This is a genomic window from Pseudomonas sp. UME65, from assembly GCF_014170225.1.
Classification (GTDB): domain Bacteria; phylum Pseudomonadota; class Gammaproteobacteria; order Pseudomonadales; family Pseudomonadaceae; genus Aquipseudomonas; species Aquipseudomonas protegens.
In genome coordinates this window covers 55,927-106,112 of the sequence record NZ_LZZQ01000012.1, presented here as the reverse complement: position 1 = coordinate 106,112, position 50,186 = coordinate 55,927, and the positions used below count along the sequence as shown (strand labels likewise).

The 50,186-nt window shown below is 66.4% G+C and carries 47 protein-coding genes and 2 pseudogenes (1 of these 49 running past the window's edge); 15 read left to right on the top strand and 34 right to left on the bottom strand.

The window, feature by feature from the left end; genetic code table 11:
• Positions 1-175 precede the first annotated feature (175 nt).
• Positions 176-1,093, top strand: a complete 918-nt coding sequence (locus A9971_RS14730) for a LysR family transcriptional regulator (RefSeq protein WP_183000130.1) — start codon at positions 176-178, stop codon at positions 1,091-1,093.
• Positions 1,094-1,120: 27 nt separating this feature from the next.
• Complete coding sequence (locus A9971_RS14725; RefSeq protein WP_041117341.1) at positions 1,121-1,570, top strand: hypothetical protein; 450 nt, start codon at positions 1,121-1,123, stop codon at positions 1,568-1,570.
• A 72-nt stretch (positions 1,571-1,642) separates the two neighbouring features.
• On the opposite strand, the pseudogene A9971_RS33200 reads toward A9971_RS14725, so the two are convergent.
• The 11 genes and pseudogenes from A9971_RS33200 to A9971_RS14675 all read right to left on the bottom strand — a co-directional run.
• Positions 1,643-2,182, bottom strand: a pseudogene (locus A9971_RS33200) (methyl-accepting chemotaxis protein); the annotation flags it as partial.
• Between the two features lie 582 nt (positions 2,183-2,764).
• Positions 2,765-3,400 (bottom strand): annotated as a pseudogene (locus A9971_RS33195) (cache domain-containing protein); the annotation flags it as partial.
• A gap of 500 nt (positions 3,401-3,900) precedes the next feature.
• Positions 3,901-4,194, bottom strand: a complete 294-nt coding sequence (locus A9971_RS14715) for a DUF3144 domain-containing protein (protein ID WP_011060609.1) — start codon at positions 4,192-4,194, stop codon at positions 3,901-3,903.
• 166 nt (positions 4,195-4,360) lie between these two features.
• The gene (locus tag A9971_RS14710; protein ID WP_019093713.1) at positions 4,361-5,482 is read right to left on the bottom strand and encodes a site-2 protease family protein; all 1,122 of its coding nucleotides are present in this window, start codon (positions 5,480-5,482) and stop codon (positions 4,361-4,363) included.
• A 442-nt stretch (positions 5,483-5,924) separates the two neighbouring features.
• The gene (locus A9971_RS14705; RefSeq protein WP_161467231.1) at positions 5,925-6,563 is read right to left on the bottom strand and encodes a glutathione S-transferase family protein; all 639 of its coding nucleotides are present in this window, start codon (positions 6,561-6,563) and stop codon (positions 5,925-5,927) included.
• A gap of 38 nt (positions 6,564-6,601) precedes the next feature.
• Positions 6,602-7,630: an RNA 3'-terminal phosphate cyclase gene (gene rtcA, locus A9971_RS14700; RefSeq protein WP_053157633.1), complete on the bottom strand. Its 1,029-nt coding sequence runs from the start codon at positions 7,628-7,630 to the stop codon at positions 6,602-6,604.
• A gap of 8 nt (positions 7,631-7,638) precedes the next feature.
• The gene (locus A9971_RS14695) at positions 7,639-8,427 is read right to left on the bottom strand and encodes a nucleotidyltransferase domain-containing protein (RefSeq protein ID WP_183000129.1); all 789 of its coding nucleotides are present in this window, start codon (positions 8,425-8,427) and stop codon (positions 7,639-7,641) included.
• Between the two features lie 15 nt (positions 8,428-8,442).
• On the bottom strand, positions 8,443-9,072 hold the full coding sequence (locus A9971_RS14690; RefSeq protein ID WP_183000128.1) for a hypothetical protein: 630 nt from the start codon (positions 9,070-9,072) through the stop codon (positions 8,443-8,445).
• Between the two features lie 16 nt (positions 9,073-9,088).
• Entirely contained in the window at positions 9,089-10,432 is a 1,344-nt protein-coding gene (locus tag A9971_RS14685) for a hypothetical protein (protein WP_053150613.1), read from the bottom strand.
• 4 nt (positions 10,433-10,436) lie between these two features.
• The gene (locus A9971_RS14680) at positions 10,437-11,663 is read right to left on the bottom strand and encodes an RtcB family protein (protein WP_011060602.1); all 1,227 of its coding nucleotides are present in this window, start codon (positions 11,661-11,663) and stop codon (positions 10,437-10,439) included.
• 772 nt (positions 11,664-12,435) lie between these two features.
• The gene (locus A9971_RS14675; protein WP_183000127.1) at positions 12,436-13,980 is read right to left on the bottom strand and encodes an RNA-binding protein; all 1,545 of its coding nucleotides are present in this window, start codon (positions 13,978-13,980) and stop codon (positions 12,436-12,438) included.
• A gap of 204 nt (positions 13,981-14,184) precedes the next feature.
• Between A9971_RS14675 and rtcR the strand changes: the two genes are divergently transcribed.
• A complete protein-coding gene (rtcR, locus tag A9971_RS14670; protein WP_183000126.1) occupies positions 14,185-15,777 on the top strand; it encodes an RNA repair transcriptional activator RtcR in 1,593 nt (530 codons plus the stop codon).
• A gap of 116 nt (positions 15,778-15,893) precedes the next feature.
• On the opposite strand, the gene A9971_RS14665 is transcribed toward rtcR, so the two are convergent.
• The gene (locus A9971_RS14665) at positions 15,894-16,313 is read right to left on the bottom strand and encodes a PaaI family thioesterase (RefSeq protein WP_053150603.1); all 420 of its coding nucleotides are present in this window, start codon (positions 16,311-16,313) and stop codon (positions 15,894-15,896) included.
• Between the two features lie 197 nt (positions 16,314-16,510).
• Here A9971_RS14665 and A9971_RS14660 point away from each other — a divergent pair, with 197 nt between their 5' ends.
• Complete coding sequence (locus A9971_RS14660; RefSeq protein WP_041117320.1) at positions 16,511-17,308, top strand: DUF4349 domain-containing protein; 798 nt, start codon at positions 16,511-16,513, stop codon at positions 17,306-17,308.
• A gap of 103 nt (positions 17,309-17,411) precedes the next feature.
• Here the strand turns inward: A9971_RS14660 and A9971_RS14655 are convergent, their stop codons facing one another.
• Both A9971_RS14655 and A9971_RS14650 read right to left on the bottom strand, forming a co-directional pair.
• Positions 17,412-17,954 (bottom strand): ATP phosphoribosyltransferase regulatory subunit, encoded by a 543-nt coding sequence (locus A9971_RS14655; RefSeq protein ID WP_041117318.1) that lies wholly within the window; start codon positions 17,952-17,954, stop codon positions 17,412-17,414.
• 413 nt (positions 17,955-18,367) lie between these two features.
• Entirely contained in the window at positions 18,368-19,459 is a 1,092-nt protein-coding gene (locus A9971_RS14650; protein ID WP_072451379.1) for a DUF1615 domain-containing protein, read from the bottom strand.
• Between the two features lie 332 nt (positions 19,460-19,791).
• On the opposite strand from A9971_RS14650, the gene A9971_RS14645 reads away from it, so the two are divergent.
• Positions 19,792-20,406 (top strand): LysE family translocator, encoded by a 615-nt coding sequence (locus A9971_RS14645; protein WP_011060595.1) that lies wholly within the window; start codon positions 19,792-19,794, stop codon positions 20,404-20,406.
• 51 nt (positions 20,407-20,457) lie between these two features.
• Entirely contained in the window at positions 20,458-22,008 is a 1,551-nt protein-coding gene (locus A9971_RS14640) for an FAD-dependent oxidoreductase (protein WP_183000125.1), read from the top strand.
• On the opposite strand, the gene A9971_RS14635 is transcribed toward A9971_RS14640, so the two are convergent.
• Positions 21,995-22,852, bottom strand: a complete 858-nt coding sequence (locus A9971_RS14635; protein WP_183000124.1) for an SDR family NAD(P)-dependent oxidoreductase — start codon at positions 22,850-22,852, stop codon at positions 21,995-21,997. The genes A9971_RS14640 and A9971_RS14635 overlap by 14 nt on opposite strands.
• Positions 22,853-23,013: 161 nt before the next feature.
• Between A9971_RS14635 and A9971_RS14630 the strand changes: the two genes are divergently transcribed.
• Positions 23,014-23,919: a LysR family transcriptional regulator gene (locus tag A9971_RS14630; RefSeq protein WP_183000123.1), complete on the top strand. Its 906-nt coding sequence runs from the start codon at positions 23,014-23,016 to the stop codon at positions 23,917-23,919.
• 39 nt (positions 23,920-23,958) lie between these two features.
• Here A9971_RS14630 and A9971_RS14625 read toward each other — a convergent pair whose 3' ends face one another.
• The 7 genes from A9971_RS14625 to A9971_RS14595 form a co-directional block, all read right to left on the bottom strand.
• Complete coding sequence (locus A9971_RS14625) at positions 23,959-26,433, bottom strand: TonB-dependent siderophore receptor (protein ID WP_183000122.1); 2,475 nt, start codon at positions 26,431-26,433, stop codon at positions 23,959-23,961.
• A gap of 102 nt (positions 26,434-26,535) precedes the next feature.
• Positions 26,536-27,507, bottom strand: a complete 972-nt coding sequence (locus tag A9971_RS14620; protein ID WP_183000121.1) for a FecR family protein — start codon at positions 27,505-27,507, stop codon at positions 26,536-26,538.
• Positions 27,504-28,025 (bottom strand): sigma-70 family RNA polymerase sigma factor, encoded by a 522-nt coding sequence (locus A9971_RS14615; RefSeq protein ID WP_015635079.1) that lies wholly within the window; start codon positions 28,023-28,025, stop codon positions 27,504-27,506. Before A9971_RS14615 ends, A9971_RS14620 begins: the two co-directional genes overlap by 4 nt.
• A gap of 110 nt (positions 28,026-28,135) precedes the next feature.
• Positions 28,136-29,110: a porphobilinogen synthase gene (gene hemB, locus A9971_RS14610; RefSeq protein WP_015635078.1), complete on the bottom strand. Its 975-nt coding sequence runs from the start codon at positions 29,108-29,110 to the stop codon at positions 28,136-28,138.
• Between the two features lie 286 nt (positions 29,111-29,396).
• Positions 29,397-29,993: a hypothetical protein gene (locus A9971_RS14605; protein ID WP_183000120.1), complete on the bottom strand. Its 597-nt coding sequence runs from the start codon at positions 29,991-29,993 to the stop codon at positions 29,397-29,399.
• Complete coding sequence (locus A9971_RS14600; RefSeq protein WP_015635076.1) at positions 29,990-30,892, bottom strand: PhzF family phenazine biosynthesis protein; 903 nt, start codon at positions 30,890-30,892, stop codon at positions 29,990-29,992. Before A9971_RS14600 ends, A9971_RS14605 begins: the two co-directional genes overlap by 4 nt.
• 217 nt (positions 30,893-31,109) lie before the next feature.
• On the bottom strand, positions 31,110-31,814 hold the full coding sequence (locus A9971_RS14595) for a glutathione binding-like protein (RefSeq protein ID WP_011060585.1): 705 nt from the start codon (positions 31,812-31,814) through the stop codon (positions 31,110-31,112).
• A gap of 227 nt (positions 31,815-32,041) precedes the next feature.
• Between A9971_RS14595 and A9971_RS14590 the strand changes: the two genes are divergently transcribed.
• Positions 32,042-32,716 carry a histidine phosphatase family protein gene (locus tag A9971_RS14590; RefSeq protein ID WP_171820699.1) on the top strand — a complete coding sequence of 225 codons (675 nt, stop codon included), beginning with the start codon at positions 32,042-32,044 and terminating at the stop codon, positions 32,714-32,716.
• Here the strand turns inward: A9971_RS14590 and A9971_RS14585 are convergent, their stop codons facing one another.
• Genes A9971_RS14585 through A9971_RS14570 form a run of 4 tightly spaced genes read right to left on the bottom strand, consistent with a single transcriptional unit; the run spans position 32,717 to position 36,233 of the window.
• Positions 32,717-34,006: an FAD-binding oxidoreductase gene (locus tag A9971_RS14585; protein WP_123430399.1), complete on the bottom strand. Its 1,290-nt coding sequence runs from the start codon at positions 34,004-34,006 to the stop codon at positions 32,717-32,719.
• Positions 34,003-34,749, bottom strand: coding sequence for an amino acid ABC transporter ATP-binding protein (locus tag A9971_RS14580; RefSeq protein ID WP_011060582.1), 747 nt, complete (start codon positions 34,747-34,749; stop codon positions 34,003-34,005). The genes A9971_RS14585 and A9971_RS14580 overlap by 4 nt, the downstream gene beginning before the upstream one ends.
• Complete coding sequence (locus A9971_RS14575; RefSeq protein ID WP_011060581.1) at positions 34,746-35,402, bottom strand: amino acid ABC transporter permease; 657 nt, start codon at positions 35,400-35,402, stop codon at positions 34,746-34,748. Before A9971_RS14575 ends, A9971_RS14580 begins: the two co-directional genes overlap by 4 nt.
• 60 nt (positions 35,403-35,462) lie before the next feature.
• Complete coding sequence (locus A9971_RS14570) at positions 35,463-36,233, bottom strand: ABC transporter substrate-binding protein (protein WP_183000119.1); 771 nt, start codon at positions 36,231-36,233, stop codon at positions 35,463-35,465.
• A 171-nt stretch (positions 36,234-36,404) separates the two neighbouring features.
• On the opposite strand from A9971_RS14570, the gene A9971_RS14565 reads away from it, so the two are divergent.
• Positions 36,405-37,181 (top strand): IclR family transcriptional regulator, encoded by a 777-nt coding sequence (locus tag A9971_RS14565; protein WP_011060579.1) that lies wholly within the window; start codon positions 36,405-36,407, stop codon positions 37,179-37,181.
• 534 nt (positions 37,182-37,715) lie between these two features.
• Complete coding sequence (locus tag A9971_RS14560; RefSeq protein WP_015635070.1) at positions 37,716-38,771, top strand: permease; 1,056 nt, start codon at positions 37,716-37,718, stop codon at positions 38,769-38,771.
• 168 nt (positions 38,772-38,939) lie between these two features.
• On the opposite strand, the gene mnmH is transcribed toward A9971_RS14560, so the two are convergent.
• From mnmH to A9971_RS14545, 3 genes are read right to left on the bottom strand one after another with little or no spacing between them, the layout of a single operon-like run.
• Positions 38,940-40,034: a tRNA 2-selenouridine(34) synthase MnmH gene (mnmH, locus tag A9971_RS14555; RefSeq protein ID WP_183000118.1), complete on the bottom strand. Its 1,095-nt coding sequence runs from the start codon at positions 40,032-40,034 to the stop codon at positions 38,940-38,942.
• Positions 40,034-41,068, bottom strand: a complete 1,035-nt coding sequence (gene selD / locus A9971_RS14550) for a selenide, water dikinase SelD (protein WP_015635068.1) — start codon at positions 41,066-41,068, stop codon at positions 40,034-40,036. Before selD ends, mnmH begins: the two co-directional genes overlap by 1 nt.
• Before the next feature lie 43 nt (positions 41,069-41,111).
• Positions 41,112-41,513 carry a DUF4440 domain-containing protein gene (locus A9971_RS14545; protein WP_230493591.1) on the bottom strand — a complete coding sequence of 134 codons (402 nt, stop codon included), beginning with the start codon at positions 41,511-41,513 and terminating at the stop codon, positions 41,112-41,114.
• A 262-nt stretch (positions 41,514-41,775) separates the two neighbouring features.
• On the opposite strand from A9971_RS14545, the gene A9971_RS14540 reads away from it, so the two are divergent.
• Both A9971_RS14540 and A9971_RS14535 read left to right on the top strand, forming a co-directional pair.
• Complete coding sequence (locus tag A9971_RS14540) at positions 41,776-42,732, top strand: nucleoside-specific channel-forming protein Tsx (RefSeq protein WP_183000117.1); 957 nt, start codon at positions 41,776-41,778, stop codon at positions 42,730-42,732.
• A 101-nt stretch (positions 42,733-42,833) separates the two neighbouring features.
• Entirely contained in the window at positions 42,834-43,862 is a 1,029-nt protein-coding gene (locus tag A9971_RS14535; RefSeq protein WP_019094208.1) for a purine nucleoside permease, read from the top strand.
• Positions 43,863-44,148: 286 nt separating this feature from the next.
• Here A9971_RS14535 and A9971_RS14530 read toward each other — a convergent pair whose 3' ends face one another.
• From A9971_RS14530 to A9971_RS14520, 3 genes are all read right to left on the bottom strand, one after another.
• Entirely contained in the window at positions 44,149-45,105 is a 957-nt protein-coding gene (locus A9971_RS14530; RefSeq protein WP_183000116.1) for a zinc-binding alcohol dehydrogenase family protein, read from the bottom strand.
• A gap of 41 nt (positions 45,106-45,146) precedes the next feature.
• A complete protein-coding gene (locus tag A9971_RS14525; protein ID WP_015635062.1) occupies positions 45,147-45,320 on the bottom strand; it encodes a DUF1427 family protein in 174 nt (57 codons plus the stop codon).
• Between the two features lie 396 nt (positions 45,321-45,716).
• Complete coding sequence (locus A9971_RS14520; protein ID WP_041117284.1) at positions 45,717-46,490, bottom strand: helix-turn-helix domain-containing protein; 774 nt, start codon at positions 46,488-46,490, stop codon at positions 45,717-45,719.
• Positions 46,491-46,714: 224 nt separating this feature from the next.
• Here A9971_RS14520 and A9971_RS14515 point away from each other — a divergent pair, with 224 nt between their 5' ends.
• Positions 46,715-46,942 (top strand): DUF6555 family protein, encoded by a 228-nt coding sequence (locus tag A9971_RS14515; protein ID WP_011060569.1) that lies wholly within the window; start codon positions 46,715-46,717, stop codon positions 46,940-46,942.
• A 49-nt stretch (positions 46,943-46,991) separates the two neighbouring features.
• Here the strand turns inward: A9971_RS14515 and A9971_RS14510 are convergent, their stop codons facing one another.
• Positions 46,992-47,162, bottom strand: a complete 171-nt coding sequence (locus A9971_RS14510) for a metallothionein (protein WP_053157581.1) — start codon at positions 47,160-47,162, stop codon at positions 46,992-46,994.
• Positions 47,163-47,294: 132 nt separating this feature from the next.
• Complete coding sequence (gene glcC, locus A9971_RS14505) at positions 47,295-48,062, bottom strand: transcriptional regulator GlcC (protein WP_011060568.1); 768 nt, start codon at positions 48,060-48,062, stop codon at positions 47,295-47,297.
• Positions 48,063-48,293: 231 nt separating this feature from the next.
• On the opposite strand from glcC, the gene glcD reads away from it, so the two are divergent.
• Together glcD and glcE are read left to right on the top strand one after the other, a co-directional pair.
• Positions 48,294-49,793: a glycolate oxidase subunit GlcD gene (glcD, locus tag A9971_RS14500; RefSeq protein WP_041117278.1), complete on the top strand. Its 1,500-nt coding sequence runs from the start codon at positions 48,294-48,296 to the stop codon at positions 49,791-49,793.
• A protein-coding gene (gene glcE / locus A9971_RS14495) for a glycolate oxidase subunit GlcE (protein WP_183000115.1) crosses the window boundary here: on the top strand, positions 49,793-50,186 show its beginning. The gene runs 671 nt beyond the window's last position; 394 of the gene's 1,065 nt are visible here — the first part of the coding sequence; its start codon is at positions 49,793-49,795; its stop codon lies off the right edge, out of view. The genes glcD and glcE overlap by 1 nt, the downstream gene beginning before the upstream one ends.

Genomic DNA, 50,186 nt, shown 5'->3' with positions numbered 1-50,186 from the left:
TTCCTGGGGGGCGGCTTGGGGGGCGGCTTGGGACTCGGGAATGGGCATCGCACAGGCTCCGGCAAGGTGATGCCCGCCAGCCTAGGGCCAGCCGTGACCAGGCGGAAGGCGCAGCCTTTGCAGTTAATTGATGCATTCAACGCCATGCCAGCTGCCTGCGTGCTACATTGCGCCGATGTCGACTCCCGATCTGAACCTGCTGCTGACCCTGGACGTACTGCTGGCCGAAGGCAGCGTGGCGCGGGCTGCCCAGCGCCTGCATCTGAGCCCCTCGGCCATGAGCCGGACGCTGGCCCGCCTGCGCCAGGCCACCGGCGACCCGCTGCTGGTGCGCGCCGGGCGCGGCCTGGTGCCCACCCCTCGGGCCCTGGAGCTGCGCCAGCGCATCGGCCAACTGGTGGCAGACGCCCAGGCCGCTCTGCGCCCGGCCGAGCAGATCGACCTGGGCCGCCTGCAGCGCACCTTCACCCTGCGCAGCCGTGATGGTTTCGTCGAGAATTTCGGCCCGGCGCTGGTCAGTCGCCTGCGGGCTGAAGCGCCCGGGGTGCGGGTGCACTTCGTACCCAAGCTGGACCGCGACAGCCAGCCCCTGCGCGATGCCAGCGTCGACCTGGAAACCGCGGTGATCGACGCCGACACCAGCCCCGAGTTGCGCACCCGGGCGCTGTTTCGCGATCGCTTTATCGGCGTGGTGCGCGCCGGCCACCCCTTGAGCCGGGGGCCGGTAAGCCTGGATGCCTACGTGGCTGGCGAACATATCCTCGCCGCCCACCAGGGCCATGCTCATGGGCGCATGGACGAGGCCCTGAAAGCCCTGGGCCTGGAACGGCAGATCGTCACCCTGGTCAGCGGTTTTTCCGCCGCCCTGGCCCTGGCCCGGGGTTCGGACCTGATCGCCATGGTGCCCGAGCGCCACACCAGCAACCTGCGGCACGGCCTGCACGGTTTCAGCCTGCCGGTGCCCCTGCCGGAAATGACCATCTCCCTGCTCTGGCACCCGCGCATGGAGGCTGACCCGGCCCATCGCTGGTTGCGCCAGGTGGTGCATGAGCTGTGCAGCCAGAGCGCCCTCCCCGACCATCAGCCCGGCTGATCCACAACTTCATTAGCGAGATCCTGCATGTCTTCCAGCTCCCTGCGCCTGCTCTCCCTGAATCACCTGCCCGCTGCCGCCGCGTTGCTCTGGGGGCTGTCCCTGGCAATCGTCCGGGCCTGGCAACCGATAGATTATTTCTGGGAGAACTTCGCCGCCTACTGGCTGCCCCAGGGGCTGATTCTCGGCCTGCTGCTGTGCACCCGGCCCACGCCGGCGCTGTTCACCGGGGTGGCCCTGGCCCTGGCCGCGCACCTGCAACTGTTCTGCCTGTGGATCAGTTCCCCGGAAGGCGCCTTGGGCTGGCTGTTCTATCTGTTCGACTTTCCCGGCGCGCTGATCGGCGCCGCCATCGCGCGCTTCCTGGCCACGCGCGTGGCTCCCGGCAAGCCGTTGATCAATGGCCTGCTGGGGCTCGGCTGGGTGTCGTTGGGGCTGTTGTTGAACTTCAAGCTGATGATGTACAGCCAGGTCTGAAACGGGCCGGCGAATGCGGCCCGGGGGGACTGAAACCCGCCCGGGCCGCCGACGGCCCGGGCAGGCAATGCCTCAGCGGTGGCCCTGGCTGAGGTTCGACAAGCGCCCGGACAGGGCCTGCATAGCCTCGCTGACCTTGTCCAGGGCCTGGGCGTCCCGGGCGTTGTCCTCGCTGATGCCGTGGATGCGCACCGCCAGTTCGTTGATCTCCTGGGTCACGTGGCTCTGCTGCTGGGCCGCCACGGCAATCTGCTGCGCCCGCTGGGAAATATCGTCGAAGCTGGTCACCGTGCTGGACAGCGCATCCGATGCACCCGACGCCTCGCCCACCGCCTGGCGGGTTCGTGTTTCGCCGGCCTGGATCGCCTGCACCGCCTGACGCGAGGCCTGCTGCAAGTCGTTGATCATGCCGCTGATCTCGTTGGCCGAGGTCTGGGTGCGGCCGGCCAGGGTCCGCACTTCGTCCGCCACCACGGCAAAGCCCCGGCCCTGCTCCCCGGCCCGGGCCGCTTCGATGGCGGCGTTCAGCGCCAGCAGGTTGGTCTGCTCGGAGATCGCCTTGATCACATCCAGCACCGCGCCGACCTGCTGGCTGTCCTGCTCCAGGCGCTGGATCACTGCCGCCGCCTCGGCCATTTCCGCGGACAACTGCTGGATCGACTGGCTGTTGGCATCGACCTTGTGCTGGCCCTCCTGCACCACCACCAGGGACTGGCGCGCGGTGTCGGCGCAATTGTTGGTGTTCTGCGCCACTTCCAGGGCACTGGAGGACATCTCGGTGATGGCCGTGGCCAACTGGGTGTTCTCCTGGCGCTGCTGCTCGGCACGCTGGGCCAGGGTGCTGCTGAGTTGACCCAGGCGCGCGGCTTCGTTCTGCAACTGCCGGGCTTCGCTGGCGATCTTCTGCAGCATTTGCCGCAACTGCCCGGCATAGCGGTTCACCGCGGCGCGCAAGGCGCCGATCTCGTCGGCCCGGGCCACGTGCAGCTCGGCGTTGTCGCTGGCCTGGCCACTGCCCAGGGCATCGATCTGCCGGGTGGTTTCTTCCAGTTGGGCAATCAGCTTGTGCCCGGCCAGCCAGGCAAAGAACAGCAGCAGCGCCAGCAACGGCAGGAGGAACAGCAAGATCTCGGTGGTCATGGCCCGGGCCAGGCCGGTGACCTTCTGCTCCGGGGTCACCAGGCCGATGGTCCAGCCGCTGCCGGGCATGCTGAACAAGCTGACCCGCGCCGCTTCCTGCAAGCGCCCGTCCTCGTCCAGGTCCAGGCTGCGCACCTGCCCGGTCGGTGCCGGCTTGGCCAGGGCCTCGGCCACCGGAAGCAACCAGGGTTGCTGCTTGCTCAGGGCGTCGAAGCTGAGCATCTGGCCCCCGCCGCCGGCCTGGGCATCAGGGAAATACAGCACGTTGCCGGCCTGGTCCAGGGCGAAGGCATAGCCACCGGTGACCGCCCCCTGCTCCTTGAGGAAGCGCGCCAGGTCGTCCAGGCGCAGGTCGATGGTGGCGACCCCGGCAAAGGCGCCGTCCTGGCGATAGGGCACGCTGCAGGTGGTCATCGGCACCTGGGTCACCGGGTCCTGGTAGGCCTCGGACCACAGGCAACGGCCAGGCGCGCTGTTGCGGGCGCCGGTATACCAGGCTTCATGGTGATAACCGGCGCTGCCGGCGGCGTTGTAGTCATCTGAGAATGCCAGGGGCCCGGCATCGCTGCGGGCCCAGAAGAAACTGCGGCGCTCCACGCCGGGGGTGAAGGCATTGGGTTCTGGCCAGATGCCGCCCCCGGCGATCGCCTTGTCGCCTTCATGGTCGATCACCTTGGGCAGGGTGGCCATGACCAGCGCCTGCTCCTTGGGCAGCCCTTCCAGCAGGTGGGCCATGCTCGCGGTCACCCCTTCGATGCCCGCCAACTGCAACGCCAGCTGGCGAACGATGGCGCTGCCGGTCTGCTCGATCAGTGCCGAGCTTGCCTCCACCACTTTGGGCTGCCCCCGTAAGGTCATCACGGCAAATACCGCCAGCGCCGTGAACAGCAACAGCAACACACTGCCGAGGGTCAAACGATGAGACAAACGAACCGGTAGCAAGGCCATGACGAACTCCATATCAATAGGCATTCAGAGCTTATCGACCGGATGCATGCTTCCCTTGAACAAAGAGTGATGCCGTTCACTTTTTTTGTCAGCGCAACAGGCGGGAGTACACCTGGAGAGGGGGCGACTCAGGCAGGGCCCTCGGTAGCCGGGGCCCTGCCATCCTCGAAACATGCCCCCGGGCTACGGGCAGCCCGGGCCAGGCACGAGAAGCGCTACACAACTGGTGGCGCTGGGCGCCTTCAGTCCTGCTTGGCGCCCATGTACAGCTCGAAGTTCTCGATGTAGTCCGTGAGGTTCTCTTCCATCATCAGGCGGAACTCCTCGACGAAATAATCCACCGCCTGCTGCTTGGCCGCCGCCAGCTCCTGGGCATTGCGGCACCCGCAGGCGCTGACCCAGGCGCTGAAACGGGAGTTGGCGTACATCAGCGACGCGCTGGCCTTGCCCCGGCTGCTGTCGGCGATATGGGAGTTGGCCAGCTCGATAACGGCGTCGGCGCGGTTGTAGAAATCCTGGTCGGTGTCATTGGCCACGGGGCGTTCCTCTGGCGGAGTGGGGAAAATAAAGCGCCGGAGTATAAGAGTTTTGTCCTCCTGCACCGACTACTTTCATCCCCAGGCCGCACAAGCCGGGCTGCCGGCGAAGCGGCCCGCGAGCCTTGCGCCAGGCTGGCAGCCGCTTTCGCTGGCAAGCCAGCGCCTACAGATGGGTGGGCGCCGGCAAGGCTCGCAGCTGTTCGGCCAGCAGGGCTTCACTCTTGCCCTGGGACAGCACCACGCTGTTATTGGCCGCTTGCAGCGCCTGTTGCAGATGGTGCTCGCCCCGCTGCCGGTCGCCTTCAAGAATGGCTTGCAAGGCTAGGCAGCGCGGTCGCAGCCAGGGTGCGTTCCAATCCACTTCGGCGCTCATCGGCGTGTTGTTCAGGGGCGCGGCGTCACGCTGCAGCAAAGCGCGGCAGAATGCCAACTCGCCCCTCAACAACTCGATCAGGCCACTCATGCCGTTCAGTTGCGCCGACCGGGCCGCCAGCAATTGATCCAGTTCCTGCTCCATCTGCACCGCGGCCGGCCAGTCGCCCTGGTCCTGCAGGGCATTGAGGCGGCAGCCGAATGCGACCAGCGGCCCAGGCATGGGGCCTTCGGCCAGGCGCTGAAGATCGTCCACCGGCAATTGTGCGCTGGGCACCCCGGCCACGGTCAGGGCCAACAGGCGTGCCTGGGCCAGCTCCGGACGTTGATCGTCGCGATGCCGGTACCAGCCCAGCAGGAGCATGCCGTCGCTGGGCAGTACCCGCCAGGCAGGCATCAGGTTACCCACCCCCATGGCCAGATTGATCACGGCAAACGCCAGGGCAATGGCCCCCGGCACCCCGGGCCAGGACAGCCCAAGCGCCAGGGAAGCGCCACCCACCAGCAGATTCAGCAGCGGCCCGCACAGGACCACCAGCATCCACTGCTGCCGCAGTGGCCGTTGCAGATTGCTCGCGGCAATCACATAGCCGCCCAGGCGATTGCGCTTGAGCTGCGGTGCCCAGCGCACCCGCCAGCCGCGCCGCAGCACCTGGATCTCCACGGCGGCCACCCGTACATGCAACACCGGCATCGCGCACCCGCGTGCCCCCAGGTAATGCCCGCCCTCATGCACCACCAACGCGACAACCCCCAACAGCGAAGCCAGGAACATCGCCAGAAAGGGCTGCAACCCGGACTTGATGGTGAACCCCAGCACCAGCGCGGCGATAAACCAGCCACTGAGCAGCACCAGGCGCTGCACAATCGTCAGCAGAGTATTCAAGGCCTTGAGCCAGGTGTTGCCATCCATCGAGTACGTCCCTGAGAGAAAACCGACACTGAACCGGGCCCGCAGACTGCCAGCTTCGCCCCAGGAAACTCAACCGCTGATTCACCTCTCTATCACCCCGCCTCCTAACCGCAGGAGCCGGCTTGCCGGCGAAGAGGCCCTTGAGCCCTGCATACGACTGGCGGTCGCTTTCGCTGGCAAGCCAGCTCCTACGACGCGGGGCAGAGTGCCCCGCTCCCATCAATATCAAAACCCACCGTAGGAGCCGGCTTGCCGGCGAAGGGGCCCGCGAGCCCTGCATATGACTGGCGGCCGCTTTCGCTGGCAAGCCAGCTCCTACGATGCGGGGCAAAGTGCCCCGCTCCCATTAATATCAATACCCACCGTAGGAACCGGCTTGCCGGCGAAGGGGCCCTTGAGCCCTGCATACGGCTGGCGGTCGCTTTCGCTGGCAAGCCAGCTCCTACGAGGATGCGGGGGGCCAGTGGCGGGCCAGGACCGCGGCGATGCGCGGTTCGCGGTCGATGCGTTGCAGCAGGGCGAGAAAATCGGGATGGCTATCGCGCAGGTGCTCTCGCGCACCGGACCAGCGCGACACCACTGCCGCCTGGATATCCAGGGCACCCGGCGCCGCACCGCCGAAATATGGTCGCGACGCAAACTGCTCGGCGAACAGCCCCCAGCTGCGATACAGGCGCTCGGCCGCGGCGGCGCGCATCCGGGCCTTGAGCGGTTCGTCGGGGTCGCTGATCCAGCGTTCCGGGTAGTCGAGGATGCCGATGGCCGAATAGCAGTTGGCGGCGATGTACACCAGGCCGCGTATCACCTGGGCCCGGGCCGACGCTGGCGCAGGCAGCAACCCGGAGTCGGGAAACTCCAGGCCCAGGTGGATCAGGATCGCCGCGCTTTCGGTGAGGATGCTGCCATCGGGCAGTTGCAGGGTGGGAATCTGCAACAGCGGATTGAGCCGTGCCAGGGCCTCGCGCCCGGGGCTGTCCTCCCAGGGCGCGGCCTCGATGCGGCGGTAGGCCAGCTGGCAGTACTCCAGGGCGATCTCGACGATGGCCGAGCCGGTGCCCTGGCTTCCATACAGGTGATACATGGCGACAACCTCCTTGATGACCCGGGCCCATTACCCTTTCACGGCAGGGCGTGGCATTGCACCTGCAGTACTTGCTCGCTCAGTGGCCGCGCCTCGATCCGCACCGGCAAAAATGCCTCGATCACCCGGATATTGCTCTGCAGGTGCTCGGTCATGCACGGCGTGGTGAAGCTGCCGCCACCGGCCAGGGCCATGGGCAGCAACAGTTGATCGGCCAGGTGTTCCGCCACTGCGGCACCGGAGTCCAGCCAGTCCCGGGCCTGATCGATGGCGCCGTCGGCGACCTTCTCCGCCCGCAGGCTGTTCTGGCCGAAACCGCAAAACAGCTCGGTCAGGTGCTCGAAGGCGAACTCCAGCAGCAGCACATTGCCCGGGCCGTACTCTTCATCCAGCAGCACCGGGGTGAGCTGCTCGCGAGGCAGTTGCAGGCGATCGTGCACCCGGCGCAACTCGCGTTCCGCCACATGCTCCGGCAGGCCCGCGCTCAAGGCCCAGGCTCGACTGCCGAGCAATGCTCCGCGCTCTTGAAGATGCAAGGGTTGCAGCTCCGAAGGCTGGATAAAGGCCTCCAGCTCGCCACCGCCGGCCGGGACAAAACCATGGCGCAGCAGCTGCAGTTCCACCCGCCCGCCCATGCGCCGCAGTTGCGGCAGCCAGGCCTGCTGGAGGAAATCCACCGGCGGCGCCAGGGGGTTGTGGGTGCCGCCGCTGATGCTCACGCGGCTCGGCTGCGGCGCTCGCAGCAAGGCCGGCAGCAGGGTCTGCAGCACCAGGGTGCAACTGCCGGCGGTGCCGATGGCGAAGCGGTAGTCGCCGCCGCGGATCGGCCCCGGCTCGAAGCTCAGGACCTGGGAGCCAAGCTCGGCCCCAGTGGTTCTGGCGCCACATACCTGGGCCGCCGCCAGCACCGCGGTCAGGTGCTGGCGCAACAGCCCCGGGCGGCTGCGCCGGGCGCGAATATTATGGATACGCAGGGTCTTGCCGGTGAGCATCGACAGGCTCAGGGCGCTGCGCAGTACCTGGCCGCCGCCGATGGCGCCGTCCAGTTCGATTACATCCTGTTTCATCACATTCCTCAGGCGTAGTGCCGGACCGTTTCCCGCAGGTAAGCGTCCAGCAACGCGTTGTCTTCATGGGTACGCGCCAGTTTCGGCACCGGGCGTTCCAGCTCGGCGGCGATAAAGGCGTGCAGTGCCGGGCGTCGCGGTCCGTAGGCGGACTCGTCGGCGCAGCGTTTCAAAACCAGCAGCTCGGCCACTTCGTCCAGCAGTGGCTGATGGTCGACGGTGGTCAGCAGGTCGGCGAAGGTCATCGGCGGTCGGCCGCGCCCCTGGTCGATCCAGCGCACCGCGAGCAAGGGCCGCAGGACGTAGAAGTACTTCTTGAAGCGCACGCTGTCGCCTTGCAGGTAACCGCGAAAGTTCTTCCTGGCCATCGACAGATAATGGTTGCGCGCCGCCGGCGGGCTGTAGAACGCCTCGGCCAGCTCACGCAGGCGCTCGGCGGCGGTCGGTTCGCTGCGGTACACCAGGGGCGAGTCCAGCCATTCCAGCAGGGTCGGGTTGGACTTGCGCAACAGCCCCAGGGTCTTGCGCAGTTCCCAGCCGCTGATGTCCAGCTCGTCGTCCAGGGGCCGCTCGATCACGTCGCGCCCGGCATCCACCTGGATGAACCATTCGGGCTTTTCCACATAGACGAAACGCACATCGTAATCGCTGTCGGCAGAGGCAAAGCCCCAGGCCCGACTGCCGGATTCACAGGCATACAGCACCTGCACATTGCGCTCGCGCTCGATCCGCGCCAGCTCGGCCAATACCCGTTCGCGCATGGCGCTGCTCAGGGGATGGCGCTCCAGATGGTCCATGATCCTTTTCCTTGTTCAATCCGTGGCGCTGGCGGCCAGCACACTCAGGGTCCGGCGCACGGGGTTCCACACCGTCAGGCACCAGACGCCCCACCATTCCAGGCCTTCGTCGAAATACTCACTCCAGGGCAGCAGATGCGGGCCCATGGCCGGGGCCTGACAATCCAGCTCCAGGCCGCCCACCCAGTTGATCACCTGGGGCTGCTGCTGGAGATCGAGCCCCAGCAGGTCCAGCCATTGGCCGTACACCTGCCGGGCCTGCTCGGCCCCACCCGGGAAATGCAGCCCGTACGGTGGCTGGCAAAACGCCCGGTACAAGGCCCAGTCCTGCTGCTCCGGATCTTCGCAAACCAGTTGCCGGACCTGCTGCGGGCTGAGCCGCTCAGGCAGTGCCCGCTCCGGTTCCCAGCGCATCTGCGGTTCACCAACGTCGGCGTAGCGCGGGTCCTGGCGCAGCTTTTTCCAGGCCTCACGGCGCCTGGTCATCAGGTGCTGATACAGGTGCTGCAAGCCCTGGCGATGCAAGGCCTGATTCACCTCGACACCCGGCTCCACCGCCAGCCGCACAAAATCGAACACGCAAAACGCCGCTTCCAGCTGTTGGCGCAGCGCCTGGCTGTGCTCATCTTCAACCAGGGTCAACATGGCGGTTCTCCTTTCCTCACAACAGCCGCTGGACCGAACCGACGGGTAATTCCCCGGCGGCTTCCATCGCCTGCAAGCGTTGCACCATGGCCTCGCGCAGGGGCTTGGGGGTCACCGGGTCGAACATCCCGTAGCGGCTGTCGCACCAGCGTGCCAGGGCCTCGCGCCAATAGGCGGCGTCACTGCCGCCCTGCCCCAGGCGCCACAGCAGGTACTCCAACTGACGCCAGCCCGGTTTGAGGGCCAGCATGGCCCAGCGTCGCGCCTTGGGCAGATCGTGCCAATGCTGGTCCAGACGCTGCTCCAGGGCCTCGTCGAATACCGCCCACGGCTGCTGGCGCAACAGGCCCAGGGCGCAGTCGAAGACCTTGTCCGAGGCATCGTCCAGGGCCGCCAGTTGCTCGGCCATGCCACGTTCACCCAGGGTTTGCAGGGCCTGCAGGCGCACGCTCAGCGCCGGCGAAGCCAGGGCCTGGCGCACCATGGCATCGGCCTGTGGCTCCTGCAGCTCCCTGACCAACCCCAGTAGCCCCAGCCACTGGCGCTTGTTGCCCGGGGCCGGCTGCTGCAAGCGGGCCAGCAGCACTGCCCGCGGGTCCAGCCCATGGCGCGGCGCGGCCCAGTGGGCCAGGCAACGCAAGGCCCCCGAAGGGTCGAGCAGGGCCTGCGCCAGATACTCGCGACAATCGGCCAGGCGCGACAGCAGCAGCCGCAGGGCCTTGACCCGCACACTGGCGCCGCAGCTGCGCATCACCTCTTCCAGCAAGGGCAGCGCCTGCTCATCGGGCAGTTCGGCGCAGGCGTCCACCGCCATCTGCCGCACGCTGACCTCCGGGTGGCGCAGGGCCATGGCCAGCAGCGCCGGTCGGTCCTCGACGCCCTTGAGCAACAGCTCGAAGACAAAGCGCGCAGCCTTGCCCCGGCAAGTGCCAAAGGCCCCTTGCACCTGGTCGCGCACCTGGGCCAGTTGCAACACGGCGCTGGCCCGCTCCAGAGTCGCGCCGTGGTCGGCGCGCTGCTTGCCGGCCAGGGCCAGCAGCGGTGCCAGGGTCTGCAACAGCAGCCCGGCATGCTCCGGCACCCAATAGGCCTCGACCGCCGCGGCGGCCTCCTGGCGAACCTGGGGCACCCAGTCGTTGAGGCGCTCCAGCAAAGCCACCAGGGCCTCTGCCGAAGGCTGCGCGGCCAGCCCGCGCACCGCGGCCTGACGCACGAAACCGTTGCCGAAGCGGCTCAGCTCCAGCCAGGCGCTGTGCCTGTCCAACTCGTCCATCACCTCCCGCACGCGGCGGGCTTCGTAGTCGCTCAGCTGGTACTGCCAGCCGGGCGGGGTTGCTATCAATGCATCCATGTCGTCCATTGTTCTACCCCTTAACGCACACCACCTGACGCAGGGTGTGCAGCACTTCCACCAGCTCGCGCTGGGCGTGCATCACTTGGTCGATGTCCTTGTAGGCCATCGGGATTTCATCGATCACCGCTTCGTCCTTACGGCACTCCACATGGGCGGTCGCGCGGATCTGGTCGGCCAGGGTGAAGGTGTTCTTGGCCTTGGTGCGGCTCATGGTACGCCCCGCGCCGTGGCTGCAGGAGCAGAACGCCTCCTCGTTACCCAATCCGCGGACAATGAAGCTCTTGGCCCCCATCGAACCCGGAATGATCCCCAGCTCGCCCTTCTTCGCCGACACCGCCCCCTTGCGGGTCACCAGCACCTCTTCACCGAAGTGGCGCTCCTTCTGCACGTAGTTGTGGTGGCAGTTGACTGCCTCCAGCGCCACCTCGAAGGGCTTGCTGATCACCTTGCGGGTGGCCTGGATCACCAGTTGCATCATCAGCTCACGGTTCTGCCGGGCGAAATCCTGGGCCCAGGCCACCGCTTCCACGTAATCGTTGAAGTGCTGGCTGCCTTCCTCGAAATAGGCCAGGTCGCGGTCCGGCAGGTTGGCGATGTGCTGGCGCATATCGGCCTGGGCCAGGTGAATGAACAGGTTGCCGATGGCGTTACCTACGCCACGGGAACCGCTGTGGAGCATGAACCAGACCCGGTTGGCCTCATCCAGGCAGACCTCGATGAAGTGGTTACCCCCGCCGAGGGTTCCCAGGTGCTTGCGGTTGTTGCTGTTGGCCAGGGCCGGGTACTTATCGGTGATCGCCTTGAAACGTGGGTGCAGCGCAGCCCAGGCCTGGTCGGCCTGATTCGGCACGTCGCCCCAGGCGCCCTTATCGCGACCGCTACGGGGCGAGGTACGACCGTGAGGCACCGCCGCCTCGATGGCGCTACGCAATCCGGCCAGGTTATCCGGCAGGTCGGAGGCGGTCAGCGAAGTACGGGCGGCGATCATTCCGCAGCCGATATCCACCCCGACCGCAGCCGGGATGATCGCGCCCACCGTGGGGATCACGCTACCGATGGTCGAACCCTTACCCAGGTGCACGTCGGGCATCACCGCCAGGTGCTTGAAGATGAACGGCATCTTCGCGGTGTTCATCAATTGCTGGCGGGCTTCGTTTTCCACCGGCACGCCCTGGGTCCACATCTTGATCGGCTTGCCGTTGGCGACTTCCAGCAGTTGGTAGGTCTTGTGTTCCATGTCGTTGACTCTTTTTCCTGTGGCCGCGGATACGGCCTTGTTCAATAGGGTGCGCAGGAGCCGGGTCGCAGCAGACGATCTCGGGGGTCTCTTCGCTGGCAAGCCAGCTCCTACGAAATTGCGGTGTTCGGTGCAAACGGCGACAAGTGGAGGTGAAACATGCAGCGCGCTCTGCCTCTGAGCTAGCACCTTGCGGTGAACGGGACTCGAACCCGCGACCACGCTGTCCTGTAGTTCCACCGGCATTCGCCGGGTCAATCGGTGCAGGCCGGGCCTGCGGGCAGCGACAAGGGAACAGGCACATTTGCTCTACCGACTGAGCTACAGCCTTGCGGCTGGCGGGGTTCGAACCCGCGACACGATGTAGTACCCGTGGCATTCGCTGCCATCCCGCCGAGGCGGGGGGAAAAGATGCGACGACAAGGAGTCGATGAAACGGTGCACTCGCGTTCTGACCATTGAACCACGGCGCCGTTTTCCGGCACCGGCGGGAATCGAACCCGCATCTCGAACCTTGGATGTAGTTCCATCAGCATTCGTCGCAAAAACTGCAAAAAAGGTGGCACGACAAAAGAAGTGACTGATCGCCGGATTCGAACCGGCTTAACCAATATGTACAGCCACTGGCATTCGTGCCGTCACCGGTCCTGACAAGAGTTGCTGAGACGCCTTTGGATGTAGTCACAGCGGCATTCAGGGCCAATGAGCAAAAAATCTGTGGTGTGCGCCGGCTGGCCGGCGCACGGTGTGTTTCATCCTCTACCGATCAGCGTTACATCGCCTCGATAGCCTTTACCCAGTGCTGCGCACCGTAATTGCCCGCAGTGAACTGCTCGATCACATCGAACACCGCGTCACTGAAGCCGCCGACGTTGAGGATGTCCTCGCGGTCCGGTGCCTGGGTCGTGGCCCCGGGCTGCATGTCGATGCATACCAGCTTCGCCTGCGGGTTGATGGCCCGGATCCGCTCCCACTGGCGCATCGTTTCCGTGGCGCCGTGGCGCCGCGCATCGATCCACGACTCGTTGTCCGAGACCAGGATCAGGGTGTCCACGCGGCTCTTGGCGTTGGCCAGCTGCGCCAGGGGCGCCGAGCAGTTGGTCCCCCCTCCGCCGATGTTCGCCAGCTTCTGCGCATTGCTCATCACGCTGTCCCGCGGGTTGAGGTGGATGTTCACCACTCCACGCTCGAACGGCATGACCCGCGCCGCCGGCTGCTTGCGCAACACCGCTGCCGCCACCAGTGCCGCCACATCGATGCAGCGCACCGCGGTGGTGGCGCCCTGGCGATAGCCGGTAACAGGGCTGTGCATCGAGCCCGATACATCCGGGCAGACCACCACGTTGCCCGCCAGCGCCGGCACGTTGGCCAGGGACAGCTCCAGGGCATCCTGCAGCGCCTCGCGGACCGGCTGCGGCACCTCGTCACCGGCCATGCGGTAGGCCGCCAGCAACTGGTACGGGTAGACCCGGGCCTTGGCCACCTCCCCCGCATCCGCCAGCCGCGCCGCCACGTACTCGGTGCAACCCGGCACCTGGAACGCGCCGTGGCGCGCCAGGGTATTGAGGTTCATGCGCAGCCCCTGCCAGCCCATGTTGCGGGCCTGCCCGGCCCATTGTTCGGTGCTCAGTGTCTCGTTGCCGAGCAACTGGAACGGCACCTGGGGCACTTCCCGGGTCGCTCCGCTGCGAAACGCCAACAGGTCCCGGGTCAGCTCAGGCAGCGCCTGCACATCCACCGGCTTGCCGATCAACCAGGCAAAGAAGGCTTCACGCCAGGCCTCGCTTGGCTTGGGGTGAACCATCTTCACCACGTCCGCCAGGGACGGCTGGTTGCCGATCGAGGCCTGCAACAGCTGGCGCTCGGTAGCGCTGTTCAACCAGTTCTGCACCAGGCGCTTGGGCTGCGACCCCAGGGATTTGCGCCCGGTCACGCCGCTGCGCAGGATCTGCACGAAGTTGCGCAGCATCTTGCCGTTGTCCACCACCTGGGCGAACAGCTCCGGCACCAGGGCCGAGCGTTGCGCGGTCAGTGCCGCCAGCAGCAGCGCCGGCATGTCCTTCATATGGCCTTGCTGCCGAGCGTAACGGGCGGCCTGGGCGACGAAGCGGCTGTCCAGCTCGCTCACCAATTGCAGTACCGCTTCCAGCTGGCCTTCAGGCGAGGTGTAGAAGGTCGAGTTCAGGCAACCGGTGACCGCCAGCTGGGCCAGGCGATGCTTGGCGTTGTAGGCATAGGCCCCGGCCTTGGAAGCGTTCAGGGTGGTGCTCGCTGGCGCTTTTGCCTGTTGGGTGTTGAACAGCTGGAAGTTGGCCATCTTGGCGTCTCGCTCTGTTGTCTTGTTCGTTGCCAGAGATATTGCAGCCGCTGTGCCAGGTTTTGATTTTCCAACAAATTATTTTTCAACTCATTGATTTATAAGGTTTTTATTTTTTATCACTTTTTCATCAAGTATCCGGCAAGACAAACGCCTCGATAATTTTATATCTTTGCTTATCGTTTTTTATCTCCAGGTATAAAAATGTCGAACAAGCCCACGGTCGCCATAGGTTTTGTCGGTTCCACCCTCGATCGCGTCGGCAAGGGTGCCAACCGCTGGAGCCATTGGCGGCCCACGGTCGGTCTGTGCCAGCAGCAGGATGTGCTGATCAACCGCCTGGAACTGATCCATGGCCTGGACGCGCGGGATGTCAGCCTGGCCGAACGGGTGGCCAACGACGTGCGCCAGGTGTCGCCGGAAACCGAGGTGCGCCTGCACCCCATGGGCCTGAACAATCCCTGGGATTTCGAGGAGGTGTACGGCGCCCTGCACGACTTCACCAGCGCCTACCCGTTCGACACCGAGCGCGAGGACTACCTGGTGCACATCACCACCGGCACCCACGTGGCGCAGATCTGCTGGTTCCTGCTGACCGAGGCGCGCTACCTCCCTGCCCGGCTGATCCAGACCTCGCCGGCGCGGCGCCGCGACCCTGACCAGCACGCCACCGGCACCCACGCCCTGATCGACCTCGACCTGTCGCGCTACGACCGCATCGCCTCGCGTTTTGCCCACAAGCGCCTGGAAGGCCTGGCCTTCCTCAAGTCCGGGATCGCCACCCGCAACCCGGCATTCAACCGCTCCATCGAGCAGATCGAACGGGTTGCCGTGCGCTCCAGGGCACCGATGCTGCTGATCGGCCCCACCGGTGCCGGCAAGTCGTTCCTGGCCCGGCGCATCTATGAGCTCAAGCGTGGCCGGCACCAGGTGCAGGGGCGCTTTGTCGAGGTCAACTGCGCCACCCTGCGTGGGGACGGGGCCATGTCGGCACTGTTCGGCCATATCAAGGGCGCCTTCACCGGCGCCCAGAATGCCCGCGAAGGCCTGCTGCGGGCGGCGGATGGCGGCATGCTGTTTCTCGACGAGATCGGTGAACTGGGGCTGGACGAACAGGCCATGCTGCTCAAGGCCATCGAGGAGAAGCGTTTCTTTCCCATGGGTTCGGACCAGGAGGTGCAGAGCAATTTCCTGATCATCGCCGGCACCCACCGCGACCTGCGTGGCCGGGTGGCCCAGGGCCTGTTCCGCGAGGACCTGTATGCGCGGATCAACCTCTGGACCTTCAACCTGCCGGGGCTGGCGGGGCGCCGCGAAGACATCGAACCGAACATCGATTTCGAGCTGGAGCGTCACGCCCGGGAACAAGGGCAGCTGGTGCGCTTCAACCTTGAAGCGCGGCGACGCTACCTGGCCTTTGCCAGCTCCAGCGAAGCGGCGTGGCTGGGCAACTTCCGCGAGCTGTCGGCGTCCATCACCCGCATGGCCACCCTGGCCGACAGCGGGCGCATCGACCAGGCCCAGGCCGAGGAAGAGATCCAGCGCCTGCGCCACGCCTGGGGGCAGGAGAACCAAGAGGACGAACTGCAGAAACTGCTGGGCGACGATGTGCAGCTGGACCTGTTCGACCGCCTGCAACTCAAGGCTGTGATTGCCGAGTGCCGCCGCGCCGACAGCCTGTCGGAGGCGGGGCGCCGGCTGTTCGGCGTGTCGCGCCTGGGCAAGGCCAACCCCAACGACGCCGACCGCCTGCGCAAATACCTGGCGCGTTTCGGCCTGGATTGGAAACAGCTGTAGCCGCTGCCGCTGGCTGCGCAGCAGACGCTGCGATCCTGAGGCCCCTGCGCGATCGACGGAAGATCGCCAGGCAAGGTCCTGCGGACCTTTGCGCAGCTTCGCAGGCTCAGCAGCGGCTACAGGGCTGCGGTTGGGACGGCGAAGACGCCGCTGGCCCGGGCCACTTCCTGTTCGCCGACCCGCAGCACCACGGTGGCAAAGGCCATCTGCCGGCCACGCTTGGCATGCTCCAGGTGCACCTCGATCCATTCCCCGACCTGCACCGCGCCCAGGTAGTCGAGGGTCATGCTGGCGGTGATCAACGGCAAGGGCGGATCGCTGGAAAACGCCATGGCGTAGCCCATGCCGATGTCCGCCAGGGTGGCGATGATGCCGCCATGCACCGTGCCCCGGCCGTTGGCGTGGCGGGTGTCGGCGCGCAGGCCGACGCGCAGTTCGCTGCCACTGCCGCAGCCGTAGACCGGGCCGATCAGTTCCAGCAGCGGGCTGCTGCGGGGCAAGGGGGCAAAGCCTGGGGGGATATCCGACTCGCGCATGACGCACTCCTTGATCTGCGCCGAAACACCGTCGTCCCGGGCTGCCACAGGTGTAGCCCTGAACCCGCTCCGCGCCTATCAGCATCAGCCAGGAAAATTATCCTCGATAAGCCCAGCCGGGATCGTGGTCTTTCCCCGAACGACGGTAAGATGCGCACCTGCGACCCTGTCGCCGATTCATCCCTCAAGGAGCCCCCATGCAACATCAGGACGATCACCCTGCGAAATTCCGTCGACTGGCCCTGGCCCTGTTCGGCGCCCTGGCCCTCAGCGCCTGCTCTCCCAGCGACCACAACAGCAGCGCCGTGGCCTTGGGCGGGGCCCAGGGCAAGGCCGGCGCGCAATTGGCCTATGAGCATGAACTGAGCCTGTCGCTGCCAGCCGCGCAGATCGGTCCGCGCCTGGCGCAAACCCGCGAAGCCTGCGAGAAGGCCCAGTTCGGCCCGTGCAATATCCTGCGCCTGGAACAGGGCAAGTACCGCGCCCAGGTGACGCTGCGAATAGTTCCGGACGGTGTGGAGCCCATCGTCCAGCAGGCCTCCCAGGGCGCGGAACTGGGCGAGCGCATCACCAGCGCCGAAGACCTGGCCGATGCCGTGGCCGATGTGCAGCGCCAGCAGCAGCGGCTCAAGGCCCAACAGCAGCGCCTGGACGAACTGGCGGCGCGCAAGGACATCAGCGTCAGCGACCTGATTGCCCTGAGCCGGGAACAGGCCGGCATCGAGAACGACCTGCAGGCCCTGGCCCAGACCGCCGCCGGCCAGCAACGCCGCCTGGACACCAACCTCCTGACCCTGAAGTTCCTGCCCAGCGACGGCGTCCAGCGCGAATCCAGCCTCAAGCGCGCCTTCAGCAACCTGCTGGACAACCTGGCCGACGGCACCGCCGAGGCCCTGGAGAAAGGCAGCTATGTGCTGCCCTTCGTGATCCTGGCCTTCCCCCTGGTGCTGCTGTGGGTCTGGCTGTGGCGCAAATTCGTGCGCCGGCGCCCCTGACCCCACCCGTAGGAGCCGGCTTGCCGGCGAAGAGGCCCGCAAGCCCTGCACCGCCCTGGCGAATGCCTTCGCTGGCAAGCCAGCTCCTACCGCACGCAGGCGGTCAGGCTTGCAGCGCCAGTTGCAGGCGCTCCAGGCCAATGCCGAAGCCGGCTCCCTGGCGATAGGCGCCTGCCCCCACCACTTGCTGCTGCGCCCCCAGGCGCGGGCAGCGTACTTCGAAACCCTCGCCATTGAGGTAGTAGGTCAGGCCGCGCTTGACCCCGAGGTTGAGCTGGTATTCCAGGCCCAAGGCGTCGAGAAAGCCCACGCACAGCGCCCGCGCCTGCTCCAGGGCGCGCTGCGGATCGGGGCCGAGAATCTCCAGGCCCAACTGGGTGAACTCGCGGTAGCGCCCGGCTTGCGGCCGCTCGTAGCGATAGCAGCGGGCAACGTAGAAGAAGGCCGCCTGCTCGCGCCCCGCCAGCAGCTCGCCGGCGGTTTCCTGGAACAGCGCGGTGGCTTCCGGGATCAGGCAGCAAGGCCGCCCGGCCTTGTCGTTGAAGGCCCACATCTGGCCGATGACTTCGCTGCCGCCGGCCTTCTCGATAAAGGTGTCCTGGCCCCACAGCGCCGGGACAATGACTTCTTCAGCGCCCGCTTCGATGAAGCCAGCTCCGGAAGCGTCCTTCCAGGGTGCGCAGGGTGGCGGCTTGTTCGCCGGTGATCATTCGAGTGCCACGTAACATGGTCATGGGTCATTCCTCTGGTTTTTTGACAGGCAATAAAAAAGGCGCCTTGTGGGGCGCCTTGGTTTTTTTCATCGAAGGTCAGTGATCGCGATTGCTCGATGACTGACGGCTCGACGCGCACAAGCGACCACGGCCCCGGAGATGAGGTCGATGGTGATGAAGGCGGGAGACGAGCCGGAAAAAATTCATGGCGCATCCTGCCACGCCGCCCCCGGGCCTGACAAGCAAGCACCTGCGCCCCGCACAACAGTGCCCCCTGTCGAAGCCGGCTTGCCGGCGAAGAGGCCCTGCATCGCCCTGGCGGCCGTCTTCGCTGGCAAGCCAGCTCCTACAGCGGGCGTTGCAGGCAGCGCTGGTAGCGTTCGTCCACCCGTTTGGCGAACCAGGCGGTGGTCAGCTGGCGGGTGATCTTCGGGCTCTTGAGTTCGATACCGGGCAGTTGCTGGCGCGGTACGGGCTTGCCCGCCGTGCGATCGGCCAGGGCGAACACCTGACGGTACAGCTCGGTTTCTTCGAAGTCCTGGCGGTCGCCCTTCTCCAGCTGGGCGCGGATCTGCGGGTTACGCAGCCCCAGCTGCTTGCCCAGGGTGCGCACCGCCAGCTCGGTGCTGCCGGGCATGATCGAGCCGTAGCGGATCAGGTCGCCATCCAGCGCCAGCCTGATCCCGCTGGCACGGCTCACCGCGCTCTGGAACGCCGCGTTGCGGCTGGCGTACCAGCCGGCGTTGAAATCGGCGAAACGGTACAACGGCTGCGGGTAGTCCACCGGGTAGCCCAACAGGTGGGCGATGCCAAAATACAGGCCGCCGCGGCGGCTGAAGACCTCATGACGGATGGAGTCCTGCACCGGGTAGGGATAGCCCTGGGCATGCTGCTGGGCGAACTCGATGCTGACCTGCATCGGCCCACCGGTGTGCACCGGGTTGAAGCCGCCGAACAGGGTCTTGCCCAGGGGCACCATGCCGATGAAGTCATCGAAGATCGCACTCAATTCCTTCTCGCTGCGGGCACTGGCCAGGCGCTGGCTGTAGGACTGGCCGTCCGGGCCGCGCACTTGCAGGGCGGCGCTGACCAGCAGCGCCGGCACATGCACCTTGGCCGCGCGGCGGTCGATCTCTTGCCGGGCGATGCGCCCCAGGCCCGGCACCGTCGGGTCGACCTGGAAGGTGGATTCCTGCTCGGTCACCGCCAGCACCGCGCACAGGTTGCTCTGGCTCGGCTCAAGGCCCTGGGCGCTGAAGGCCACCTGGATGTCCCGGGCCCAGCCCGGGCGGTCCGCCACCTGGGCCGGCAGCAGGCGCAGGATCCGGGCCTGGGTCTGTTCGGGGGTCAGTGTTGGTGCCTGGGGGCCGCGCTGGCTGGCGCAACCGGCTAGCAGCGACAGGCCCAGGAAGCAACTGAGAAGACGAGAGGAAATCATGGGGCTCCGCGAGATGGCTGGGCGAGGGCCGTGCAAGTAAAGCAGCGGCTGGGGCGTTCGACCAAGGAATGCGAGCGCTGTTCCCGCCGCGGCCCTCGTAGCCGCTGCCGCAGGCTGCGTAGCAGACGCTGCGACCCTGAGGCCTCTGCGCGATCGGCGGGAGATCGCCAGGCAAGGTCCTGCGGACCTTTGCGCAGCTTCGCGGGCTCAGCAGCGGCTACAGGCTAGAATCCTTCTATTGGCGGTGTGGCTGGGTGTATTTTGATGACCCCCGACTTAGGTGTGGCGCCCAGCCCTGACCCCGCGCCTGCCCTCAATGGAGTGATGCCCGGATGTTGACCCTGGATTTCCTGATCACCAGCCTGATCGTCGTGCTGATTCCCGGCAGCGGCGTGATCCTGACCATTTCCACCGCCCTGGTGGCCGGCAAGCGCGCCAGCCTGTTCACCGCCATCGGCTGCACCGCCGGGATTGTCCCGCACCTGCTGGCCTCGATCCTCGGCCTGTCGGCCATCCTGCACTCCAGCGCGCTGGCCTTCCAGGGCCTGAAGTTCGCCGGCGTCGCCTACCTGCTGTACCTGGCCTACGCCACCTGGCGCGACCGCTCGGCCTTCGCCGTGGACAGCAACGCCGTCAGCCATGGCCCCGGCGCGCTGATGCTCAAGGCCTGCCTGCTGAATATCCTCAACCCCAAGCTGACCCTCTTCTTCCTGGCCTTCCTGCCCCAGTTCATCGCCCATGACGGCAGCGACCCGATCCCGCAGATGCTGCTCCTGAGCGGCGTGTTCATGGCCATGACCTTCTTCGTGTTCGTGCTCTATGGCCTGCTGGCCAACCTGTTCCGCACCGCGGTGATCGAATCGCCCCAGGTGCAGAACTGGCTGCGCCGCAGTTTTGCCGCAAGCTTCGCCGGGCTCGGCCTGAACCTGGCCTTCGCCCAGCGCTGAGCCCGGCGGCAGCCGCCTGCATGACCTTGATCGTCTACCGAGGGCAAGCCCATGAATTGCAGCGACGTACTGATCATCGGCGCCGGCCCCACCGGCCTGGTCCTGGCGCTCTGGCTGCGCCGGCAGGGGGTCAAGGTACGGATCATCGACAAGACCCCGGGCCCGGGCACTACCTCCCGGGCCCTGGCGGTGCAGGCGCGAACCCTTGAGCTGTACCGCCAGCTGGACCTGACCCGGGCCATCGTCGAGCGCGGCCACCATGTGCCGGCGGTGAACCTCTGGGTCAAGGGCGAGCGCGCCGCCCACCTGCCGTTCAACGCCATCGGCGAAGACCTGACGCCCTACCCCTTCCTGCAGATCTTTCCTCAGGACGAACACGAGCAACTGCTGATCGAACGCCTGGCGCTGCAGGGGGTGGAGGTCGAACGCAACACCGAGCTGCTGGCCTTCACCGACCACGGCCACCTGATCAACGCCCGCCTGCGCGGCCCCGACGGGCGCGAAGAACACTGCCAGGCCTTCTACCTGGCCGGCTGCGACGGCGCCCGCTCCACGGTGCGCAAGACCCTGGGCACCGGCTTTCCCGGCGGCACCTACCAGCAGATGTTCTACGTCGCGGATGTGCAGGCCAGCGGCCCGAGCATCGACGGCCAGTTGCACGTGGACCTGGACGACGCCGACTTTCTCGCGGTGTTCCCCCTGGCCCAGAGCGGCCGCGCACGGCTGATCGGCACGGTGCGCGACGAGCGTGCCGAGCACCCGGAGAACCTGCGCTTCGAGGATGTCAGCCAGCGCGCCATGCGCCAGCTCAAGGTCGAGGTGGCCCAGGTCAACTGGTTCTCCACCTACAAGGTGCATCACCGGGTGGCCGAGCAGTTTCGCACCGGCCGGGTGTTCCTCCTCGGGGACGCCGCCCACGTGCACAGCCCGGCCGGCGGCCAGGGCATGAACACCGGGATCGGCGACGCCATCAACCTGGCCTGGAAACTGGCAGCGGTACTGAGCGGCAAGAGTGCCGAGCGCCTGCTGGAAACCTACGCCACCGAACGCATGGAGTTCGCCCGGCGCCTGGTGGCCACCACCGACCGGGTGTTCAGCTTCGCCACCGCCGACGGCCCGGTGGCCTACCTGGCGCGCACCCGCCTGGCGCCCCTGCTGCTGCCGAAGATCGCCGCCTTCGACAGCGCCCGGGAGTTTCTCTTCCGTACCGTGTCGCAGATCACCCTGAACTACCGCGGCATGCCCCTGAGCGCCGGCGGCGTCGGCCCGGTGCACGGCGGCGACCGCCTGCCCTGGGTGCGCGATGGTGAACACGACAACTTCGACAGCCTGGAGTACCTGGGCTGGCAGGTGCATGTCTACGGCGTCACCAGTGACGCCCTGCGCGACTGGTGCACCGCGCACCAGGTGCCGTTGCGCACCTTCGACTGGCGCCCGGCCCATGCCGCCGCGGGGCTGGCGCGCAACGCCTTCTACCTGCTGCGCCCGGACACCTACGTGGCCCTGGCCGAGCGCTCGGCCGACCCGCGCGTGCTGGAGCGCTACTTCCGCGAACGGGAGATCTCCCCGCAGAGCGCCGCCCCCTCCCTCAAGCCCCGATGAAAGGCTGCTTGATCTGCCCCCAGCGCCGGGCGAACTGCTCCGGCGTGGCCGCCGCGATCCGCTTCAGGTCCCGGGGGTAATCCACACCGGGGGCCTCCTGGGGGCGCCAGGCACTGAACTGGCCATTGCTGGCCCGCAGGATGTAGCCGCTGTCCTGGCACTGCTCGCTGACCAGAAACAGCACCCCCGGCGTCACCCAGTCCGGCTTGAGTTCCGGCGGCTCCTCGCTGACGCCCCACATGCGGGTCTTGGCCACCGGCGACACCGCGTTGACCCGGATCCCGTGCTCCGCCCCTTCCTGGCCCAGGGCATTCATGATCCCGACCTGGGCCATCTTGCCCGCGCAGTAGGCCAGCAGCCCCGGCTGGGCATATTCCGAGTACAGCGCACGGTCGGAGGTGGTCAACAGCAGCCGCGGTGCGGCGGACTGCCGCAGATGGGGCCAGGCATGCCTGGCCAGCCAGATGGGCGCATACAGGTTGATCCCCAGCATGCGCTCGAGAAACCCGGCGTCGGTCTGCTCCAGCGCCTGGTAGCCAACCCAGCCGGCGTTGTGAATCAGGATATCCAGGCTGCCAAAGGCCTCCAGGGTGCGCTGCACCAGCCCCTGGCAACCGGCCTCGGTGCCCAGGTCGGCGGTGTCGGCCAGCGCCCTGGCACCGCTGGCCCGCAAGGCCCGCACCGCATCATGGGCGACACTGTCATCCGCCCCGCTACCGCTGCCGTCACTCCCGCAATCGCTGATCACCACCTGGGCACCACGACGGGCCAGGGCCCGTGCATAACTCAAGCCCAGGCCGCGCCCGGCGCCGGTGACAATCGCCGTTCTGCCGCTGAAATCCATGCTCTTCCCTCCTGTGTGAATTCCAGGGTAACAGCATGAAAATCAGTGACTTAATACTAAATTCCAGGTTCTGTGAGAGGTTTTTGATATCAATGAATTCGCTGTGAAACCATGAGCCTTGGGGTTTACAGTCCCAAAGCCCCCAGCCAGGAAGCATCGCCATGATCGAAACGCGCCTGTTGCGCCAGTTCATCGCCGTCGCCGAAGAACTGCACTTTCACAAGGCCGCCACGCGCCTGCACATGGCCCAGCCGCCCCTGAGCCAGGCCATCGCCCGCCTGGAGGAAAAACTCGGTTTCAGCCTCCTGCGGCGCAATCGTCGAGGCGTGGCCCTGACCCCGGCCGGGGCGGATTTTCTGCACAGCGCCCGGCGCACCCTGGCTACCCTGGAACAGGGCATCGAGCAGGCGCGCCATATTGCCCAGGGCCTGGCCGGCAGCCTGCGCGTCAGTAGCCTGTCACTGGCCGGCTACCCGAGCTTGCTCGCCAGCCTGCGGGGCTTTCGCCAGGCCTTGCCCGAGGTGCGCCTGGAACTGCGGGAACTGCCTTCGGCCGAGCAGCTCAAGGGCTTGCTCGGCGGCGACATCGACCTGGCGTTCATGCGTGAGCTGCCGCTGCCCGAAGGGCAGATAGCCTCGCGCCTGATCCTCGATGAGCCGATCGTCATCGCCCTGCCCCACGACCACCCCCAGGCCCAGGCGCCAGAGGTGGACCTGCGGGAGCTGGCCAACGAGGACTTCGTGTTCACGCCCCAGGCCCTGGGCAGCGGCTACCACAACCAGTTGATGGCGCTGTGCAGCGCGGCCGGGTTCACCCCGAAGGTGGTCCAGGAAGTGGCCCGGGTCCAGACCCAGCTGGGCCTGGTGGGCTGCGGTTTCGGCGTGGCCCTGGTGCCCCGCTCGATGGCCGATGCGGTGCTGCAGGGCAGCGTCGCCTACCGCCCGCTGCGGGCCATGGGCACGCAGCCAGGGCCAAGCATCGGGCTGTACATGAACTGGCACCGGGACAACCCTTCGCCACAGCTGCAGCGTTTCATGGCCTTGCTCGACGCCGGGCCCGGGGCCTGAAGCGGCCGTGCAGAAGGTCTGCGCGGCCGCTTCCAGGCCTTAGAAGTCGGCCTTGACCGACAGAGTGAGGTTGCGCGGGTCACCGTAGAAATTGCCGAAGCCTTCGGTGCCGATGGTGGTGTAGTAGCGCTTGTCCAGCAGGTTGTTGCCGTTCAGCGCCAGGGACCAGGTGTCGTCGATGCGATAGCCGATGCGGCCGTTCCAGATCGCATAGCCGGCCTGGCGGATGTGGTTGCCGCTGGTGGGCGAGACTCGGTAGTTGTCACTCTGGGCGTTGACCCCGGCCCCCACGGTGAAGCGCTCCAGGGCACCGCCCAGCTGGTAGTCGCCCCAGACCCGCAGCAGGTGGCGCGGCACGTAGGTGGTGAACGGCAAGCCGTTGTTGGCGCTGTTGGCGTCCTCCAGGGTCTTGGTCTGGGTGTAGGTGTAGCCGGCCAGTACTTGCAGGCGTTCGATCACCTCACCGCTGAGCTCCGCTTCAAAGCCCTGGGCGCGGACCTTGCCCGAGTTCAGCGAGCAGGTGCTGTCCGGGCAGGCCGGGTCGTCCTGCTGCGCGTCCTGCTGGATGGTGCGGAACAGGCTGAAGGCGCTGTTGAGGCGGCCATCGAACCACTCGCCCTTGATCCCCAGCTCGTAGCTCTTGCCCACCAGCGGCTTGAGGGAGGCGCCGTCCAGGGTCCGATAGCTGCCCTGGGGGGTGAAGATGCTGGAGTAGCTGGCGTAGGCCGTGAGGTTGTCGTTGAGGTCGTACAGCACCCCGGCGAACGGCGTGACCTCGCCGGTTTCCTTGGATCGGGCACTGCTGGGCGTGCGCGTATCGCGCCAGTAGGCCACCGAATCGTTCTGCGACTTGTACCAGCTGACCCGGCTGCCCATGACCAGGGTCAGCGGGTCGGCGAGCTTCAGGCGCACAGTGGAATACAACCCTTGCTGCTGGATCCGCAGATCAGTGGGGCCGCCCCGGGTGGAGTTGCTTTCGTAGTAGCTGTCGTCGGGCTTGGGCAGGTGGTGATCGGGGTCCAGCACATTCTGCCGCTGGGGCAAGCCGGCCACGGCGTAGAAGTCGTCCTTGATCGAGCGGCTGGCGTTGGCGCCGAAGGTCAGCTCGTGCTCCTGGCCAAAGGCCTGGAAGTGCCCGTCGACATAGGCATCGAAGCCGTAGTCCACCTGGTCGTAGTCGTAGATGCTGCCCAGCATCAGGGTGCTGGAACGGCTGGCCCCCACCGGCACCGAACCGCTGGGGAAGGCGTACTCGATATCCTGGGTGTTGCGGGTGTAGACCCCGGCTACCTTCAGCGCCCAGTCATCGTTGAGCTGCTGGCGCAGGTCGGCGAAATAGGTCGCGCGCTTGCTGCGCGAATTGTTCCAGGCGGTGTTCAGGCAGGTGGAGCGGCCCAGCTTGAGGTCGCTGCCGTCGCTGTAGCGCGGCAGGCCGCCCCAGCACGGGCGCGAGTCGACGTCTTCATAGGCCATGCCCAGGCCCAGGGTGGTGGCGTCACTGAGGTCGAAATCCAGGGCGCCGTAGTAGACCTGGTCCTTGCGCTCGCCCAGGTCGTAGAAGTACTGCCGGGTCTGCTGGGTCACCACCGCCCGGCCGCGGACGGTACCGGCATCGTTCAACGGCCCGCCGGTGTCCACCTGGGCCCGGTAGTTGTCCCAGCTGCCGGCGGACATCGTCAGTTCGGTGTGCGGCGTGGCCTGGCCGCGCTTGCGCACGAAGTTCACCGAGCCGGCAGTGCCGCCCGCGCCCTTGAGCATACCGGCAGCGCCGCGCAGGATCTCCACCCGGTCATAGAAGGCCATGTCGCTGCTGAAGCTGTCGGCCTGTACGTAGCTGCTACCCATGTCCAGGGGCACGCCGTCGTACTGGTACTGGCCGGTCATGCGAAAGCCCCGGGAGTAGAAATACCTGCCGCCCATGGGCGAGTCGTAGAGGGTGATGCCCGGGGTCTTCTCCATCACCTGGTCAATGGTGTTGAGGTTCTGGTCATCAAGCATCTTGCGGGTGATCACGGTCACCGACTGCGGGGTTTCCTTGAGCGAGTGCTGGCCCTTGCCGATGGTGACCGCGCCTGTGGTGTAGGAACCGGAATACTCGGTGGTGGCCCCCAGCTCCTGGCCCTGCACCTGGGTGGTGCCCAGCTCCAGAGCGCCGCTGCCCTGGGGCACGGGGCGCAGCACGAAGCTGCCGTTGCTCTGTGGCTCGGCCTGCCAGCCGCTGCCGGCGAGAATCCGCGCAAAGCCTTCCTGTACCCCGTATTCACCCTTGAGCCCCGCCGAACGCAGGCCGGCGGTCTGCCGGGCATCGAAGGAAATTGCCGCGCCGGCGGCGCTGGCGTAACGGCTCAGCACCTCGGTCAGGTCACCGGCGGCAATATCGAAGCGGCGCACCGCGGTCTGTTCGCTGGCCGCCACTGCGGTCAACGGCAGCAGTGCCGCCCCGTAGACCGCCAGTGCGCCCCAGAGCCCGACCTTGATCGCCTGGGCCAACTTCGACTTGTGAACATCAGACATGCTTTGCCTTCCCCGCTAACGAAAATGAATCCACTGGGGGATAAGCCGGACCAGGAGGGGCAAACATGCAAAGACCCTTGAATTTTTTTTCGCCCCGCGGATTCAACCCATGCGGCTATCGGAAACCCGTACCCAGTAGCGGGTGTAGCGCTTGATCTGCAGGGAGAAACCGCTTTCCAGCGCCGCCAGGGCGCGGTCGGTGTCATCGATGGGGAAGGCCCCGGAGATCTTCAGCCCGGCAATCTGCGGATCGCACTGCACAACCCCGCGGCGGTAGCGCGACAGGTCGGCCAGCAACTCCCCCAGGGGCCGGTCGATGGCGATGATGCTGCCCTGGCGCCAGGCACCCACAGCGGCATCGTTGGGCCGCAGCGCGGCAAAGCCCCCGGCGCTGAACGCCAGTTGCTGGCCGGCCTCGACCCGACGCGGCGCAAGGCCTGCGCCCAGGCTGACCTGCACCGCGTGCTCCAGCACCGCCACCTGCTCCTCACGCTCATCGCTGCGCAGCACGAAGCGAGTGCCCAGGGCCAGCACCTCAGCGTCCCGGGTGAAAACCCGGAACGGCCGCTGCAAGGGATCGGCAGCGGTGCTGACCAGCATCTCGCCCCACAACAGCTGCACCTTGCGTTGCTGGCTGTCGAACTGCACGTTGATCGAGGTGTTGGTGTTGAGCAGCAGCGAAGTGCCGTCCGCCAGGCGCACTTGCCGGCGCTCGCCGATCTGGGTCCGGTAGTCCGCCAGCAGTTGCTGGGCGCTGTCGCTGCGCCAGCCCAGCCAGCCCAGGGAACCGGCCGAGGCCAGCACCACCAGGTTGCGCATCAGCTCGCGGCGCGAGCGCCCTGCCCCGCGCAAGGCGGAACCGGCCAGGCCGCCGGGCAGCGCCGACATCTGCTCGCCCAGTTGCTGCATGCGTTCCCACGCCTGGCGGTGCAAGGGATCGGCGGCCAGCCATTCGCGCCAGGCGGCCTGCTCCTGCTCGCTGGCGCTGCCGGAGCGCAATTGCGCGTACCAGCGTGCCGCGCCGCTGATGGCCTGGCGCTCGCCGACGCTCAGTTGCAGGCCGGCGAAACTCATGACAGCTGCATCCGCATCTGCATCAGGCAGCAATGCTCCATGGCCTTGGCCATGTAGTTGCTCACGCTGCGCACGGAAATCTGCAGGCGCTCGGCGATCTGCTCGTAGGTCAGGCCGTCGCACTGGGACAGCAGGAAAGCCTGTTTCACCTTGGGCCCCAGGCCATCCAGCAGCCGGTCGATTTCCATCAGCGCCTGGAACAGCACGCTCTGCTCCTCCGGCGACGGGTGCTCGCCCTCGGGTACCAGGGCCAGGGCTTCGAGGTAGGCCTGCTCCAGGGAACGTCGGCGAAACAGATCGATCAGCAGGCCCCGGGCAATGCGCGACAGGTAGGGCCGCGGCTCACGGATCTCCACTGCGTTGCGCGCCTTGAGCACCCGCACGAAGGTGTCCTGGGCCAGGTCGGCGGCATCGAAGGCGTTGCCCAGGCGCTGGCGCAACCAGCCCTGCAGCCAGCCATGGTGATGGGTGTAGAGGTCGGTGACGGCACAGCGCAGGGATAAGTCGTCGGCGGGCATGACAGTAAGGATTCATATTTGATAATGAATCGCATTGTCATGTAGAGGCGGAAGTCTTGGCAATAGCCACGAACGCCGGGCGACGTTCGTGGCAGTGCTGCGGGGCCTAATCAGATCCCGGCCAGGGCCAGGTCCATGGCGAAGTAGGTGAAGATCAGATCGGCACCGGCGCGCTTGATCGAACCCAGGGTTTCGCGCACCACTCGCTGCTCGTCGATGGCGCCGGCCTGGGCGCCGAACTTGATCATCGCGTACTCGCCGCTGACCTGGTACGCCGCCACCGGCAGGCGCGAAGCCTCGCGGATGTCGCGGATGATGTCCAGGTAGGCCCCGGCGGGCTTGACCATCAGCGAGTCGGCGCCTTCCTGCTCGTCCAGCAAGGACTCGCGCACCGCTTCGCGGCGGTTCATCGGGTTCATCTGGTAGCTCTTGCGATCGCCCTTGAGCGCGCTGCCGCCGGCTTCACGGAACGGGCCATAGAGCGCCGAGGCGAACTTGGTGGAATAGGCCATGATCGGCGTCTGGGTGAAGCCGGCGGCGTCCAGGGCGCGGCGGATGGCCTGGACCTGACCGTCCATGGCCGCCGACGGCGCGATCACATCGGCGCCGGCACGGGCCGCGGCCACCGCCTGCTTGCCGAGGTTGAGCAGGGTCTGGTCGTTGTCCACTTCATGGCCGTGCATCACGCCACAGTGGCCGTGATCGGTGTATTCGCAGAAGCAGGTGTCGGACATCACGATCATCTCCGGCACCGCATCCTTGGCGATGCGCGACATGCGCGACACCAGGCCGTTTTCCTTCCAGGTATCGCTGCCGTCGCAGTCCAGGTGGTGGGAGACGCCGAAGGTCATCACCGACTTGATCCCGGCGCGGGCGTAGCGCTCGATCTCGCCGGCCAACCTGGATTCGGGAATGCGCATCACCCCGGGCATGCTCTTGATCGGCACGAAATCGTCGATTTCTTCCTCGACGAAAATCGGCAGCACCAGGTCGTTGAGGGTGAATTCGGTTTCCTGGAACAGGCTGCGCAGTTGTTCGGAGCGACGCAGGCGACGCGGACGGGCTTCTGGGAACTGGCTGGACATGATTTTTCCTAAGGCTGAGCGCGAAACAACACGAGCTATGGCGAAAAAAGGCTGAAAGCTTATGCCCGCAGCCGCCCCGGTACAAACCCGCACGGCTCAAGAGAGTCTTGCCCAAGCCGTAACAATGCCCTTGAGGCCCCGCGATCCAGGGGGTATCGGCCACTCGACGCGGCCAGCCTGCGACCATCTGACGCAACAGCGGCAGCCGCCATTGAAAAACCTACGTGCGACAAATCCGGCGGTTGACCGCTTGCAGCAGCTCCTGGCTCCCGCACGGGTGTGCACACTACGGCGGCTCACTGCCCTGCAAATTGAGGGTGTAGTCCTTCAGAGGCGTTTTGAAGTAGGCCATGCCGGTATCGTCAACCTTTCCCCTGAGCACGATTTTCTTGATCCGGTCGGCAACTTCATCGGCAGCGTTTTCGGACTGAATCGTCGCTTCGATGCACTCGCCAGGCCGGTAACCCACAGTTCGAACGATCAGATTGAGATCGACGTAATGGTCAGCCTCGCGGCCCACCACGCGACGATTTTCCGGGCCCTGGGTCCAATATATCTCCACGACTTTGCCGGCTGATGGCTTGACCGGCAGGTTGCACGTGGCATTCACCGCCACGCCGTTGTCCCCTGGCGTGGCCGCCACGCTGGCGGATGCCGCGGATTCGCTCCCCGGTGTATTACCAGGCAAGGTTGCCGGGCCGGGCGGTTGTTTGACCGCTGTGGTTTGTGCAATGCAAAGCAGTGGATCAAGCGCCAGCAAACCCAGCAGGCCTGCCCGCAGCATCCAGCCCTTCCAGGACACAACCTGGGCCCAGGCGCACAGGAGCCGTGCCGGCTTGTGCGTGCCGGTGCCTGCAAAATCGCCAGGTGCCAGCGCGCTCATGGATGCCTCGGTCCAGTGGGCGAAGGTGTGTTCTCGCACGTTTGCTCACTGCTTGGGAAAAGCCGCAGGTGCCCTTCGATGCAGGTTCGTGCCGTGCCGCCGATCCAGATTTCATCGCCGATCTGTTCCACGTCAATCCGCCCTGCCCGGCCCATGCTCAGGCCCTGGCTGACGCGGTAGCGCGCCGGCGCCAGCCCGGCGCCCAGCAACCACTGGGCGATGCCGGCATTGAGGCTGCCGGTGGCCGGGTCTTCGGGCATGCCATCACCGGCGATAAAGGCCCGTACCTCGAACTGCGCGTCGCTGTCATCACGCTCGGGGTCACAGGGCGCGATCACCCCGACCGCCAGACCGATCAGCGCCGGGTAGTCCGGTTGCAGGTCCAGCACCTGCTGGCGTTCGCCGAGCATCACCGCCAGCCAGCCGGCGCCGTTGTCGACCCACTGCGCCTGCACGATGTCCCCGGGCGTAAGGCGCAGGCCACGGCGCACCTGCTCCAGCACCTGGGGCTCCACCGGGCCGGCCTTGAGCAGCGGCGGCGCGAGAAAGGCCAACTGATCGCCCTGGCGGCGGATGCGCACCAGGCCCACTTCGCACTCCTGGATGATCTCCTCGCCCCGGGGCACGCCGCCGGCTTCGAGCCAGGCGTGGCAACTGCCCAGGGTCGGGTGGCCGGCGAAGGGCAATTCCTGGGTGGTGGTGAAGATCCGCAGGCGGTAGTCGGCCCGGGGATCGCGGGGCTGGAGCAGAAAGGTGGTTTCGCTGAGGTTGGTCCAGTTGGCGAAGGTGGCCATGCGCTCGGTGCTGAGCTCGTCAGCGTTGAATACCACGGCCAAGGGGTTGCCTTTGAGGGGAGTCGAGCTGAAGACATCGACTTGCTTGAAACTTAAGGGGCGCATGCAAAAATTCCTGTTTCTTAATAAGGCCCAGCGTTATGAGGCACAACGTTGGCTGTAGCCGCTGCCGAGCCAGGGTGAGGCTGCGAAAGAGCGGGCTGCGTTCGGTACGCAGGCCCTGGCTGGGCGCCCCCAGACACCCCCCTGGCATTCTTGGGATCGCCGCCACCGCTGCGCGCTCGTGCACAGCCTGCGGCAGCGGCTACAGGGCGTGCGTGCGTCAAGAAACCTTGGGAATCTCCAACCCGCGGATCACCGCCGGGCGCGCCACGAATTTGGCCAGCACTCGCTTGACCTCGGGGAAGTTGTCGATGCCCACCAATTCACCCGCCTCATAGAACCCGATCAGATTGCGAATCCACGGAAAGGTCGCGATATCGGCAATGGTGTAGCGCTCGCCCATGATCCACTCGCGCCCCCCCAGGTGCTTGTCCAGCACCCCCAGCAGACGCTTGGCCTCGTTCACGTAGCGCTCCAGCGGCCGCTTGTCCTCGTACTCCCTGCCGGCAAACTTGTTGAAGAACCCCACCTGCCCGAACATCGGGCCGATGCCGCCCATCTGGAACATCAGCCACTGGATGGTTTCATAACGCGCCGCCGACTCCTGGGCCAGCAGTTGCCCGCTCTTGTCCGCCAGGTAGATCAGGATCGCCCCCGACTCGAACAGCGCCAGCGGCTGGTCCCCCGGGCCGTGGGGGTCGAGAATCGCCGGGATCTTGTTGTTCGGGCTGACACTGAGGAACTCCGGGGTCATCTGGTCCTGGGTCTCGAAGCTGACCCGATGCGCCTCGTAGGGCAGGCCGATCTCTTCGAGCATGATCGAGACCTTGACCCCGTTGGGGGTCGGCAAGGAATACAACTGAATCCACTCAGGGAATTGCGCAGGCCATTTCTGGGTGACGGCAAAGGCGGAAAGATCGCTCATGACAGGCTTCCAGTCTCAATCAAAAGGGGGCGGCGCCACGGATGGGCAACGGCGGGGAATTATCCGCCGGGTTTTCTTAAATCGGCAACATGCAGCGCTTAAGCTGCCTGCAATCGAACCAAAAGCCGTTCAGGGACTCATAAGCCACGGCCCGATCAGGCCATGAGCAACGACAGGGAACATGGGTTTGTCAGCCTCACGCATCGCACTTGAAGAATGACCGCACCATGAACCTGCCCCGCCGCCTTGCCCGCCACTTCAAGCACCGCCGCTACCTGCCGTTGCCGGCCCTGTTGCTGGGCGGCGCCCTGTGCCTGTCCCTGGAATCCAGCGCCAGCCGCGCGCAACCGGTGGACGGCACCCAGACCCTGGTGTTCCTGCGCCACGCGGAAAAGCCCGCCGGCGGCCTCGGGCAGCTCAACTGCCAGGGCCTGAACCGGGCCATCGACCTGGCCTCGCTGCTGCCGGAGAAATTCGGCAAGGCGCAGTACGTGTTCGCCGCCAACCCCACGCGCAACGTCGAGGAAGGCGAGCTGGACAACTCCTACAGCTATATCCGCCCGCTGATGACCATCAGCCCCAGCGCCATCAAGCTCGGCCTGCCGGTGAACATCGACTTTGCCGCCAATGACACCAGCGACCTGGCGGACGAGCTGCTGCATGACCGCTACCACAACTCGATCATCTACACCGCCTGGTCCCACGGCTACCTGCCGGAGCTGATCAACAAGGTCGCCGAAGAAGCCGTGGGCGAGAAGCGCCCGATTACCGAGGATTGGGCCTCCAGCGACTTCGACTCGCTGTACGTGCTGACCCTGACCTGGCGCAACGGCAAGGCCAGCCTGCACAGCCAGAGCTACAAGCAGGGCCTGGATGACGGTGAGCAGGACTGCCCGAGCTGATCAGCCCAGGGCGTCGAGCAACCGGTACCAGGCTATCCCCGCTCCCAGGTAGAGGCGTTGCAAGCCGTGCAGCGGAATCGGCCGCAATGGCGTGACCGGGAAAGGAAAACCCTGCCCCGCTCCCGTCAGCCGCGCCGCCAGGTGCTTGCCCAGCAGGGTCGACAAGGCAATGCCGCGCCCGTTGTAGCCCAGCAGGATCGACAGCCCCGGCGCCGGCTCGTGCAACTGCGGCAGAAAACTCGGGGTCAGGGCCACGCGCCCGCTCCAGCGATACTCGATGGGGACGCCCGCCAATTGCGGAAACAGGTTCAGCAACGAACGCTCCAGGTGGTTCCAGTCGGCATCCCGGCGCGGCTCGGAAAACGGCCCGCGCCCACCCAGCAGCAGGCGCCCCTGGGCGTCCTGCTTGAAATACAGCAGCAGGCGCCGGGCATCGGAACACACCTCGCCGCCCGGCAGGATGCTCTGGCGCAGCTCGGCAGGCAGCGGCCGGGTGGCGATGATGAAACTGTTGGCGGCGATCACCGTCTGGCGCAACCCCGGCCACAAGTCGTCGGTGTAGCCATTGGTCGCCAGCAGTACCTTCGAGGCACGCACCCGAGCGCTGCGGTCGGTCTCCAGGGTCCAGCGCCCGCCATCGCGCTGCAGCTTCCGGACCCGGCTCTGGCCGTGAATGCTCACCCCCAGCCCCATCGCCACCCGGGCCAGGCCCCGGGCGTAGTTCAGCGGGTGCAGGCTGCCGGCCCGCGGGTCGACCCAGCCGCCCAGGTATTGCGAACTGCCGATGCGCTGGCTCACGGCGGCCTTGTCCAGCAACTCCACGGCCACGCCGCGCTGGCGCCACTGCTCGGCGCGCTGCTCCAGGGTGTGCATCGCCGCGCCGGAAAACGCCGGCTGGATCCAGCCCTTGCGGGTGGCGTCGCAGCGAATGCCGTGTTCCTTGATCAGCTCGAACACTTCATCGGCCGCGCCACCCACGGCATCGATCAGCGCCTCGCCCTGTACCGGGCCGAACTTGGCCAGCAGTTGCTCGGGGTCGAACTTGAGCCCGGGGATCACTTGCCCACCGTTGCGCCCGGAGGCGCCCCAGCCGGGCTCGCCGGCATCCAGCACACAGACGCTGGCACCGCTCTGGGCCAGGCGCAGGGCGCTCACCAACCCGGTGTAGCCGGCGCCGACAATCGCCACATCGACCTCCCGGTCCTCGGCCAGTGCCGGGGTGTGCTCGGCCGGCATGGCCGTGGCCGCCCACAGCGAGGGCGGCATGCGCAGGGGCTCGGATGCGCTCATGCCTGCACCTCCGCGCCCTGGTTGAGCAAGCGCCGCAGGAAGTCCTGGGTGCGCGGGTGGCTCGGGGTGCTGAGCACGGTTCGGGCCGGGCCGGCCTCGACGATGCGCCCGCTGTGGAGGAAGCACACCTGGTCTGCCACGTCCTGGGCAAAGCCCATTTCATGGGTGACCACGATCATGGTCATGCCCTCGTCGGCCAGCTTGCGCATCACCGCCAGCACCTCGCCCACCAGTTCCGGGTCCAGCGCCGAAGTCGGTTCGTCGAAGAGAATCGCCTCCGGGTCCATGGCCAGCGCCCGGGCAATGGCCACCCGTTGCTGCTGGCCGCCGGAGAGCTCGTCCGGGTAGGCGTGCATGCGATGGGCCAGGCCGACCTTTTCCAGCAGCGCCTCGGCCCGCAGGCGTGCTTGCCGGGGGTCCTGTTTCTTGACGTAGATCGGCCCCTCGGTGACGTTCTGCAAGGCCGTGCGATGGGGAAACAGGTTGAAGCGCTGGAACACCATGGCCACCCGGGTACGCAGTTCATGGATGCTCTTGGCCTGCCGGTCGACCCGCGCCCCGCTCACCAGGATGTCGCCCTGCTCGTAGCTTTCCAGGCCGTTGATGCAGCGCAGCAGGGTCGACTTGCCGGACCCCGAGGGCCCGATCAGGCACACCACTTCACCGCTGTGCACCTGTAGGTCGATGCCTTCGAGCACCGCCACGTTGCCAAAGCTCTTGTGTACGCCCTTGATCTGGATCATGGCTTTCTCCGGGTGCTGATGCGCGCCTCCAGGCGGCGCAGGGCAAAGGACAGCGGCAGGCTCAGGGCTAGGTAGAGCAAGGCCACCAGGGTGTAGACGGTCATGTTCTCGAAGGTCGAGGAAGCGATCAGCTGCCCGGCCCGGGTCATCTCGGCCACGGTGATGGTGGACACCAGGGACGAGTCCTTGAGCATCATCACCAGGGTGTTGCCATAGGGAGGCAAGGCGATGCGCAGTGCCTGGGGCAGCACCACCCGGCGCATGATCATCGGCCCGCGCATGCCGATGGATTCGGCGGCCTCGATCTGGCCCTGGTGGATGGCCTGGATACCGGCGCGGAAGTTTTCCGCCTGGTACGCCGAGTAGGCGATGCCCAGGCCGATCACCCCGGCCTGCATGGCGGTGAGCTGGATGCCGAAATCCGGCAGCACGAAGTAGATGTAAAACAGCTGGACGATGATCGGCAGCCCGCGAATGACGTTGACCACGCCGATGGCGAACAACGCCACCGAGCGCACCTTGGACACCATCATCAAGGCGAAGACCAGGCCGATCAGCGAGCTGAGCACGAAGGAGCCAACGGTGACCTGCAGGGTGACCACTGCGCCTTTCAACAGAATGGGCAGGAAGTCCAGAGCGTTCTGGAGAAACATGGAGAGACCCGTTTAATCAGCAGGAAAGGGACCCGGGCCAGGCGCCGGGCCGCGACTGGATCAGTTGAGCTTCCAGTGCTCGATGATGCGCTCCAGGGTGCCGTCGGCCTTGATCGCGGCGATCCCGCGATTGACCTCGGCCAGGGTCTGGGCATCGCCCTTGCGCACGATCAGGCAGACATCGCCCATGACCACCGGCTGGTAGCCCTTGACCAGCCGCACCTTGTTCTGGGTGCCCTGGGCCAGTTGGTAGGCGAGGATCGGCCGGTCGGCGAAACCGGCCTTGATCCGCCCCAGGGCCAGGTCGCGCATCAGATCGGGAATCGAGTCGTAGCCGCGCACTTCCTTGAAGATCCCGCGCTTGTTCAACTCGTCGATAAACACCGTGCCGACCTGGGCGCCGACGGTTTCCCCGGCCAGGTCCTCCATGCGGCGGTAGTCGCTGGCGTCGTCGGCCTTGACGATCAGGCCCTCGCCGTAGCTGAACACCGGGTCGGAGTACTGCACCACTTTCTCGCGCACCGGGGTGCGCAGCATGGCAGCGGAAATGATGTCGATCTTGTTCGAGGTCAGTGAGGGGATCAGTGCGGCGAAGGTGGTCTGCTGGATGTCCACGGCGAAACCGCCGGCCTTGCCCACGGCCCGGGCGGCATCGATCATCATGCCCTCGATGCTCTGGCTCTTGACGTCAAGGAAGGTGAAGGGAATGCCGGTGGCGGTGGCCCCGACCTTGTACAGCGGCTCGGCCTGGGCCGACGCCGAAAGGCCCAGGCCAAGGGCGCAACAGAATGCGAAAACAGCGGGTGCAAGGACGCGAGTGCGGGTGTGCATGGCGAATCTCCCATTGGACGGTTTTATTGTTTGAAGTCCGTGATGGATAGCCTCTGTTGTGGAAGGCAGGAGGCATGAGCCCGACTATAAACAATTTACAAAAATCGTAAAGAGATTTATAAATATCGAATATCGATATTCAAAACACAAAATAACCTGAAAGGACTGGTCATGAGCGATAACAACAACTCCCTTTTCAACCAGTCACTGGAGAAAGGCCTGGCGGTGCTGCGGGCCTTCAACGCCGCGCAACGGACCATGAACCTGGCGGAAATCGCCACGGCCGCCGACATCAACAAAAGCTCGGCGCAGCGCATGATCCACACCCTGGAACAGCTGGGCTACGTGCGTAAGCACCCGCAGACCAAGCGCTTCCAGCTGACCCCGCGGGTGATGGAGATCGGCTACAACTACCTGGCAGCCGACACCCTGGTGGACGTGGCCAACCCCTTCCTCGCCGAGCTGGCCCAGGTCACCGGGGAAACCACCAACCTCACCGAGCCCGATGGCCTGGACATGGTCTATGTAGCGCGCTTCGTGGCGCCCAAGTTCATCCCCATCCACATGCCCATCGGCAGTCGTATCCCGATGTACTGCACCGGCTCGGGCCGCGCCTACCTCAGCGCCCTGCCCGCCGCCGAGGCCCTGCAGATCCTCCAGGCCAGCGACCGCAAGGCCCACACCCGGCACACCCGCACCGACCTGGACGAGATCCAGCGCGAGATCGACGCCACCCAGCGCCGCGGCTATGCCCTGAACCCGGAAGAACTGTTCCTGGGCGACATGGCGATAGCCGCGCCCATCCTCGATGGCAAGGGCTTGCCGGTGGCCGCGGTGCACGTGGTGGTGCCCAGCAGCCGCTGGACCCTGGAAGAAGCCGAACGCAAGCTCGCGCCCTCGGTGATCGAATGTGCCCGGGCCATCCGCACCTCGATTCGCACCCTTTGAAAATCGCTCCCCGCTGCCGCAGGCTCGGGCCGCGTTCGGACGAACGGCCCGTAGGGACGCGACGCTCTCAAGGCCGACAGAGTTCCGACGGGGGATCGCCAGGCAAGGCCCTGCGGGCCTTTGCGCAGCCTCGCTGACGCTCGGCAGCGGCTACAGGGCCAGTGCCGATCCAAGATTGGTGTAGCCGCTGCCGCAGGCTCGGGCCGCGTTCGGACGAACGGCCCGTAGGGACGCAGCGTTCTCAAGCCCGACAGCGCTCCGACGGGAGATCGCCAGGCAAGGCCCTGCGGGCCTTTGCGCAGCCTCGCTGACGCTCGGCAGCGGCTACAGGGCCAGTGCCGATCCAAGATTGGTGTAGCCGCTGCCGCGGGCTCGGGCCGCGTTCGGACGAACGGCCCGTAGGGACGCGGCGTTCTCAAGGCCGATGAGCTCCCGACGGGGGATCGCCAGGCAAGGCCGGACGAGATCGGTTCGCAGCGCGCCGGCGCCAGCGGCTACAATTCGCGCTTATTGTCTTCGTGCGGAATACCTTTCATGTCCAACCTCGCCTCCACCCAGCCCAACCGCGGCTGGGCGTTCTGGTGCAAACCCCTGCTGTTCCTGCTGGTCGCCGCCATCGGCCTGTATTACGTGAAGTGGTCGCCCTACTACCTCAAGGCCTTTGTCGCCGCCGACAGCCACAGCATCGGCGCCTCGATCCTCAACGATCAGCAGAGCTCGCCCTGGAGCGCCGCCCTGGCCTATTCCCAGGTGTACTTCCTGGCCATCTGGAAGGCTGCGGTGCTGGCGGTGATCCTGGGTTCCCTGCTGCAGGTGCTGATTCCCCGGGATTGGCTGCTGCGCCTGTTCGGCCGTGCCGGCTTCGGCTCGACCCTGCGCGGCGGGCTGTTCGCCCTTCCGGGCATGATGTGTTCCTGCTGCGCCGCGCCGGTGGCTGCTGGCCTGCGCCGGCAGAAGGTTTCGGTGGGTGCGGCCCTGGCGTTCTGGATCGCCAACCCGGTGCTCAACCCGGCCACCCTGGTGTTCATGGGCTTTGTCCTGGGCTGGGGCTTTTCCGCCCTGCGCTTGGTGGCGGGCATTGTCCTGGTGTTAGGCGTGTCCTTGGTGGCGCAGCGTGTCGCCGGCCCCGAGCAACTGCCCGAAGCCGCGGTGGATGCGGTGGTGGAAGCCAGCACGGTGAACGACCAGCCGTTCCTCAGCCGCTGGGGCAAAACCCTGTGGCAACTGTTCTGGAGCACCATTCCGATCTACGTGCTGGCGGTACTGGTGCTGGGCGCGGCGCGGGTCTGGCTGTTTCCGCATATCGACGGTGCCATGGGTGACAGCCTGTGGTGGCTGGTGCCGCTGGCGATCGCCGGGACCCTGTTCGTGATCCCCACGGCGGCAGAGATTCCCATCGTCCAGACCATGATGACCCTGGGCCTGGGCACCGGGCCGGCGGTGGCCCTGCTGATGACCCTGCCGAGCATCAGCCTGCCGTCGCTGCTGATGCTGCGCAAGGATTTCGATGCCCGAGTACTGGTGACCGTGGCCGTACTGACCATGCTGGTGGGGATTGTCTGCGGGTTGATTGGTGCGGTGTTGTTGTAGGGCTGGAGGGCCCTTTCGCTGGCAAGCCAGCTCTTACGGTCGGTGGGGAGCTGCCCATGTAGGAGCCGGCTTGCCGGCGAAGGCGATCTCGCGGGCCCCTTCGCTGGCAAGCCAGCTCCTACGGTTGGTGGGAGCTGCCCTGTAGGAGCCGGCTTGCCGGCGAACGAATCAGCGCGGTGAGCGCTGGCGCAGGTAATCGAGCACGGCGCCGTGCTCGCCGCTGAACTCGATCCGCGCGCCCTTGCTCTCGCGCTGGAAGGCGTACATCGGGTCGTAGTATTCGCCCAGCAAGCCTTCGATCCAGGCCCGGTGCCGTTCCACGTCGCCGCTGCGGGCCTGTTCCGCCAGCGCGGCTTCCATCAGCAGGAACAGGCGCTGGTGACGCTCGCCACCGAGGCGCTTGTGGATCTTGTTCAGGCTTTCCAGCAGGCGCTCGGCGAACAGCGCGAAGCCCTGTTCGCCATGCACCGCCACAAACTCGGCGCAGAGGTTGACCACGTAGTCGTCAAGGATCCTTTGCACCCGGTTGGCCAGGCTGTCCTCCAGCCAGACCATGGGCAAGCCCTGCATGCTCTGGTACAGCGGCAGCGGCAAGGCGCAACTGCCGATCATGCGGTTCTCGTCTTCCAGAACAAAGCTCTGCACGCCGCGCTCACGCTTTTTCAGCAGGTCCACCGCCAGGCAGTTTTCGAAGTCGATGTTGCTCGGCTGGCCGGTGGCGCGGCGGCCGAAGCTGGAGCCGCGGTGGTTGGCGTGGCCTTCCAGGTCCAGGGCGTTGTCCAACTGGCCCAGCACTTGGGTCTTGCCGGTGCCGGTCATGCCCCCCAGGAGGACGAAATCGCACTGCTGCAGGGCCTGTTCGGTGGTGTCCAGAAGGAAGGTACGCATGGCCTTGTAACCGCCACCAACCCGCGGGTAGTCAATGCCCGCTTCCCTGAGCCACTGCTGGACGATCTGCGAGCGCAGCCCGCCGCGAAAGCAGTACAGCAGGCCGTCGGGATGGGCTCGGGCGAAATCGGCCCAGGCCTGGACGCGCTGTTCCTTGATCGCGCCGGACACCAACTGATGGCCCAGGACAATCGCCGCCTGCTGGCCCTGCTGCTTGTAGCAGGTGCCGACCCGCTGGCGCTCCTGGTCGGTCATCAGCGGCAGGTTGAGCACCCCGGGAAAGGCGCCCTTGGTGAATTCGATCGGCGCGCGGGTGTCCATCATCGGCCGGTCGTTGAGGAAGATCTCGCGGTAGTCGGTGCAGTCCAGAGACATCAGAACACCTCGACCGCGTGGCTCTGTCGCTCCACCAGCTCGCCAATCGGCGCCAGTTCCAGGCCCAGTTCCGCCGCCAGGGCCAGGAATTCGGCATTGCCTTGCGGGGTTACCGCCACCAGCAGCCCGCCACTGGTCTGCGGGTCGCAGAGCACGCGCTTGTGCAGTTCCTGCACTCGCCCGACCTTGTCGGCGTAGCTGCTGTAGTTGCGCAAGGTGCCACCGGGCACACAGCCCTGGTCCAGGTAGTATTCGACCCCCGGCAGGCGCGGTACGCGGTCGTAGTGAATGCGCGCGGTCAGGCCACTGCCGTCGGCCATTTCCACCAGGTGCCCGAGCAGTCCGAAACCGGTGACGTCGGTCATCGCGGTCACCCCTTCGAGCTTGCCGAAACGGCTGCCGGGCTTGTTCAGGGTGCACATCCAGTCGCGGGCCAGGCCGATGTCGGCGCTGCGCAGCTTGCCCTTTTTCTCGGCGGTGGTAAGCACGCCGATCCCCAGGGGCTTGGTCAGGTACAGCAGGCAACCGGCCGTGGCGGTGTCGTTGCGCTTCATGAAGCGTTTTTCCACCAGCCCGGTGACCGCCAGGCCGAAGATCGGCTCCGGCGCATCGATGGAGTGCCCGCCCGCAAGAGGAATGCCCGCGGCGTCGCACACCGCGCGACCGCCGCGGATCACCTCCCGGGCGATTTCCGGGGCCAGCACGTTCACCGGCCAGCCGAGAATGGCAATCGCCATCAGCGGGTCGCCGCCCATGGCGTAGATGTCGCTGATGGCGTTGGTGGCGGCGATGCGGCCGAAGTCGAAGGGGTCGTCGACGATGGGCATGAAGAAGTCGGTGGTGGAGACCACGCCGCGCTCTTCATCGATGGCGTACACCGCCGCGTCATCGCGCGAGGCATTGCCGACCCAGAGCTTGGGGTCGAGGTTCTGCGCCCCGCTGCCGGCCAGGATCACCTCCAGTACCTGGGGGGAAATCTTGCAGCCGCAGCCGGCTCCGTGGCTGTACTGGGTCAGGCGAATCGGCTCGCTCATGGGGCACCTCGTCAAGTCTGGGACCGGGATTCTAGCAGAGCCCTCAGGCACTTGGCCGCGGCGTGCCCTGATGGAACAGCATCTGCCAGCGCCCCTCCTGGCAGCGCCACAGCGAGCTGCGCCAGGCACTGCTGGCCGCCCGCCCGGGCGCTGCGGCGTTATGGCACAGGTAGGTGACCTGGGCCAGGTCGGCCCCCAGGCACTGCACGGCGAACTCGCTGATGCGCCGTTCGATGAAGACCTGCTGCGGCAGGCTGGCCAGCACCTGGGCCTTGTCCCAGCGCCCGCCGCTGACGCCGAATTCAAGAAAGTCATCGGCCAGCAAGGCCTCCAGCGCCTGGCGATCGGCACGCACTTCGGCCTGTTGCAACTGGCGTTCAAGCATCAGCAGGTGGTCGGACAGCTCCATGGTCACTCCCGAGGTGGTGGCGGGTAAGTGGCGCACTCTAGCATTGCGCGCCTGCACCAGCGCCGGGCCTGGGGGGCGGGCATTGCCCAGGCCTGCAGCGTCCGGCCCTCCCCGCCATCGGCACGCACCCCGCCCCAAGCGCCAATCCCGCGGCCATTCACGCCTTTGTCGCAAGCCGCTGTTTCAAGTTGGTACGCCATATGCAAACGTTTGCGAGTTGTAATTTTGTGGGTGTTCGCCGCCTTCTTTCGAAGTGTCGAGCACAAGGGACTTCACACTGCAAGAACAGGGACTTTCCATGCTCAACCCTCTGCGACGCCATGCGTCCTGCCGTACCCTGGCTGTTTCGTTGTGGCTGGCCGGCGTTACGGGTCTACCCAGCGCCTTCGCCCAGCCCCCCGCCGCCCCGGCGGACGACTCGGCCCAGGGCGAAAGCCTGAGCGCCGATGTGCAACCGGCCAAACAGGGCGCCTACCTCTCCGGCTGGTACAACCAGGACCTGATGCTCATCGGCAGCAAGGACATCAGCTTCGGCCCGCGCCCGGCAGACGACATCTACCTGGAATACGAATACTTCGGGCGCAAGGGCCCCTTCGAGCTGTACGGCTACATCGACCTGCCGAAGATCCTCGACATCGGCAACAGCCACGACAAGGGCATCTGGGACCACGGCTCGCCGCTGTTCATGGAGCACGAGCCGCGAATCTCCATCGACTACCTGGCCGGCCGCAGCCTGGCCATCGGCCCGTTCAAGGAGTGGTACGTGGCCTTCGACTGGATCTACGACCACGGCAGCCGCACCGCCAACCGCGCCAACACCCTCTACAGCGGCCTGGGCACCGACATCGACACCCATTCGCGGGTCAACCTCTCGGCCAACTTCTACGGCCGCTACCAGTGGGAAAACTACGGCGCCAGCAACGAGTATTCCTGGGACGGCTACCGCGCCCAGCTGAAATACATCGTGCCCATCGACAGCTTCAGCAACGGTGCCTCGCTGACCTACATCGGCTTCACCAACTTCGATTTCGGCTCCGACCTGCACAAGGACAACCCGGCCCGCACCGCCAACGCCACGGTGGCCACCAACGTGCTGCTCTATTCCTTCACCCACCTGCGCTTCACCCTGGTGGGCCGCTACTTCCACAACGGCGGCAACTGGGAGGATGGCAGCGTGCTGAATTTCGGCGACGGCGAGTTCCGCGCCCGCTCCAATGGCTGGGGCTATTACGCGGGGATTGGCTATCAGTTTTAAAGCAGCGGCAAGCTTCAAGCAGCAAGACAAGAGCGGTTGCGATGAGTTGCAACCTGGATCAGGCAGGATAAGCGCCGGTTAACGGCAGTCATGGAGGTTGTATGCGTGGGATTCAAAAGGTTTCGTGGGCAATGGGCTTGAGTGCACTGGTGGCTAGCGGCGCCTGGGCCAGTGAGGCACCGATCAAGCCCAAGGTGGTGCTGATCAGCATGTTCGCGCCGGAAGCGCAGCACTGGATCGAGCGCCTGGAGCTCAAGCGCGAGATCCGCGTGCCGGGGCTGGCGGCGGAGTATCCGGTGATTCGCTGCAACGACCGGGAGGTGTGCCTGTTGACCACGGGCATGGGCCAGACCAATGCCGCGGCGTCGACCCTGGCCCTGGCGCTGTCGCCCAAATTCGACCTGCGCACGAGCTATTTCCTGATTGCCGGGATCGCCGGCATCAGCCCCCAGCACGGCACCATCGGCACCGCCGCCTGGGCCCATTACCTGGTGGAGTTCGGCACCCAGTGGGAAATCGACTCCCGGGATGCGCCCGAGGGCTGGCCCACCGGCTACCTGGGGATCAACACCAAGGGCCCCAACGAAAAACCGCCCCTGGACTACAAGACCGAAGTCTTCGAGCTGAACCCCAAGCTCCAGGCCAAGGCCTTCGCCCTGAGCCGCAACGTGGCCCTGAGCGAGAGCAAGGAGTCGGCGGCCTGGCGCCTGAAATACCCCAAGGCCCCGGCCAACCAACCACCGGTGGTGACCCGCTGCGACACCCTGGCGGGCAACACCTGGTTTTCCGGCACCCGCCTGAGCGAACGGGCGGAGGTCTGGACCCGCTTGCTGACCGACAACAAAGGCACCTATTGCACCACCCAGCAGGAAGACAACTCCACCTACGAAGCCTTGCTGCGGGCCAGCCGCGAGGGCCTGCTGGACATCCAGCGCCTGGCGGTGGTGCGCGCCGGTTCCGACTTCGACCGCCCGGCCCCGGGGGCCAGCGAAGTGGACAACCTGCTCAAGTACGCCGACCAGGGCGGCTTTGTCCCGGCCCTGGAAAACCTCTACCGGGCGGGCAACCCCCTGGTGCAGGACATCCTCGGCAACTGGTCGGCCTGGGAAAAGGGCGTGCCCGAGACCTGATTTCTCTCCCGGGAGCGGCCAGGCGGCGTTCCGCTTGCCGGCGATGGAGGTCTCAAGGCCCTCTTCGCCAGCAAGCTGGCTCCTACACAGAACACACAGCGCACGCATCCCCCGTAGGAGCCGGCTTGCAGGCGAAGGCGATCTCAAGGGCCCCTTCGCCAGCAAGCTGGCTCCTACACAGGACACGCAGCGCACGCATCCCCCGTAGGAGCCGGCTTGCCGGCGAAAGCGATCTCAAGGCCCCTTCGCCAGCAAGCGGGCTCCTACGCAGGGATGGCCGCTGCGCTCAGGGGATGAGGATGATTTTTTCGCCGCGCCCCTGGTTCACTTCGGCATAACGCTCCAGCCCCCGCTCCAGCGGCGATTCCACCAGGCCTTCCGGCAGCGGCAGCAGGCCTTCATCGAAATAGCGGCCGAACTGCTCCAGCATCGCCGCGCACGCCTCTACGCCATACAACAGCGAGTTGATCCCCACCACCGAGCCACCCTTGCGGTACAGCGCCAGGGCCGGCAGTTGCACATGGCCGTCCACCGGGGCGGCGATGATGGCGATGCGGCCAAAGGTGGCCAGGGCCGGCACCGAGGCCGGCAGCCAGAAGCCGGTGGTGTCGAAGATCACCTCGGCACCGCCGGCATAGACTTCGGCCACCTGGGCCGCCAGGGTTTCCGGCTGTTGCAGGTGCAAGGTCGAGTAGCCCTGGGCTTCAAGCGCCTGGACCTGCTCCACCCGGCGCGCCGCCGCCAGCACCCGGGCCCCGCGCACCTTGGCCAGGGCCAGGGCCGCCGAGGCCACCGCGCCGCCGCCGATCACCAGCAGCCGGGTGCCACGGGCTACGCCACTGCGCTCCAGGGCATCCCAGGCTGTGGTGTAGGGCACCCCGAGGCTTGCGGCCTGGGCAAAGCTCAGCTGCCGTGGCTTGCGGGCCACGCCCTGGGCGGACAGCACCACGTACTGGGCATGGCTGCCGTCGGCGAAGAAGCCCAGCTCCTTGCCGGTGCCCCAGACTTCCTGGCCCAGCAGTTGCGCCGGCCCCTGCTCCACTACCCCGGCAAAGTCCCGCCCGGGCACCCGCGGCAGTGTGGTGTAGGGAAAGCGCCCGAGGACGTTCTTCACATCACTGGGGTTGAGGCCCGCGGCCTTGATGCGCACCAGCACCTGGCCAGCACCCGGTACCGGGGTGGGCAGGTCCACTACGTGCAGGGCCGCGAGGTCGCCGGTGGCGGAAAATTGCAGTGCTTTCATCGTCGGTTCCATGAGTCGGGGGAGAAAGGAAAAATGCGTGTTCAGGACAGCCAGCTGCCGAGCAACTGGCGCCCCAGGGGCCACAACTGCTCACCGCCGAGCATGCCCAAGAGGCCAACCAGGGCAATTGCCGGCGGTGCCGGAGAACGCACCTGCAAGGCGCCGTAAAGCAGGCCGACCAACAGGCCGGCGGCCAGGGAAATCAGGTAGTTCATGCTGCGCTCCAGAGGCCGTGCGGCTCATGCCGGGGTGAAGTGGCGTGTGCGGCACAGTCTAGGTGGCACGGTCCCGCGGCATCGGCCAAGTGCTTCAGGATTTCGGCCAAGGCCGAAACCCTGGCGGTCGCTTGGCTGGCGTCCGCCTGATGCACATCCGGCGCTCTCCGGATCTTCACGTCTCCTGCGGAGCCGTTCGTCCGAACGCGGCCCGAGCCTGCGGCAGCGGCTACACGACGCCAGGCAGTCCCTGTAGCCGCTGCTGAGCCTGCGAAGCTGCGAAAAGGACCGAAGGGCCTTGCTTGGCGATATCCCGACGAACCTATGGCGGCTTTGAGATTGCCGCGTCTGCTGTGGAGCCGTTCGTCCGAACGCGGCCCAAGCCTGCGGCAGCGGCTACACCTGGCTGGCGCTGGCGTACTGGGAAGGCGCGACACCCAGTTCCCGGCGGAACATGTCGCTGAAGCTGCTGGGGGAATAACCCAGCTCCCGGGCAATGCGGCTCACCGGTACACCCTGGATCAGCTCGGCGGCAGCAGTGGCCAGTTGCACCTGGCGCCGCCATTCGGCAAAGCCCACGCCCAACTGCTCCTTGAACAGCCGCGCCAGGGTGCGCACGCTGGCCCCGGCCGCATCGGCGTGCTGTTCAAAGGAGATGGCCAGGGACGGCGCCGCCATCACCGCCTGGCACAGGCTGCCCAGGCGCCGGTCGGAGGCGTCCGGCAGGGCTATCTTCAATTGCGAGCGGCGAGCCCGGCGCAGTTCCAGCAGGGCCAGCCCCACCAGCGCCTCGTAGTACTCCGGCTGCGGCGGGTCGAGTTCCACCAGGCGCACGATCAATTCGCGCAGCAGGTTGTCCACCTGCAGCACCTGGACGCTGGGGTCCAGGGTCGCCGCCAGGGACGGGCGCAAATAGATGTTGCGCATCTGCAGGTCGCTGACCACGCGAATCCCGTGGCTCACCCCCGGCGGCAACCACACCGCGCGCTGGGGCGGCACCACCAGGGCTTCATGGGGCGTCTCGACCCACATCACCCCGCTCATGGCGTAGAGCAACTGGCCCCAATCGTGTTCATGGGGCTCGATGAACAAGCCCCGCGGATAGGTGCGGGCCAGGGGTTGCACCGGGATCGCGGGGTCGCTGAGGTCGGGGGGTGCGGCTAGGGCCATGGCAAGGTCGCGGCAGGTCGGCGGGCGCCCATGGTAACCAGCCGCCCGGGGCGCCGCCAACCGCTGCCGCACCCATCCGGATGAAGGCCTGGGCGCCGCTCGGGAATCCATTCGGATAGAGCGGCTGGCGGCCCATGACCGTCGGTAGCCCGGGCGGACAATCAGAGTGAATTTTTCCGCCGCGCTAGGATCACTAAAAGATCACAGGGAGGAACCAAGGCTTTATGAACAACGCAAAACTTTTCGTCATCGAATACACCCTCCACGGCGCCCCCAAGTCCTTCATCATCCGCCAGGAAAAGATGGACAACGCCGAGGCCTGGCACTGGGCCAGTTGCGACGCTGGAGTGGGTCGGATAGGACGTTTCGGCCGCGAACGGGTGAAGAAGACCAGCAAGCCCATGGCCGAAAAGTTCGGTATCGAAAACGTCACCTGGCGCCCTTCGGTCTAGGACGCAGCAACGCGGGTGGAGCCGCACGGCCCCACCCGCCGATCCCCCCTCAGCCGTGGGCGCCCTTGGCGCATTTGCAGCCTTCGGTGCAAGCGCAAGGCTCGCCGTGGGCGTGATGGTCGGCGCACGCCTGGCAGCAGTAGTGCTTGCCGTGACGGACGATGGCATGGGCGCCCAGCTTGCAGGTGCAGGCCGGGCAGGCACAGGTTTGCGTGGACATGGCATGGCTCCTCGGGTTCAAGGCTCGGGCCTTTGAGCGGGTGCTTCACCGAGCGCCCCGCTCGGGCCGAGTCCCCACAGGTTAGGCCAAGGCACCGCCCGGCCAGGGCGCACGCGACTGATGGTCGGCCCCTCACTCCCAGCCCTGCAAACGCAAGGTAGCGCGCACCAGCCGCTGTTCTTCGTCCTCGATGTCCCTGAGGTTGCGGGCAATGCCCTGGATATGCGCCACCGCCGCCTTGCGCGCTTGTTCCGGCAGGCGCCCGGTGACTGCGTTGTACAGCCGCGCATGCTGGCGGTCGATCTGGCGCTTGGGCGCCGGGCGGTGATAGAGGTTGTTGACCGAGGCGAACACCGAGTTCAGCAGCAGGTCGGTGAGCGAGCCCAAGGTCTGCACCAGCACCGGGTTGTGCGAGGCCTCGCAGATCGCCAGGTGAAAGGCGTGGTCCAGGCGCGCCAGGGCGGCGGGCTCCAGGGCCTGTTCATGGGCCTGCAGCAGGGCCTGGTAGGCGCGCTCGATCAGCACGAAATCCGCTTCGGTGCCGCGCAGGGCCGCCAGCCGCGCCGACTCGCCTTCAAGCAGGCTGCGCACTTCCAGCAGGTCGTAGAGGGTGCGGGGCTGGGAGCTGAACAGATGCATCAGCGGCGACTGCGCCGCCGGGGCCGACAGTTGCGCCACCTGGGAGCCGCGGCCCTGTCGAGTGTCGATGATGCCCCGCGCCCGCAGCAGTTTCAGGCCCTCGCGCAGGGCCGTGCGCGAAACCCCGAGCTTGGCCGTCAGGCGCCGTTCCGAGGGCAGCAACTGGCCGGTCTTGAATACCCCATCGACGATCAACCGCTCGATCCGTGCGCAGACCAGGTCCGCCACCTGGGGCCGACGCCCCGCTTGCGTGTCCTGCATGCTTCCTCCCACTGGTATGACCAGCCCCGTGCCATTTGTCCGGCTATTCCTGCGCGCCCGCCAAGTTTTTGAAAAACCTTGTTTTTTTGAAAAACCCCGGCCTGCCCTGGAAAACAAAGTGGTTCGACCACTGCCAACGCACATGGACACTAAGGCCCGCCGGGCCAATCATGCAAGGCAGCCGTACAGCATTCGCGACCTGATAAAAACCACACAAGGTCCTTAGCCGCCATGACGATTCTCTACGACGAACGCCTCGATGGCGCCCTGCCCGACGTCGACCGCCAGGCCCTGATCCAGGCCCTGCGCCAGCAGCTACCGGAGCTGGAGCTGCTGGATCAGGAGCAACAGCTCAAACCCTACGAATGCGATGGCCTGAGCGCCTACCGCAGCACGCCGATGCTGGTGGCCCTGCCCCGGCACCTGGACCAGGTGCAGCGCATCCTGCAGATCTGCCACGCCCATCGGGTGCCGGTGGTGGCCCGGGGCGCCGGCACGGGCCTGTCCGGCGGCGCCCTGCCCCTGGAAAAGGGCCTGCTGCTGGTGATGGCGCGCTTCAAGGAAATCCTCCAGATCGACCCCGCCGCCCGTTGCGCCCGGCTCCAGCCCGGGGTGCGCAACCTGGCGATCTCCCAGGCCGCCGCGCCTTGGGGCCTGTACTACGCTCCCGACCCCTCTTCGCAGATTGCCTGTTCGATTGGCGGCAATGTCGCGGAAAACGCCGGCGGCGTGCATTGTCTGAAATACGGCCTGACCGTGCACAACCTGCTCAAGGTCCAGATGCTCAGCGTCGAAGGCCAGCCCCTGACCCTGGGCAGCGAGGCCCTGGACGCGCCGGGCTTCGACCTGCTGGCGCTGTTCACCGGCTCCGAAGGCCTGCTGGGGGTGATCACCGAAGTCACGGTCAAGCTGCTGCCCAAGCCGCAGATCGCCAAGGTGCTGCTGGCGGCCTTCGACTCGGTGGAAGCCGCCGGCCGCGCCGTGGCCGACATCATTGCCGCGGGCATCATCCCCGGTGGCCTGGAGATGATGGACAACCTGGCGATCCGCGCCGCCGAGGACTTCATCCATGCCGGCTACCCGGTGGACGCCGAGGCCATCCTGCTGTGCGAGCTGGACGGCGTGGAAGCCGATGTCCACGACGATTGCGAGCGGGTGCGCCAGGTGCTGGAACGGGCCGGCGCCAGCGAGGTGCGCCTGGCCCGGGACGAGGCCGAGCGCGTGCGTTTCTGGGCCGGGCGCAAGAACGCCTTCCCGGCGGTGGGGCGCTTGTCCCCGGACTACTACTGCATGGACGGCACCATTCCCCGCCGCGAGCTGCCGGGGGTGCTGCGGGGCATCGCCCGCCTGGCCGACGAACACCAGCTGCGGGTGGCCAACGTGTTCCATGCCGGCGACGGCAACATGCACCCCTTGATCCTGTTCGACGCCAACCAGCCCGGCGAGCTTGAGCGGGCCGAGGCCCTGGGGGGCAAGATCCTCGAACTGTGCGTGGCAGTGGGCGGCAGCATCACCGGCGAACACGGGGTGGGCCGGGAGAAAATCAACCAGATGTGCGCCCAGTTCAACCACCACGAGCTGACCCTGTTCCACGCCATCAAGGCGGCCTTCGACCCCAGCGGCCTGCTCAACCCGGGGAAGAACATCCCGACCCTGCACCGCTGCGCCGAATTTGGCGCCATGCACATCCACCACGGGCAACTGCCCTTCCCCGAACTGGAGCGATTCTGATGAACGTGGCCAGCGATTTCGACGCCGCCGAGACCTTGCTGGAACAGGTGCGCGATGCCTTGGCGAGCAACACCGCGCTGCGCATCCAGGGTTCCAACAGCAAGGCCTTTCTCGGCCGTGAGAGTGCCGGGGAAATACTCGATACCCGCAGCCATCGCGGCATCGTCAGCTACGACCCCACGGAGCTGGTGATCAGCGCCCGGGCCGGTACGCCGCTCGCCGAGCTGCACGCCACCCTGGACGCCGCCGGGCAGATGCTGCCCTGCGAACCGCCGTCCTTCGGCGCGGGCGCGACCCTGGGCGGCATGCTCGCCAGCGGCCTGTCCGGGCCGCGCCGGCCCTGGGCCGGGGCGGTGCGCGATTTCGTCCTCGGCACCCGGGTCATCAGCGGCA

Coding starts and splice junctions, on each gene's coding strand:
- A9971_RS14575 (WP_011060581.1), bottom strand. CDS start 35,402: ATGTTTCTCCAGAACGCTCTGGACTTCCTGCCCATTCTGTTGAAAGGC.
- hemB (WP_015635078.1), bottom strand. CDS start 29,110: ATGTCCAGCCAGTTCCCAGAAGCCCGTCCGCGTCGCCTGCGTCGCTCC.
- selD (WP_015635068.1), bottom strand. CDS start 41,068: ATGAGCGAGCCGATTCGCCTGACCCAGTACAGCCACGGAGCCGGCTGC.
- A9971_RS14570 (WP_183000119.1), bottom strand. CDS start 36,233: ATGCACACCCGCACTCGCGTCCTTGCACCCGCTGTTTTCGCATTCTGT.
- A9971_RS14585 (WP_123430399.1), bottom strand. CDS start 34,006: ATGAGCGCATCCGAGCCCCTGCGCATGCCGCCCTCGCTGTGGGCGGCC.
- A9971_RS14535 (WP_019094208.1), top strand. CDS start 42,834: ATGCGTGGGATTCAAAAGGTTTCGTGGGCAATGGGCTTGAGTGCACTG.
- A9971_RS14725 (WP_041117341.1), top strand. CDS start 1,121: ATGTCTTCCAGCTCCCTGCGCCTGCTCTCCCTGAATCACCTGCCCGCT.
- A9971_RS14565 (WP_011060579.1), top strand. CDS start 36,405: ATGAGCGATAACAACAACTCCCTTTTCAACCAGTCACTGGAGAAAGGC.
- A9971_RS14680 (WP_011060602.1), bottom strand. CDS start 11,663: ATGGAACACAAGACCTACCAACTGCTGGAAGTCGCCAACGGCAAGCCG.
- A9971_RS14525 (WP_015635062.1), bottom strand. CDS start 45,320: ATGAACTACCTGATTTCCCTGGCCGCCGGCCTGTTGGTCGGCCTGCTT.
- A9971_RS14530 (WP_183000116.1), bottom strand. CDS start 45,105: ATGAAAGCACTGCAATTTTCCGCCACCGGCGACCTCGCGGCCCTGCAC.
- A9971_RS14515 (WP_011060569.1), top strand. CDS start 46,715: ATGAACAACGCAAAACTTTTCGTCATCGAATACACCCTCCACGGCGCC.
- A9971_RS14580 (WP_011060582.1), bottom strand. CDS start 34,749: ATGATCCAGATCAAGGGCGTACACAAGAGCTTTGGCAACGTGGCGGTG.
- A9971_RS14685 (WP_053150613.1), bottom strand. CDS start 10,432: ATGGACGACATGGATGCATTGATAGCAACCCCGCCCGGCTGGCAGTAC.
- A9971_RS14640 (WP_183000125.1), top strand. CDS start 20,458: ATGAATTGCAGCGACGTACTGATCATCGGCGCCGGCCCCACCGGCCTG.
- A9971_RS14635 (WP_183000124.1), bottom strand. CDS start 22,852: ATGGATTTCAGCGGCAGAACGGCGATTGTCACCGGCGCCGGGCGCGGC.
- rtcR (WP_183000126.1), top strand. CDS start 14,185: ATGTCGAACAAGCCCACGGTCGCCATAGGTTTTGTCGGTTCCACCCTC.
- mnmH (WP_183000118.1), bottom strand. CDS start 40,034: ATGTCTCTGGACTGCACCGACTACCGCGAGATCTTCCTCAACGACCGG.
- A9971_RS14675 (WP_183000127.1), bottom strand. CDS start 13,980: ATGGCCAACTTCCAGCTGTTCAACACCCAACAGGCAAAAGCGCCAGCG.
- glcD (WP_041117278.1), top strand. CDS start 48,294: ATGACGATTCTCTACGACGAACGCCTCGATGGCGCCCTGCCCGACGTC.
- A9971_RS14630 (WP_183000123.1), top strand. CDS start 23,014: ATGATCGAAACGCGCCTGTTGCGCCAGTTCATCGCCGTCGCCGAAGAA.
- A9971_RS14695 (WP_183000129.1), bottom strand. CDS start 8,427: ATGGACCATCTGGAGCGCCATCCCCTGAGCAGCGCCATGCGCGAACGG.
- A9971_RS14665 (WP_053150603.1), bottom strand. CDS start 16,313: ATGCGCGAGTCGGATATCCCCCCAGGCTTTGCCCCCTTGCCCCGCAGC.
- A9971_RS14730 (WP_183000130.1), top strand. CDS start 176: ATGTCGACTCCCGATCTGAACCTGCTGCTGACCCTGGACGTACTGCTG.
- A9971_RS14620 (WP_183000121.1), bottom strand. CDS start 27,507: ATGAGTTTCGCCGGCCTGCAACTGAGCGTCGGCGAGCGCCAGGCCATC.
- A9971_RS14520 (WP_041117284.1), bottom strand. CDS start 46,490: ATGGCCCTAGCCGCACCCCCCGACCTCAGCGACCCCGCGATCCCGGTG.
- A9971_RS14595 (WP_011060585.1), bottom strand. CDS start 31,814: ATGAGCGATCTTTCCGCCTTTGCCGTCACCCAGAAATGGCCTGCGCAA.
- A9971_RS14540 (WP_183000117.1), top strand. CDS start 41,776: ATGCTCAACCCTCTGCGACGCCATGCGTCCTGCCGTACCCTGGCTGTT.
- A9971_RS14590 (WP_171820699.1), top strand. CDS start 32,042: ATGAACCTGCCCCGCCGCCTTGCCCGCCACTTCAAGCACCGCCGCTAC.
- A9971_RS14660 (WP_041117320.1), top strand. CDS start 16,511: ATGCAACATCAGGACGATCACCCTGCGAAATTCCGTCGACTGGCCCTG.
- A9971_RS14645 (WP_011060595.1), top strand. CDS start 19,792: ATGTTGACCCTGGATTTCCTGATCACCAGCCTGATCGTCGTGCTGATT.
- A9971_RS14605 (WP_183000120.1), bottom strand. CDS start 29,993: ATGAGCGCGCTGGCACCTGGCGATTTTGCAGGCACCGGCACGCACAAG.
- A9971_RS14705 (WP_161467231.1), bottom strand. CDS start 6,563: ATGTATCACCTGTATGGAAGCCAGGGCACCGGCTCGGCCATCGTCGAG.
- A9971_RS14690 (WP_183000128.1), bottom strand. CDS start 9,072: ATGTTGACCCTGGTTGAAGATGAGCACAGCCAGGCGCTGCGCCAACAG.
- A9971_RS14510 (WP_053157581.1), bottom strand. CDS start 47,162: ATGTCCACGCAAACCTGTGCCTGCCCGGCCTGCACCTGCAAGCTGGGC.
- A9971_RS14615 (WP_015635079.1), bottom strand. CDS start 28,025: ATGCCCGCCGACGACTTATCCCTGCGCTGTGCCGTCACCGACCTCTAC.
- A9971_RS14625 (WP_183000122.1), bottom strand. CDS start 26,433: ATGTCTGATGTTCACAAGTCGAAGTTGGCCCAGGCGATCAAGGTCGGG.
- A9971_RS14600 (WP_015635076.1), bottom strand. CDS start 30,892: ATGCGCCCCTTAAGTTTCAAGCAAGTCGATGTCTTCAGCTCGACTCCC.
- A9971_RS14650 (WP_072451379.1), bottom strand. CDS start 19,459: ATGATTTCCTCTCGTCTTCTCAGTTGCTTCCTGGGCCTGTCGCTGCTA.
- A9971_RS14560 (WP_015635070.1), top strand. CDS start 37,716: ATGTCCAACCTCGCCTCCACCCAGCCCAACCGCGGCTGGGCGTTCTGG.
- A9971_RS14710 (WP_019093713.1), bottom strand. CDS start 5,482: ATGGATGGCAACACCTGGCTCAAGGCCTTGAATACTCTGCTGACGATT.
- glcC (WP_011060568.1), bottom strand. CDS start 48,062: ATGCAGGACACGCAAGCGGGGCGTCGGCCCCAGGTGGCGGACCTGGTC.
- rtcA (WP_053157633.1), bottom strand. CDS start 7,630: ATGAAACAGGATGTAATCGAACTGGACGGCGCCATCGGCGGCGGCCAG.